45 protein-coding genes, 2 pseudogenes, 1 riboswitch and 1 other annotated feature are annotated in these 45,212 nt (G+C 67.6%); of the genes and pseudogenes, 31 read left to right on the top strand and 16 right to left on the bottom strand.

Annotated features, from left to right (window positions below; translation table 11 throughout):
* Nucleotides 1-69: 69 nt before the first annotated feature.
* Entirely contained in the window at nt 70-1,620 is a 1,551-nt protein-coding gene (locus V1260_RS11555; protein WP_329746966.1) for an alpha-L-fucosidase, read from the bottom strand.
* A gap of 151 nt (nt 1,621-1,771) precedes the next feature.
* Here V1260_RS11555 and V1260_RS11550 point away from each other — a divergent pair, with 151 nt between their 5' ends.
* The 13 genes from V1260_RS11550 (at nt 1,772) to V1260_RS11490 (ending at nt 13,756) form a co-directional block, all read left to right on the top strand.
* On the top strand, nt 1,772-2,758 hold the full coding sequence (locus V1260_RS11550) for a LacI family DNA-binding transcriptional regulator (RefSeq protein WP_329746965.1): 987 nt from the start codon (nt 1,772-1,774) through the stop codon (nt 2,756-2,758).
* 367 nt (nt 2,759-3,125) lie between these two features.
* Nucleotides 3,126-4,139 (top strand): LacI family DNA-binding transcriptional regulator, encoded by a 1,014-nt coding sequence (locus tag V1260_RS11545; protein WP_329746964.1) that lies wholly within the window; start codon nt 3,126-3,128, stop codon nt 4,137-4,139.
* Nucleotides 4,139-5,152, top strand: a complete 1,014-nt coding sequence (locus V1260_RS11540; protein ID WP_329746963.1) for an ABC transporter permease — start codon at nt 4,139-4,141, stop codon at nt 5,150-5,152. Before V1260_RS11545 ends, V1260_RS11540 begins: the two co-directional genes overlap by 1 nt.
* A gap of 5 nt (nt 5,153-5,157) precedes the next feature.
* Complete coding sequence (locus V1260_RS11535; protein ID WP_329746962.1) at nt 5,158-6,093, top strand: carbohydrate ABC transporter permease; 936 nt, start codon at nt 5,158-5,160, stop codon at nt 6,091-6,093.
* A gap of 77 nt (nt 6,094-6,170) precedes the next feature.
* Nucleotides 6,171-7,757 carry an extracellular solute-binding protein gene (locus V1260_RS11530; RefSeq protein WP_329746961.1) on the top strand — a complete coding sequence of 529 codons (1,587 nt, stop codon included), beginning with the start codon at nt 6,171-6,173 and terminating at the stop codon, nt 7,755-7,757.
* Between the two features lie 56 nt (nt 7,758-7,813).
* Complete coding sequence (locus V1260_RS11525; protein WP_329746960.1) at nt 7,814-9,223, top strand: glycoside hydrolase family 32 protein; 1,410 nt, start codon at nt 7,814-7,816, stop codon at nt 9,221-9,223.
* Nucleotides 9,220-10,149 carry a carbohydrate kinase family protein gene (locus tag V1260_RS11520; protein ID WP_329746959.1) on the top strand — a complete coding sequence of 310 codons (930 nt, stop codon included), beginning with the start codon at nt 9,220-9,222 and terminating at the stop codon, nt 10,147-10,149. Before V1260_RS11525 ends, V1260_RS11520 begins: the two co-directional genes overlap by 4 nt.
* A 227-nt stretch (nt 10,150-10,376) precedes the next feature.
* Complete coding sequence (locus V1260_RS11515; RefSeq protein WP_329746958.1) at nt 10,377-10,871, top strand: hypothetical protein; 495 nt, start codon at nt 10,377-10,379, stop codon at nt 10,869-10,871.
* A gap of 5 nt (nt 10,872-10,876) precedes the next feature.
* A complete protein-coding gene (locus tag V1260_RS11510) occupies nt 10,877-11,047 on the top strand; it encodes a hypothetical protein (protein WP_329746957.1) in 171 nt (56 codons plus the stop codon).
* 21 nt (nt 11,048-11,068) lie between these two features.
* Nucleotides 11,069-11,764 carry a FadR/GntR family transcriptional regulator gene (locus tag V1260_RS11505; RefSeq protein WP_329746956.1) on the top strand — a complete coding sequence of 232 codons (696 nt, stop codon included), beginning with the start codon at nt 11,069-11,071 and terminating at the stop codon, nt 11,762-11,764.
* Nucleotides 11,765-11,927: 163 nt separating this feature from the next.
* Nucleotides 11,928-12,488, top strand: coding sequence for a hypothetical protein (locus tag V1260_RS11500; RefSeq protein ID WP_329746955.1), 561 nt, complete (start codon nt 11,928-11,930; stop codon nt 12,486-12,488).
* The gene (locus tag V1260_RS11495; protein WP_329746954.1) at nt 12,485-13,057 is read left to right on the top strand and encodes a hypothetical protein; all 573 of its coding nucleotides are present in this window, start codon (nt 12,485-12,487) and stop codon (nt 13,055-13,057) included. Before V1260_RS11500 ends, V1260_RS11495 begins: the two co-directional genes overlap by 4 nt.
* A gap of 267 nt (nt 13,058-13,324) precedes the next feature.
* Nucleotides 13,325-13,756: an Hsp20/alpha crystallin family protein gene (locus V1260_RS11490; RefSeq protein ID WP_329746953.1), complete on the top strand. Its 432-nt coding sequence runs from the start codon at nt 13,325-13,327 to the stop codon at nt 13,754-13,756.
* A 353-nt stretch (nt 13,757-14,109) separates the two neighbouring features.
* Here V1260_RS11490 and V1260_RS11485 read toward each other — a convergent pair whose 3' ends face one another.
* From V1260_RS11485 to arsB, 4 genes are all read right to left on the bottom strand, one after another.
* Nucleotides 14,110-14,700 carry a recombinase family protein gene (locus V1260_RS11485; RefSeq protein ID WP_329746952.1) on the bottom strand — a complete coding sequence of 197 codons (591 nt, stop codon included), beginning with the start codon at nt 14,698-14,700 and terminating at the stop codon, nt 14,110-14,112.
* A gap of 133 nt (nt 14,701-14,833) precedes the next feature.
* Nucleotides 14,834-16,204 carry an FAD-dependent oxidoreductase gene (locus tag V1260_RS11480; protein WP_329746951.1) on the bottom strand — a complete coding sequence of 457 codons (1,371 nt, stop codon included), beginning with the start codon at nt 16,202-16,204 and terminating at the stop codon, nt 14,834-14,836.
* A gap of 24 nt (nt 16,205-16,228) precedes the next feature.
* Nucleotides 16,229-16,657, bottom strand: a complete 429-nt coding sequence (locus V1260_RS11475) for an arsenate-mycothiol transferase ArsC (protein ID WP_329746950.1) — start codon at nt 16,655-16,657, stop codon at nt 16,229-16,231.
* 24 nt (nt 16,658-16,681) lie between these two features.
* A complete protein-coding gene (arsB, locus tag V1260_RS11470; protein ID WP_329746949.1) occupies nt 16,682-17,773 on the bottom strand; it encodes an ACR3 family arsenite efflux transporter in 1,092 nt (363 codons plus the stop codon).
* Nucleotides 17,774-17,854: 81 nt separating this feature from the next.
* Here arsB and V1260_RS11465 point away from each other — a divergent pair, with 81 nt between their 5' ends.
* The 3 genes from V1260_RS11465 to V1260_RS11455 are packed head-to-tail and all read left to right on the top strand — an operon-like array spanning nt 17,855 to nt 19,360.
* A complete protein-coding gene (locus tag V1260_RS11465; RefSeq protein WP_329746948.1) occupies nt 17,855-18,217 on the top strand; it encodes an ArsR/SmtB family transcription factor in 363 nt (120 codons plus the stop codon).
* A gap of 40 nt (nt 18,218-18,257) precedes the next feature.
* A complete protein-coding gene (locus V1260_RS11460) occupies nt 18,258-18,695 on the top strand; it encodes an arsenate reductase ArsC (protein ID WP_329746947.1) in 438 nt (145 codons plus the stop codon).
* Nucleotides 18,696-18,697: 2 nt separating this feature from the next.
* The gene (locus V1260_RS11455) at nt 18,698-19,360 is read left to right on the top strand and encodes an arsenate reductase ArsC (RefSeq protein ID WP_329746946.1); all 663 of its coding nucleotides are present in this window, start codon (nt 18,698-18,700) and stop codon (nt 19,358-19,360) included.
* A gap of 182 nt (nt 19,361-19,542) precedes the next feature.
* On the opposite strand, the gene V1260_RS11450 is transcribed toward V1260_RS11455, so the two are convergent.
* Entirely contained in the window at nt 19,543-19,956 is a 414-nt protein-coding gene (locus V1260_RS11450) for a DUF302 domain-containing protein (RefSeq protein WP_329746945.1), read from the bottom strand.
* 55 nt (nt 19,957-20,011) lie between these two features.
* On the bottom strand, nt 20,012-20,269 hold the full coding sequence (locus V1260_RS11445) for a metal-sensitive transcriptional regulator (RefSeq protein ID WP_299305844.1): 258 nt from the start codon (nt 20,267-20,269) through the stop codon (nt 20,012-20,014).
* A 157-nt stretch (nt 20,270-20,426) separates the two neighbouring features.
* Here V1260_RS11445 and V1260_RS11440 point away from each other — a divergent pair, with 157 nt between their 5' ends.
* The 7 genes from V1260_RS11440 to V1260_RS11410 are packed head-to-tail and all read left to right on the top strand — an operon-like array spanning nt 20,427 to nt 25,568.
* Nucleotides 20,427-20,723, top strand: a complete 297-nt coding sequence (locus tag V1260_RS11440; RefSeq protein WP_329746944.1) for a rhodanese-like domain-containing protein — start codon at nt 20,427-20,429, stop codon at nt 20,721-20,723.
* Nucleotides 20,724-20,750: 27 nt separating this feature from the next.
* Complete coding sequence (locus V1260_RS11435) at nt 20,751-21,620, top strand: sulfite exporter TauE/SafE family protein (protein WP_329746943.1); 870 nt, start codon at nt 20,751-20,753, stop codon at nt 21,618-21,620.
* Nucleotides 21,617-22,009, top strand: a complete 393-nt coding sequence (locus V1260_RS11430; protein WP_329746942.1) for a thioredoxin family protein — start codon at nt 21,617-21,619, stop codon at nt 22,007-22,009. Before V1260_RS11435 ends, V1260_RS11430 begins: the two co-directional genes overlap by 4 nt.
* Entirely contained in the window at nt 22,006-23,283 is a 1,278-nt protein-coding gene (locus V1260_RS11425) for an MFS transporter (protein WP_329746941.1), read from the top strand. The genes V1260_RS11430 and V1260_RS11425 overlap by 4 nt, the downstream gene beginning before the upstream one ends.
* 53 nt (nt 23,284-23,336) lie before the next feature.
* Nucleotides 23,337-24,779 (top strand): MBL fold metallo-hydrolase, encoded by a 1,443-nt coding sequence (locus V1260_RS11420; RefSeq protein WP_329746940.1) that lies wholly within the window; start codon nt 23,337-23,339, stop codon nt 24,777-24,779.
* Nucleotides 24,776-25,372: a rhodanese-like domain-containing protein gene (locus V1260_RS11415; protein ID WP_329746939.1), complete on the top strand. Its 597-nt coding sequence runs from the start codon at nt 24,776-24,778 to the stop codon at nt 25,370-25,372. The genes V1260_RS11420 and V1260_RS11415 overlap by 4 nt, the downstream gene beginning before the upstream one ends.
* A gap of 31 nt (nt 25,373-25,403) precedes the next feature.
* Nucleotides 25,404-25,568, top strand: coding sequence for a hypothetical protein (locus V1260_RS11410; RefSeq protein WP_329746938.1), 165 nt, complete (start codon nt 25,404-25,406; stop codon nt 25,566-25,568).
* Between the two features lie 257 nt (nt 25,569-25,825).
* On the opposite strand, the gene V1260_RS11405 is transcribed toward V1260_RS11410, so the two are convergent.
* Nucleotides 25,826-26,197 carry a hypothetical protein gene (locus V1260_RS11405; RefSeq protein WP_329746937.1) on the bottom strand — a complete coding sequence of 124 codons (372 nt, stop codon included), beginning with the start codon at nt 26,195-26,197 and terminating at the stop codon, nt 25,826-25,828.
* A gap of 202 nt (nt 26,198-26,399) precedes the next feature.
* On the opposite strand from V1260_RS11405, the gene V1260_RS11400 reads away from it, so the two are divergent.
* The gene (locus V1260_RS11400; protein WP_329746936.1) at nt 26,400-27,689 is read left to right on the top strand and encodes an IS256 family transposase; all 1,290 of its coding nucleotides are present in this window, start codon (nt 26,400-26,402) and stop codon (nt 27,687-27,689) included.
* A gap of 6 nt (nt 27,690-27,695) precedes the next feature.
* On the opposite strand, the gene V1260_RS11395 is transcribed toward V1260_RS11400, so the two are convergent.
* Both V1260_RS11395 and V1260_RS11390 read right to left on the bottom strand, forming a co-directional pair.
* A complete protein-coding gene (locus V1260_RS11395) occupies nt 27,696-27,926 on the bottom strand; it encodes a hypothetical protein (RefSeq protein WP_329746935.1) in 231 nt (76 codons plus the stop codon).
* Between the two features lie 135 nt (nt 27,927-28,061).
* Entirely contained in the window at nt 28,062-28,283 is a 222-nt protein-coding gene (locus V1260_RS11390) for an HAD family hydrolase (protein WP_329746934.1), read from the bottom strand.
* A 5-nt stretch (nt 28,284-28,288) separates the two neighbouring features.
* Here V1260_RS11390 and V1260_RS11385 point away from each other — a divergent pair.
* Together V1260_RS11385 and thiC are read left to right on the top strand one after the other, a co-directional pair.
* A pseudogene (locus V1260_RS11385) lies at nt 28,289-28,578 on the top strand (IS3 family transposase); the annotation flags it as partial.
* A gap of 437 nt (nt 28,579-29,015) precedes the next feature.
* A riboswitch (TPP riboswitch) is annotated at nt 29,016-29,126 on the top strand.
* The gene (thiC, locus tag V1260_RS11380; protein ID WP_329746933.1) at nt 29,126-30,865 is read left to right on the top strand and encodes a phosphomethylpyrimidine synthase ThiC; all 1,740 of its coding nucleotides are present in this window, start codon (nt 29,126-29,128) and stop codon (nt 30,863-30,865) included. It overlaps the preceding riboswitch by 1 nt.
* A gap of 183 nt (nt 30,866-31,048) precedes the next feature.
* Here thiC and V1260_RS11375 read toward each other — a convergent pair whose 3' ends face one another.
* The 5 genes from V1260_RS11375 to V1260_RS11355 are packed head-to-tail and all read right to left on the bottom strand — an operon-like array spanning nt 31,049 to nt 39,866.
* Entirely contained in the window at nt 31,049-31,987 is a 939-nt protein-coding gene (locus V1260_RS11375) for a GIY-YIG nuclease family protein (protein ID WP_329746932.1), read from the bottom strand.
* A complete protein-coding gene (locus tag V1260_RS11370; RefSeq protein WP_329746931.1) occupies nt 31,984-35,193 on the bottom strand; it encodes a type I restriction endonuclease subunit R in 3,210 nt (1,069 codons plus the stop codon). Before V1260_RS11370 ends, V1260_RS11375 begins: the two co-directional genes overlap by 4 nt.
* A 1-nt stretch (nt 35,194) precedes the next feature.
* Nucleotides 35,195-36,295, bottom strand: a complete 1,101-nt coding sequence (locus V1260_RS11365; protein ID WP_329746967.1) for a restriction endonuclease subunit S — start codon at nt 36,293-36,295, stop codon at nt 35,195-35,197.
* An 8-nt stretch (nt 36,296-36,303) separates the two neighbouring features.
* Nucleotides 36,304-37,905 carry a type I restriction-modification system subunit M gene (locus tag V1260_RS11360; protein ID WP_329746930.1) on the bottom strand — a complete coding sequence of 534 codons (1,602 nt, stop codon included), beginning with the start codon at nt 37,903-37,905 and terminating at the stop codon, nt 36,304-36,306.
* Nucleotides 37,905-39,866 (bottom strand): hypothetical protein, encoded by a 1,962-nt coding sequence (locus V1260_RS11355; protein WP_329746929.1) that lies wholly within the window; start codon nt 39,864-39,866, stop codon nt 37,905-37,907. The genes V1260_RS11360 and V1260_RS11355 overlap by 1 nt, the downstream gene beginning before the upstream one ends.
* Before the next feature lie 192 nt (nt 39,867-40,058).
* Here V1260_RS11355 and V1260_RS11350 point away from each other — a divergent pair, with 192 nt between their 5' ends.
* The 5 genes from V1260_RS11350 to V1260_RS11330 all read left to right on the top strand — a co-directional run bounded on the left by V1260_RS11350 (nt 40,059) and on the right by V1260_RS11330 (nt 43,941).
* Nucleotides 40,059-40,889, top strand: coding sequence for a hypothetical protein (locus V1260_RS11350; RefSeq protein WP_329746928.1), 831 nt, complete (start codon nt 40,059-40,061; stop codon nt 40,887-40,889).
* A 196-nt stretch (nt 40,890-41,085) separates the two neighbouring features.
* On the top strand, nt 41,086-42,021 hold the full coding sequence (locus tag V1260_RS11345) for a hypothetical protein (RefSeq protein WP_329746927.1): 936 nt from the start codon (nt 41,086-41,088) through the stop codon (nt 42,019-42,021).
* Nucleotides 42,022-42,241: 220 nt separating this feature from the next.
* Nucleotides 42,242-42,397, top strand: a complete 156-nt coding sequence (locus V1260_RS11340; RefSeq protein WP_329746926.1) for a hypothetical protein — start codon at nt 42,242-42,244, stop codon at nt 42,395-42,397.
* Nucleotides 42,398-42,606: 209 nt separating this feature from the next.
* Nucleotides 42,607-43,272 carry a C-terminal helicase domain-containing protein gene (locus tag V1260_RS11335; RefSeq protein ID WP_329746925.1) on the top strand — a complete coding sequence of 222 codons (666 nt, stop codon included), beginning with the start codon at nt 42,607-42,609 and terminating at the stop codon, nt 43,270-43,272.
* Between the two features lie 72 nt (nt 43,273-43,344).
* Entirely contained in the window at nt 43,345-43,941 is a 597-nt protein-coding gene (locus V1260_RS11330) for a hypothetical protein (protein ID WP_329746924.1), read from the top strand.
* Here V1260_RS11330 and V1260_RS11325 read toward each other — a convergent pair.
* Nucleotides 43,938-45,164 (bottom strand): annotated as a pseudogene (locus tag V1260_RS11325) (IS3 family transposase). The gene V1260_RS11330 and the pseudogene V1260_RS11325 overlap by 4 nt on opposite strands.
* Nucleotides 44,793-44,895, bottom strand: a sequence feature (AL1L pseudoknot). Its footprint overlaps the pseudogene before it by 103 nt.
* Nucleotides 45,165-45,212: the final 48 nt, after the last annotated feature.

The following is a 45,212-nucleotide window of genomic DNA, read 5'->3' as shown; positions in this document are numbered from 1 at the left end:
CACCCACAGGAGAACCCCCCCCCCCCTCCTCTTGAGAAGCGGCTCCGCCGCTCGTCGGCCGCGGCGGGATCAGCCGTGCAGGTGGTCGGTGCGCTCGGGCACGGTCTCGGGCTCCAGGCGGATCTTCACGACCGGGCCCACCGGGGAGCCGGTCCCGGGGCCGACGGCGACCTGGAGCGCGTCCACGGTGCGCTCCACGCGGAGCGGCTCCCCGCCGCCGAGGAGCGTCACGGAGCGGATCTCCTGCGGGAGCAGCCGCAGGCCGGTGCCGAAGGAGCGGATGCGCAGCACGCCGTCTTCCGGGTGGGCGAGCGCGATCGCGTAGACGTAGTCGCCGGTCACGTCGTGGCGGGTGGTGAAGCGGAAGTCGGCGGCGGTGTGCTGCACCGCGGCGCCGTCCACGAAGGACCCGGCCACTGATCGGGTGGGGCCCTCCTCGGCGACGATCCACGGGCGCGTCCCGAAGATCGCCTCCCCGTGACCGGTGAGCCAGTCGCCGATCTCCTCGAGCATCTGCTGCTCCTCGGGGGCGATGGTGCCGTCGGGCCGGGGGCCGATGTTCAGCAGCAGGTTGCCGTTCTTGGAGACGGTGTCGGCCAGCTCGACGACGAGCTCGGTGACGGTCTTGTACTCGTGGCCCTCGATCCAGCACCAGGAGGAGCGGGAGACGGAGGTGTCGTTCTGCCAGGGCACCGGGCGGATCCCGCCCATGGTGCCGCGCTCGATGTCGTAGACGGCGCTGCCCTCGGCGAAGGCCTCCCACTTGTAGTTGATGACCACCTCCCGCCCCCATTCGGCGGCGCGGTTGTAGTAGTACGCGGCGAGGCGTCGGAGGTAGGGCTCGAAGGCGGGCTGCTCGATCCACCAGTCGAACCAGAGCACCTGCGGGCGGTAGCGGTCGATGATCTCGACGGTGCGCAGCAGCCAGTCCTCCAGGTGGCGCTCGTTCGGGGCGGTCTCCTCGCGCTGCGCGGGGCCGTAGAAGTCCTGGAAGCGGGGGTCGCGCACGTCGGAGTCGAAGCGGGTGCCGCCGTTCATGAAGAACCAGTGCTCGGCGCGGTGGGAGGAGGCGCCGCGGGTCATCGAGGCGTCGTCGGCGGCGGTGAGCAGGTCGCCGAGGACGTCCCGGCGGGGCCCCATCTGCGCCGCGCTCCATCGGGAGCGGGCGGTGTCGTACATCGCGAAGCCGTCGTGGTGCTCGGCGACGGGCACCACGTACTGGGCGCCCGCGCGTCGGAACAGCGCCGCCCAGGCGCCTGGGTCGTAGTCCTCCATGGTGAAGGACGGGATGAAGTCCTTGTAGCCGAACTCGGCGTGCGGACCGTAGGTCTCCAGGTGGTGGGAGTGCTCCCGGGTGCCCTCGAGGTACATGGTGCGCGAGTACCACTCGCTGCCGAAGGCGGGGACCGAGTAGATCCCCCAGTGCAGGAAGATCCCGAACTTCGCGTCCGCGTACCAGCGGGGCACCTCGTAGCTGCGCAGGGAGTCCCAGTCCGCGCTGTACGGGCCGCGGCCGATCACCGCGTCCACCTCCGCGAGCGCGGCGGTGTTGTCGGAGACGTCGACCGCGGGCGGGAGGGAGTCGGGGTCGAGCCGGGGCAGGCCGTGCGATGCGGTCATGGGGTCCTCTTCTGGGGAGGTCGGTGCGTCGGTGCACTGTGCTCAGCGCGGCTGCGGTGCCGACGGGGGCGCTCGAGGGGACGAATCGTTTCGCGTGCTTTACCGTAGGATCGGCGGACGCGCCCGTCAAGCCTCCGCGGAGGGAGATCCGATGACCTCGTACAAGGACATCCGGGCCGAGACGGGCCTGGCTCTCTCGACGATCTCGAAGCACTTCAACGGCCTCCCGGTCCGGCCCGAGAACCGTGCGGCGATCGAGGCGGCCGCGGCCCGCCTCGGCTACCGGCCGAACGTCCTGGCCAGCGGGCTGCGCTCGCAGCGCTCACGGACGGTGGGCGTGCTGCTGCCCGTGCTCGACAACGGCTTCCACCTCGCGCTGATCGCGGGGGTCGAGGCGGCGCTGCGCCCCGCCGGGCTGAGCGTGATCGTCTCCTCCAGCCCCGATGCCTCCACGGGTGCGACGGAGCTGCTGCGCAGTCGTCAGGTCGACGGCATCATCGCTGTCGCCTCGCCGCACGATCTGGAGGCCCTGCGCCGCGCCGCGCGGGAGATCCCCGTCGTGCTGATCGACTGGGAGGCGGACGTCCCCGGCAGCGACGGCGTGTTCCTCGACAACCGCGAGGCCGGCCGGATCGCCGCCCGCCACCTGCTGGATCACGGCCATCGTGCACTGGCCGTGGTGGGCGGGGACCGGAGCATCTCCACCACGAACGAACGCACCGAGGGCTTCCTCCGCGAGGCGGCCGATGCCGGCGCCGCGGTGGCGCCGGAGCTCGTGACCAGCGGGCCGCTCACCATCGAACAGGGCCGACGCGCGATGGGCGAGATCCTCCTGCGCCGCGATCGGCCCACCGCCGTCTTCTCCTCGAACTACGAGCTCACCCTCGGCTCCGTGATCGCCATGAACGAGTCCGGCCTGCGGATCGGCGAGGACATCTCGCTGATCGGATTCGACGGAACGGATCTGGCGCGCGCCCTGCAGCCCACCCTGACCCACGTCGAGCAGCCCGAGCACGAGATCGCGGCGCACGCCGCGGCCCGACTCCGCACACGACTCGACGGGGGTCGCAGCGCGGGTCCGGAGCGGGTGCTGCTCATGCCGCGCCTGATCACGGGCGGGTCGGTCCGCCGACGGTAGGAGCGGCGGCGGTCGGGAGGTGCGCTCCGTGACGTGGAGGAAGGCCCGGCATCACTGCAGCTCGATCGCGTCGATCAGGTAGGCGGGCACCGTGGTGCTGCCACCGATCTGCGTGGCGTAGTTGATACTCCCTCCGATCGTGACCCACATCTGCACCTCGTCGTCGCCGACGAAGGGGTCGGCGGGAGGCAGCCACCGCCTCGCATCCCACGACGAGTGTCATCGCCGGCGCTCGTTCACGAGACCGAGATCCGCGCAACGCTTGACAGGAGGGGCTGCGTGATCCACGATCTGCGTCATACGAATAACGCCAGCGTGGACGTGACCGGCCCGAGGCGACGATCGACGAGATCCGGAGGTGCGAGAGATGGCGCAACGCCCGACCATGAATGACGTCGCCGCAGCCGCCGGCGTCTCCCAGGCCGTGGTGTCCATCGTCCTCAGCGGGTCGTACGCAGGGCGCGCCTCGGAGACTACGGCGCAGCGCGTGCGGGACGCCGCGGCAGACCTCGACTACCGCCCTAACCTTCAGGCGAAGAGCCTGAAGACAGGCGTAGCCGAGATCATCGGGCTGGTGGGCGACGAGGTCGCCACTGCGCCGTTCTCGGGAATGCTCATCAAGGGCGCCCAGGACCGCGCCTGGCAGGACGACCACATGCTCATGACCATCGACACCGGTGGCGACGACGCCCTCGAGAGCGCAGCGATCGGGACGATGCTCTCGCACCGCGTGCGCGGAGTCATCTACACCGCCATGTATCACCGCGAGGTGGAGATCCCGGCAGCAGCACTCAGCACACGGGCGGTATGCCTGAACGCCCGAGAGCGGGACAACAGGGTCCCGAGCGTCACGCCGGATGAGGTCACCGGCGGATACGAGGCGACAAAGGTCCTGCTCGATGCCGGGCACACCCGGATCGCGATGATCAACATCCATGACGTCCTGCCTGCGGGCCGCGGGCGGCGCGAGGGGTACGAGCGAGCTCTGCGCGAGGCGGGCATCGATCCGGTCCCGGACCTCGTCTACCGGGGCGAAGGAGTGCAGCGCTCCGGGTTCGAGGCCTCCCGGCACCTGATGAGCCTCGATGAGCCCCCGACAGCCATCTTCTGCGGCAACGACCGCAGCGCTCTCGGCGCGTACCAAGCCCTTGCCGAGCTCGGTCTGCGGATCCCCGAGGACGTGTCGATCGTGGGCTTCGACGACCAGGATCTGCTGCGCGACTTCTTCCATCCGCCGCTGACCACCGTTCGCCTGCCCTTCGCCGAGATGGGCGATCGTGCGGCCGCTCTCGTTCTCGATGCAGATGCTCCGGCGGAGGCCCACCTGATCCACTGTCCCGTCATCCATCGCCAGTCCGTTGCCCCACCGAAAGGACGATGATGTCTCCTTCACCCGCTGTCGACGCGGTCGACAACGCACACCCGGTCACCGCCGACCACGGTGCCGAAGTCGCCGCGTCGCCGACCGAAGCACCTCCCCCGCGCGCGAAACGGCGACTCCCGGTCCGCATTTTTCACGCCTGGCAGTTATACGTATTACTGACGCCGTCGCTGATCTACCTCTTCGTCTTCAAGTACTGGCCGATGTACGGCGCCCAGATCGCTTTCCGGGATTACAACCCGGTCGACGGCTTCTTCTGGAGCCCGTGGGTGGGACTGGACCACTTCGTCACCTTCGTGAACTCGTTCCAATTCGAACGGCTCGTCGCAAACACCCTGACGATCAACACAGTCGGGCTGCTGGTGGCCTTCCCCGTCCCCATCATCCTCGCGCTGATCGTGAACCAGCTGCCCAGCGAACGGTTCAAGCGGTTCACGCAGACCGTCCTCTACGCGCCCTCGTTCATCTCGGTCGTGGTCGTCGTGGGCATGATCCACCTGCTGTTCTCGCCCAGCTCCGGCATGGTCAACCACGCGATCTCGCTCCTGGGCGGAGATCCGATCTACTTCATGGGCAGCCCCGAATGGTTCCGACCCCTGTACATCGGCTCGGACATCTGGCAGAACGCCGGCTTCTCGATGATCATCTACCTCGCAGCGCTGACGGCGATCGACCCCTCACTGCACGAGGCCGCCCGAATGGACGGCGCGAACCGCTTCCAGCGGATCAGGCACATCGATATACCGGGCATTCTCCCGGTGATCACGATTCTGTTCATCCTCGCAGTGGGGAACATCTTCAACCTCGGCTTCGAGAAGGTCTACCTCATGCAGACCGACCTCAACCTCCCCACCTCCGAGGTCATCAACACCTATGTCTACAAGACCGGCCTGCAGAACGCCCAGTTCAGCTATTCCGCAGCTATCGGGCTGTTCAACTCCGTCCTCAACCTCCTTCTCCTCCTGACCTTCAACTGGGTCGCGAAGAAGGCCAACCAATCGAGCCTGTGGTGAAGAACATGTCGAGCATTCCGATCTCCTCCAGGATCCCGCTGCGCCGGGAGCCCCTCCACCGCCGACTGGCCGACCCACTGTTCGGCCTGGTCACCTACGGCCTGATCGGCCTGTCGATCTTCGCGATCGTCTATCCGCTCTACTTCATCGTGATCGCCTCGATCTCCGACCCGAACCTGGTCCAGCAGGGCAAAGTCGTCTTCTTCCCGCGAGGCATCACCTTCGAGGGGTATCTGACGATCTTCAGCACGTCCACGATCGTGCGCGGCTTCGCGAACTCCGTGCTCTACACGGTGGTCGGCACCGCGCTCAGCGTGACGATGATCCTCACCGGCGCCTACGCGCTGAGCCGGAAGGACATGCCCGGTCGTAACCTGTTCATGGTCCTCTTCGTCATCACGATGTTCTTCGACGGCGGCATGATCGCCCGATATCTCGTGGTCAAGGACCTGGGCATGCTCAACACGATGTGGGCGGTGGTGCTCCCCGGTGCCGTCGGCGTCTGGAACCTGATCATCGCGAGAACGTTCCTCGAGCAGAACCTCTCCCCGGAGCTGCGGGAAGCCGCGCAGCTCGACGGAGCATCGGACTTCCGCTTCTTCTTCAGGATCGCGCTACCGCTGTCGAAGCCGCTCATCGTCCTGATGGTGATGATCCATCTGGTCGCGAACTGGAATGCGTTCTTCGACGCGATGATCTACCTGAACGACGAGTCGAAGTACCCACTGCAGCTCATCCTGCGCAATGTCCTCATCCAGTCCCAGGCCTCCTCCTCCGGAATGGACATGGCCTCGATGGAGAGCACCGCCGCAGCTCAACGAATGGGCGAGCTGCTGAAGTACTCGATGATCGTCGTCTCCACGATTCCCCTGCTCATCGCCTTCCCTTTCCTTCAGCGTCACTTCATCAAGGGCGCGACGCTCGGCGCCCTGAAGAGCTGACTCACCGCCGCCCGCCTCACTTCGCTTCTCCCGTTCCACCCCACCCACAATGCACACCGTTACAAAGGAGTTCCGTCATGCTTTCTCGTCGTCGATTCACCCTCTCTGCCACCGCCCTCGGAGTCACGATGCTGGGCGTCGCTGGCTGTTCCCGCCCCTCGGCGCGCACCACCGATGACCTCTCCTCCGACGTCGGACTGACCGACTCGGGCCTGCCGATCGTGACAGAGGAGCTGACTCTCTCCTTCGGCGGCGCGAAGTCTCCGCTCGCACCGGACTACGAGTCGATGGAGCTGGTCCAGACCTGGAGCGCTGACTCCGGGATCGAGATCACCTGGAACAACGAGCCCGACGAGGTCTGGGGCGAGAAGAAGAACCTGCTGCTGGCCAGCGGCGAGCTCCCTGACGCCCTCTTCAACACCGGGCTCTCCGATGCCGAGGTCGCCAAGTACGGGGAAAATGGCACCCTGATCGCTCTGGAGGACCTGATCGAGGAGCACGCCCCCACCCTGGCGGGGATCCTCGCAGAGCGTCCGGACATCAAGGCCGCCATCACCGCATCCGATGGCCACATCTACACCCTTCCGTCCGTGGAGGAGATGGGGCTGGTCGAGTTCCCCCGCATGCTGTTCATCAACACGGACTGGCTCGCGGAACACGATCTGGAGATGCCCACGACTGTCGAGGAGTACCACCAGGCACTGCTGACCTTCAAGCAGAACGGGCCGGAGGGTGCCATCCCGCTCTCCTTCCTCGGAATCGGCGACATCGCCGACCTGATCGCAGCGATCGGCGGCCAGACCGACAATCCGGACCACCGCATCGTCGAGGACGGGAAGGTCGTGTTCACGGCGAACACCGACGGGTTCCGCGAAGCGATCGCCGAGCTGCACACCTGGTACGGCGAGGGCCTCATCGACCAGGAGGCCTTCTCTCAGGACTACGTCAAGTTCGTCGCCAAGGGCAAGGCGGAGCCACAGTCCCTGGGTTCGTTCTACTTCTGGGAGGTCCCTGAGGTGGTCGGGCCCGAGCGTGCGGGAAACTACGCGATCGTGCCGATCTTCCCGGGCCCGGATGGTGTCCAGCGCGCCTGCGTCGCCAACAACCAGGAGATCAACCGCGGCGCCTTCGCGATCACTCGCACCAACCAGTACGCTGCGGCCACTCTGCGCTGGGCGGACATGCTCTTCGATCCGGTGATGAGCGCACAGGCCAACTGGGGACCGATCGGGGTCTCGCAGCAGATCAACGAGGACGGTCTGCTCGAGCAGATCCCCGTCGGCGAGGGCGAGACCGAGCAGGAGCGCCGCGTGAAGGTCGCCCCCGGCGGCCCGAAGATCATCACGGCGCAGGATTTCGAGACGGTCGTGCTGGCCGAGCCGCGCGCCGCCGAGCGCCAGGCACAGATCGCCGAGTTCTACGAGCCCCACCGCGCCAACGAGAAGTACCCGCCGGTCATGCTCTCGGTCGATGAGCTGAACCGGATCAGCACCATCGAGACCGACATCAGCACCCTGGTCACCGAGAAGATCGCCACCTGGATCGTGCGCGGCGGCATCGAGGAGGAGTGGGACGCCTACGTCAACCAGCTGGAGACCATCGGCCTGCCCGAGGTGATCGAGGTCTATCAGGCCGCTTACGACCGCTTCACCGCGAACTCCTGACGCTCCCGACGCCCCGTCGCCACGACTCCTGCCCTACCCGCCTCCCGAGAGAGATCATGAACTCGACGTCATCGCCCGTTGCGCTCGCCGACATCCACCGCCCCAGGTTCCATCTCACCGCGGAGGACACCTGGATGAACGACCCCAACGGCCTCATCCGGCACAAGGGGATGTGGCACGCGTTCTTCCAGAACAATCCTCTCGGGAGCACGTGGGGCAACATGTCCTGGGGTCACGCGATCTCGCGCGACCTGGCGACCTGGACCAACCTGCCCGTCGCACTGCCCTTCTCCGAGACTGAGCTGATCTTCTCCGGAAGCATCGTCCACGATGCCGAGAACAGTTCCGGCCTCGGCATCCCCGGGGAAGAGGGCCCGCTCGTCGCGTTCTACACCAGCGCCTTCACGCAGACCCATCACACGACGCCGGGCATACAGGCCCAATCGATCGCCTACTCCCAGGACGGCGGCGCGACCTGGACCTTCTATGCGGACAATCCTGTTCTCTCTCGTGATTCGGAGAACTTCCGTGACCCGAAGGTGTTCTTCCATCGCGAGAGCGGCCGCTGGATCATGGTCACGGTCGAGGCCCTCGACCACAGTGTCCACTTCCATGCCTCCGATGATCTGCTGGCGTGGGAGCCCACCTCCGTGTTCACCCATCCGGGCCTGGACGGCGGCATCTGGGAGTGCCCCGATCTGCTGCGCGTGCCGAGCCCTGACGGCGGGGAGGACTCGTGGGTCCTCGTGCTCAGCACGAATCCCGGCGGCCCGGCCGGCGGCTCTGGAACCTATTGCCTCATCGGGCGTTTCGACGGGGAGCGTTTCGACGCCGACGCGCCCCCGCAGCCGCTCGACCTCGGGCCGGACTGCTATGCGGCGGTCTCCTTCTCCGGCGTCGACGGGGATCCGGTGCTGTTGGGCTGGATGAACAACTGGGCCTACGCCGAGCTGACCCCGACCAGTCCGTGGCGCTCGTCGATGACGCTCCCCCGTACGCTCCACCTCGAGCCGGCGGCCGATGGTGCCCTCGAGGTCATCCAGCACCTGATCATCCCCGAGCAGATCCGGACGCTCGACCTCGAGGTGCCGGACTCCTCCGCCGTCCTCGCGGAGCTCGAGGCGGAGGAGCCGTTCCGGCTGCGCGGCGAGCTGCCCACCGGGTCCGCGAACCGGCTGGTGCTGCGTTTCGGCGACGGCGGGCGGGATCGCGATCTGGTGCTCGCCATCGACTCCGAGGGGCACGTCTCCTTGGATCGCAGCAGCGCGCATGAGGAGCCGTTCGCCCCCGAGCACACGCACTCCCGGCCCTATGCTCCGAGAGGGGATGGCGAGTCGGTCGCCTTCGATCTCGTCGTCGACCGCTCGTGCGTGGACCTCGAGCTGGACCATGGCCGTGCCCTGATCTCCCAGCAGATCTTCCCAGGTGCTCGCACGGTCACCGTGCTCACCGAACCTGCGGCATGAGTGAGCCCACCGCTCTCGTCATCGGGGAGGCTCTGACAGATGTCGTCCGCGCTGCGGACGGCACGGTGCGGTCGCGCCCCGGGGGCAGCCCCTCGAACGTCGCCGTGGGTCTCGCACGGCTCGGGGTCCACACCGCGCTGCACAGCTGCCTGGGCGCCGACGCGAACGGCGACGCCCTGCGGAAGCATCTCGAGCAGTCGGGCGTGACTCTGCGCGACGGCGGTGCCGAGCCTCCGTCCAGGACATCGACCGCCGAGGCGCAGATCGGCCCGGACGGTGCGGCGACCTACCGCTTCGACATCGAGTGGAACCCCGGGGAGATACGGCTCGACCCGGTGCGCCTCGTCCATACCGGTTCGCTGGCGACGGCGATTGAGCCGGGCGCCGCCGCGGTGGAGGCAGCACTCTCCGCTGCACACCCGGACGCGCTCCTCAGCTTCGACCCGAACGTCCGGCCGTCGCTCGGCCTGCCGGCGGACGGCATCCGCCGCAGGGTGGAGCGCATCGCCGACCGGGCGCACGTCGTGAAGATGAGCGATGAGGACCTCGAGTGGCTATATCCCGCCGAGCCCCTCGTCGACGTCGCGGACCGGATGCACGAGTCGGGTGTGGCGCTGTTCGTCGTGACCCGTGGCGCCCAGGGCTGCACGCTCAGCACCCCGCACTGGGACGCCGAGATCCCGGCGATACCGGTCACCGTCGCCGACACCATCGGGGCGGGCGATGCGTTCATGTCGGGCCTGCTCTTCGCGATCCTCACCGCCGACGCGGACCAGGAACTCCGCGACGGCGCCGTCCCTCAGCAGGCCGCAGAGTCATGGGCCGACACCGCGCTGCGGAGTGCCGCGATCACGGTGGGACGACGCGGGGCGGAGCCGCCGTTCCTCGAGGAACTGGTCGGGAGCTCAGCGCAGATCTTGCCCTGAGCGGTCATCAGCTCGAACCCGGTCGGTGAGTCCCCGACGCCAGAACCGAGGAGTTCGCCACAAGCTCCCCTCCCGCCCTGACCGCCTGGCCTCTCGGCGAAGGATCGTTGCACCACTTCCCGGGTCTCGACGTATGAATTTCTCTGGAATTGCAGTTTCGCCGGTCCAGGGAAAAGCAGGGTCTCATGCGCGTTCGTCGATCCGTTGCGTCTGTCGTCGCTGCGGCCATGATGCTCTCCGCGGGCCTCATCGCCTGCACCTCGGGGGCGGACTCCTCCGGCTCAGGCGCTGCGACGGAGACGGCGACCAGCACCGTCGAGGAGTCGACGGCCGAGGAGGTGGCCGCACTTCCGGCGGAGTTCACGATGCCAATCGGTGAGGGGCTCGAGCTGGGGGACCCCCGAGAGGACGCGTACCTGGGGCAGGCCGTAACCGACTTCGATCTCGACTATGAGGGCCCGCTGACCTACCAGCCGATTCAGGTGGGCGGGGACGCTCACTGGCTGACCTTCGACCGTTCTGCGGACTACGCACAGCAAGGGGACCGCTCGGTCCACGAAACGTGGCCCGACTACTTGGTGGACCGGGTGCCCAGCCTGCTCGTCGAGGCGAACACCGCCGTCGCCGAGCCGACCCGCACCGCGACCGACGCCCTGCTCGGCGACGTGCTATTCACCGCGAGCAACCACATGACGAACCGGTGCTCGCGGTCGGACGGGTGAGCACGGTGGCGACGCGCCTGTTCGTCGGCGTCGACCTCGCGGCGGACCCGCGCCGGACCGGCCTCGCCACCCTCCACGAGGAGGGCGACCGAGCCCGGATCGAGCGCGTCCGCGTGGGGGCGAACGACGACGACGTGCTCGCCGCCGTCCTCTCCGCGGCGAAAGCCACTGAGTGATCAGACAGGTCGGGAGGATCGATGGCGGGGACATCCCAGGTCGACAAGGCGTTCGAGGGCCTGCGCCGGATGATCTCCTCCGGGGCGATCGCCCCGGGTCAACGACTCCCGAGCGAGCAGGAGCTGTGCAGCGAGCTCGACGTGTCCCGCAGCTCCCTGCGGGAGGCGCAGAAGATGCTCGGGTTCGCGGGAGTGCTCACCTCCCGGACCGGGGCCGGCACCTTCATCTCGGATCTCACGGCGGAGACGGTGATGTCCGGACTGTCCGTCACGATCCCGCTGATCCCGCTCGAGGAGTACCTGGGCCTGTTCGAGATCCGCCAGCTGCTCGAGGGGCACGCCGCCGCCCACGCCGCAGCGCATTTCACCGAGGACCAGCGCGCACAGCTGCTCGCCCTCGCCGAGGAGCTCGCCGACCGCCCCTGGGAGGACGAGGGCTCCGCGCTCGACGACGCCTTCCACGACCTGCTCATCTCCGGAGCGGGAAACGCCCCCATCTCCGCTCTGCTCAAGGCCATGCGTCAACGCGGTCGCCACTACCGGGTGTTCGAGCACGACGACGCGATAGAGCTCAAGCGCACCAGCGACGCCGAGCACCTGCGGATCGCACGCGCGATCCTCGCCCGCGACCCCGTGCAGGCGCACCTCGAGGCGATGGCGCACATCCGCACCACGCGCACCTGGCTCGAAGGGCTGCGCCCCGTCCCGGAGCCGTGAGGGGCCGGGGAAGCCAGGCCGACGGCACTGAGACACCCACTGGCGCAGCTCAGATGTCACACCCCGGCCCTACCCTCCCTCCATGATCATGTTCTTCGGCGAGGAGCCGGAACCGCCGTACACGGAGCCCCGGGGCACGTGCCCCGACTGCGGATCGCCTCGCGTGAGGCACCATCTGCTCGGGATGCCGGACCCGCGCACGCAGCCGCCCGCCCCCGACTGGGTCGACTGGCAGGGCTGTCTTCCGACGTTCGGCGACCGGTCGTGCGAGGACTGCGGGATCGGCTGGAACGTGAGCTGGCGAGAGGCTCCGCACGCTCCGATGCGTCTCGTCTCGGGCGACGGCGCGGCGTTCGCCCTGCTCCCGGTCCCCGATCTGGAGGACGACGGCGTGGTCGAGGTCGACATCGAGCTGCTGACCCCGGACCGGCTGGTCCGCTATCTCCATCGCGCGCCGGAGGAGGGGGCGCTCTCCCGGCTCGGCGACATGCTGCAGGACGCCGCGAAGGCCGACCTGCCCGAGGTCGAGGTCCCGTCCTTCCAGGATGAAGAGTCGGGGCTCGCGGTGCTCGTGCTCGACTCCGACCCCCTGACAGTGACCCTCGAGATCCTGGTCGCCCTGGAGCCGGGCAGTGAGGAGCGCGAGGTCGATGCGGTCGCCTTCGACGTCACCCGCGCCGACCTCATCTCCGCCTCCTATCAGATCTGGGCGTGGGAGGAATGAGCCACCTCGGAAACCTCCTGGAACTTCCGGAGGGGTCGCGCCTCACGGGCGTGACCCTCCACGACGTCGGCATCATGCCGAGGCACCGCTGGATGGCCGCGCACCTGCAGGTCGTGCTCCTGCCGGAGACGGCAGAGCCGTCGGCGAGCGCGGGAGCTCTCAGCGTCTTCCTCCCCGAGGTCTTCGCGAGCGTCCACGGCACCTCGCCCGACGGCGGGAGCTGGGCTGCGTTCCTGCTGCTCCCCCGCAGCGACCGACAGGTGATCCTTCGCGACGTCATAGCCCTCGCGCCCCTGCGCCGCGCGCTGGGGCTGCTCGGACTGGACGAGGCGGCGGCGAGGAGCATGCCACTGACCGGGAAGGCCCTGCAGGGGATGTACTGGCAGAGGGACACGCCCGACACCGACAGCTGGCCCGCCGAGGAAATGCTCCTCGGCCTGCTCGTCGAGCTGACCGGGGTGCCGCTGAAGGATGCGGTGGAGTTCGCGGCGCGCAGCGGAGCGGAGTGGGCGCCATCAGGTCAGCGGAAGCGGCTGGTGTCGCTGCTGGAGTCGTGGTCCGTGGAGTGAGGGACTGCGGGTTCGGCTGACGGTGGAGTCCGACACCCTCCGACCCAAGCGCTGCGGGGCGCACATAGCTCCGTGCGCCCACCTGAGTAACGAGAAGCATCAGGGGGTGCTCGGCGCTGTCGCAGAGGAGTTTCAGCGCCCGAGATGAACCGAATCAAGGCTGGCACTCTCCTAGGGAGAGTGGTAATCTGATCGCAGTTGAGTCGAAGAGACTCAAGGTTGGTAGGCCACCAATCCAGGAGGTGGCCGAGACAGGAAGGAGACATCATGGCTACCTACGACCCGTTCCGAGAGATGGAGCGTTTCGCGAGCAACTTCCTCGACGCTGGGCGACGGGGCCCTCGGCAGATGCCGATGGACCTGTACCGCGCCGGCGATCACTACGTCCTCTCCGCTGACCTGCCGGGCATCGATCCCGGGTCCGTCGATGTCGACGTCGACGGCCAGCTGCTGACCATCCGCGCCGAGCGAACCCTCGCGACCGATGAACAGGCGCAGTGGATCACCCGCGAGCGCACGGGAGGAACCTTCCTGCGTCAGCTCAGCCTCGGACAGGGACTGGACACCGAGCACATCTCCGCGAGCTACAACAACGGTGTGCTCAGCGTGACGATCCCGATCAGCGAGAAGGCCAAGCCCCGCAAGATCGAGATCACCACGCAGAACGCTCCCCAGCAGATCGAGTCCTCAGCGACCTGATCGACCCACTCCTATCGAAGGCCCCCGGCTCCCCGCGAAGCCGGGGGCCTTCCGTCGCTCAGGAAGCCGAACAAACGGAACCGCCGCCCACCACTCGCGACGATGATCAGCACGGTGCCCAGCTGCGCAACCTTCCAGTACGCAGGTCGGAGTGCATCTGAACCACCTGCGGGGAGCAACCGGGCACGAAGTTTTCTCCTCCGGCAGTGCGCCGCAGTTCCCCCAAGACTCCTGCACCCATCACCTTGTCATCCAGCCGACGGCATGGGAAACCCCGCAGACACAAATCGAGGCGGTCGCGGTCGAACTACTGGCCAAGTATCTTCGAGGGCTGGGCCGAAGCGATTGGTCGTTCAACCGCCTACTGCAGCAGGCCTAGAGAGCCCTCGGGCTTTGGATGTGCCGGCGAGGGCGGCGTCGCGGACGGAGCGGATCTGGTCGCTCTCAAGGGTGCGGGGCCGACCCTTGTAGGCGCCGCGCTTCTTGGCGGCGGCGATGCCCTCGGCCTGGCGCTGGCGGATGAGCTCGCGCTCGAACTGCGCGAAGGCTCCCATCATGTTGAGCTGGAACGCGGCCATCGGGTCTGAGTGTCCGGGCTCGAAGGTGAGTCGCTCCTTCAGGAACTCGATGCTCGCGCCCTTCCGGGGGCGCTGATCGGTGTGCTCGGTAGGGTCGCCGGTGATCTGCTGGACGATGTCGTTGAGGTCGATGACCGACCGGGCCAGGCGGTCCATGGACGCGACGACGACATGGTCGCCGCGGCGGACGTGCCGGATGAGCGCCTGCAGCTGCGAGCGGTCCGTCGCGCTCTTTCCGGACTGCTTCTCGGTGAAGATCTGATCGCACTCCCCCACCGCCTCAAGCTGCCGCGCTAGGTTCTGGCCGGCCGAGGACACCCGGAGGTACGAGACACGCTGCCCCGGGGCCCGATGTGCTCCATTCATGTCTAGGACCCTAGCCGAGACATGTTCCAAAACACCGAAAAGGACCCTGTTGAACAGCAACGATGTCTTGGTGAGGGGTGTCGCTTTTGGGTATACCCCAGCGGGACGCCCATTGGCCGTCCCGCTGGGGCGGTCATCGACTGAGAGTGAGGGTGATTGGCTGGGGGCTGCTGCAGCAGGTGTCCTCGGCGGGCGCCGGTGCGCAGCAACTGTCGGTCGTGGCTGCGGGGGCGTCGCAGCTGCCGCCGAGGTCGGTGGTGCACACCCCGGTTTCGGGCAGCTCGAGGTGGACGGCGTCTGCGGCGGCGCGGTCGCCGGCCAGGGCGGCAGCGATGGAGCGGACCTGCTCGTAGCCGGTGGCCATGAGGAAGGTGGGGGCGCGTCCGTAGCTCTTCATACCGACGATGTAGAAGTTCTTCTCTGGGTGGGCGAGGACGCGTTCACCGTGGGGTTCGACGGAGCCGCAGGAGTGGAACTCGGGATCGATGAGCGGGCCCAGTTGGGCGGGGGCCTCGACCGCGGTGTCCAGGTTCAGGCGGAGCTCGGAGAGGGTGGCGAGGTCGGGTCGGAAGCCGGTGGCCGGGATCAGTGCATCGACAGTCACGGCGCGTTCACCGTCCGGGGTGTTCGCGTGGACGATCAGCGCGTTCTCCAGCGTGAACTTCGTGATCGTGAAGGACGTCTGGACCTCGATGCGCCCGGAGTCGACGAGGTGGCGCAGCCGGGTGCCGAGGGCGCCGCGTGCAGCGAGTTCGTCCTGGTCGCCTCCTCCGTAGACGCGGGAGGGGTCCGCGGCGCGGAGCGCCCAGGTGATCCGGGTGTCTGGGTTGTGCTCAGCGAGGTCGAGCAGGGAGTTGGCGGCCGAGTGGCCAGCGCCGACGACCATGACGTGCTGTCCGGCGAACTGGACGCGGTCTCGTCCGAGCACGTCGGGCAGGGGCCGGGTGATGCGCCCGGCGGTGCGCGCCTCGTGTTCGCCGGCGGCGGGGAGGCCGGCCTGGCCGAGGGGGTTGGGCGTGGCCCAGGTGCCGGAGGCATCGATCACGGCGGAGGCGATGATGTCCTCGCTGACCCCGGTAGGCGTCTGGATGCGGACCAGGAACGGGGTCTCGTTGCGGCCAGCGGTGCGGGTCTTGTCCACGCCGACCCGGGAGACAGCGGTGACCCGCGCTCCGTACCGGATCGACTCGACGAGTCCGGGCAGCTGGGAGAGGGGTCCGAGGTACTGCTGGCGCAGTTCCTGACCGGTGGGCAGCGCCTCGCTGTCCGGCGCGGTCCAGCCGTTCGCCTCGAGCAGTCGCTGGGCGGCGGTATCGAGGTTGTACTGCCAGGGGGAGAAGAGGCGGGTGTGTCCCCAGTCGCTGATCGCCGCTGCCGCGGAGGGGCCGGCCTCCAGGACGAGGAAGGGCAGGCCTCGTTCGTGGAGGTGGGCGGCGGCGGCCAGCCCGATGGGGCCGGCGCCGATGATGACGATGGGCTGCACGGTGGTTGCGGTGGTGAGCATGGTGAGGCTCCTTCGCCCGAGGGGTCAGTTCGAGGATCGAGTGAGGTCGGCCAGGAGCTCGTGGACGCGGGCGTCGATGTCGTCGCGCACCAGTCGCATCCGCTCCATGCCTTCGATGCCACGCTTGGAGGGTTCGTCGGTGTGCCAGGTGGTGACCGGTGCGGTCATCCCCTCGACCGGCTCGATGACGGCCTCCTCGCCGAGGACGATGACCTGGTCGACGCTGCGCAGCAGCTCGGGCGTGACCGGCTGCGGGATGGCGGAGGACATGTCCGCACCGACCTCCGCGATCGCGTCGGCGGACTGCGCGTTGATCGTCGATCCCGGCTGGGTGCCGGCGGAGTAGACCTGGACGGCGTCGCCGGCGTGGTGGCGCATCAGCGCGGCGGCCATCTGGGATTTGCCGCCGTTCTTCACGCAAACGAACAGGACCGCGGGGGGCTTCGTACTCATCATCGGGTGCTCCTTGAGAGGGGGTCAGCGGGTGGGGACGGTGGCGTCTCCGGGGAAGAGCCGCCGCCCCAGCCACAGGGACACGTAGACCAGCGTGACCAGGACGGGTACCTCGATCAGGGGGCCGACGACACCGGCGAGGGCCTGTCCGGAGGTGACGCCGAAGGTGCCGATCGCGACCGCGATCGCGAGCTCGAAGTTGTTGCCCGAGGCGGTGAACGCGACGGTGGTGGACTTCGCGTAGTTCAGGCCGATCGCACGTCCGAGCAGGAACGAGCCGAGGAACATGACCACGAAGTAGACCAGCAGCGGCAGCGCGATCCGGGCCACGTCCAGCGGGTTGGTGGTGATCGCTTCGCCCTGCAGGGCGAACAGCAGCACGATGGTGAACAGCAGCCCGTACAGGGCCCACGGGCCGATCCTCGGCAGGAAGTGCTCCTCGTACCAGGTGCGTCCCTTGACCCGCTCCCCCACCACCCGGGTCAAGAACCCCGCGACCAGGGGGATGCCGAGGAAGATCAGCACGCTGAGGACGATCGCGCCGATCGAGAACTCGGCCGAGGTGGTCGGAAGGCCCAGCCAGGACGGCAGCGCCTGGAGGTAGAACCAGCCCAGGGCGCCGAAGGCGATCACCTGGAAGACGGAGTTGATCGCCACCAGCACCGCGGCGGCTTCCCGGTCGCCGCAGGCGAGGTCGTTCCAGATCAGCACCATCGCGATGCATCGCGCGAGCCCGACGATGATCAGTCCGGTGCGGTACTCCGGGAGGTCGGCCAGGAAGATCCAGGCCAGCGCGAACATCAGGGCCGGGCCGATCAGCCAGTTCAGCACCAGCGAGGAGATCAGCAGGCGCTTGTCGGCGCCGATGCGGCGGGTCTCGTCGTAGCGGACCTTCGCCAGGACCGGGTACATCATCACCAGCAGTCCGATCGCGATCGGCAGCGACACCGAGCCGATCTTCACGGCCTCCAGCGCGACATCGAGGCCCGGGATGAACCGCCCCAGCAGCAGACCGACCACCATCGCGGCGATGATCCACACCGGCAGCCAGCGATCCAGGAAGGACATCTCTCTCATCACCCGTGGCTGCTCCACGTCCGTGACCGTTGTACTCATCAGCTCCCGACACCTTCCATCGACAAATGTCGATGCGAACACTATGCTTCACATCGAAGGCTGTCAATGTAAGGTGAGGCCATGACCACGACCATCGAACTCGACGCTGCCACGGGGATGCCCGGCGACACCGAGGGGTGCTGCGCGCTGTCTGCGGGGCCGCTCGCCAGTGTCGAGGCCGAGCGGATCGCGAGCCTGCTGAAGGCCCTGTCGGATCCCACGCGGCTGCGCCTGCTCTCGCACGTGGCGGCGCAGGGCTGCGAGTCGGTGTGCGCCTGCGACCTCACCGAACCGCTCGGCATCAGCCAGCCCACCATCAGCCATCACATGAAGAAACTCGTCGACGCGGGCCTGCTCACACGCGAGCAGCGGGGCCGCTGGGCTCACTACTCGCTCATCCCCGCCGCCTTCGCCGAGCTGCGCGCCTTCCTCGACCTCGCCTGACTCCGAATTCCCACCCATCCTCACCTCTTGGAGGCTCCCCATGACCACTCGCCCCAGTGTCCTGTTCGTCTGCGTCCACAACGCCGGCCGCTCCCAGATGGCCGCGGGCTGGCTGCGGGAGCTCGCCGGTGACCGCATCGAGGTCCGCTCGGCCGGCTCCACCCCCGCCGATTCCATCAACCCCGCCGCGGTGGCCGCGATGGAGGAGGTCGGTATCGACATCTCCGACCAGGCCCCGAAGATCCTCACCATCGAGTCCGTTCAGGCCTCCGATGTAGTGATCACCATGGGCTGCGGCGACGCCTGCCCCTACTACCCCGGCAAGCGCTACGAGGACTGGAAGCTTGACGACCCAGCGGGCAAGGGTGTCGACGAGGTCCGCCCGGTACGGGACGAGATCAAGGCGCGCATCGAGGAGCTCATCGCGAGCCTCCTTCCCCAGGGCGCACCGGCCGGCACCCCCGGGCGCGGTGACTGACCATGTCTCCCTCACGCGAGACTCCCGCGCTGCTCAGCGCCGACCACGTCCTGCACACCATCGCCGAGGATCTCGCGCAGCGCTTCACGGGGGTGTTCGCCCCGGAGACCGTTGAGCGCTACGTCTTCGAGTCCTACACCGCCCTGGCCCGCACCGCGAAGATCACCTCCCACCTGCCATCCGTCACTGAACGCTTCGCCCGAGACCGCCTGACCGCCCTCGCGCAGGCCAAGGGCGCGGCCCCTCACGACGTACCCGAGATCCTCTTCGTCTGTGTCCAGAACGCCGGCCGCTCCCAGATGGCCGCAGCCCTCCTGAACCGCCACGCCGCCGGCCGCGTCCATGTCCGCTCCGCTGGCTCCGCACCCAGCACCGACCTGCACCCGCGCGCCGTGGACGTCATGCAGGAGATCGGCATCGACCTCCACGCCGCCTTCCCCAAGCCCCTCACCGACGACGTCGTCCGCGCCGCCGACGTGGTCATCACCATGGGCTGCGGCGACGCCTGCCCCCTCTACCCCGGCAAACGCTACGAAGACTGGGACCTCCAAGACCCCGCCGACACCACCCTCGAGCAGGCACGCCAGATCCGCGACGACATCGACACCCGCGTCCGCCACCTCCTCGACGAGATCCTCACGCACAAGACCCCAACCGCCCAGTAACTGCCTCGACGGGTGTGTCCCACCAGGGGAAGCCGAGCGCAACAATTACCCCGCGGTCACTGGGGGTGCCGAGAGATTCACTGCGGCCGCATTGCGCCAGATCTGCGCCACCGGGTTCACCACAGCGCGACACCGTCACCAGATGGCGGGCCGCGGGGGCCCGCTGAGGCGCCAAGGGGAGGTCAGTGGGCGCGCGACAGCGACGCCAGGGCTGCGCGCAGCCGCGCATCGGCGTCGTCGGCCACCGCCCGGACGTGGTCGCTGTCGCTGAGCTGGACCATGACCTTCGGATCCATCGCCTCGACGATGCTGTGGCCTGCCTCGTCCCCGCCGCGGACGATGACGTTGCACGGCAAGAGGGCGCCGAGCTGCGGCTCCGCGGCGAGGGCCCGGCGAGCAAGGCTGGGGTTACAAGCGCCGAGGATGATGTAGTCGCCGATCTCCTCGGCGGCGGCGGTATCGAGCTTCTTCTCGAACGTGACCCGCATGTCGATCTCGGTGATGATCCCGAATCCCTGCTCGGACAGCGCTGCGCGCACGCTCTCGACGGCCTGCGCGTACGGCTGGTCGAGGGTGAGGTGATGGGTGTAGGTCATCGCATTCTCCTTCGGATCGTCGTGCCGGACCTCGATCATCTCGAAGTCCTGGGTCTCAGGCCAGGGTCAGGAACAGCTTCTCGAGCTCCTTGCGGTCCAGATCCTTGTCCGGGCTGGTCATGCACTGCTCCATACCGCTGGCGATGATCGCGAATCCGGCGCGGTCCAGCGCCTTGGAGACGGCCGACAGCTGGGTGACGACGTCCTTGCACTCACTCCCCTCCTCGATCATCCGGGTGACGGCGGCGAGCTGTCCCTGAGCCCGCTTGAGGCGATGGATGACGGGAGTCATGTCCGAAGGGTCGAGTTCCATGGCGTTCTCCTGACTGAGGGTGATGGCTCGATCCTATACCCCCGGGGGTGTCTTGCATACCCCCCTGGGTATGTGAGAGTGTGCGTGGCAGTGGCGATGGTTCGCCTGCCGCGACGGATCCTGTCGCTGGCTCTTCGATGCTCGAGAGGGAGTTGTCATGTCTGAGATCACTGTTGCCGAGGTAGACGTCCGTCGCGTGCGGGACCAGATCGTCGATGTCCGGGAGGACGAGGAGGTTGTCGAAGGGATGATCCCCGGGGCGCTCCACATCCCGCTGGGTCAGCTGGCCTCGCGGACGGCAGAGCTGGACCGTGCGCGGCCCGTAGTCACGGTGTGCCGCAGCGGCAAGCGCAGCGCGCGCGCAGCGGAGGAGCTCACAGCGGCCGGTTTCCAGGCCGACACCATGAACGGCGGCATGATCGCCTGGCGAAACGCCGGCCTGCCGACCTCCTGACGCCCCACCTCGACAGAAAGGTCCTCCGTGACGTTCACCCTCGTTTTGACCCTGCTGCTGGCGGTCCTGATCGGCGTCTCGCTCGGACTGCTCGGCGGCGGCGGCTCCATCCTGACCGTGCCGATCCTGACCTATGTCGCGGGACTCCCGCCCAAAGAAGCGATCGCCGCCTCCCTGTTCGTCGTCGGGACCACCTCGGCAGTCAGCGCCATCAGCCACGCCCGCGCAGGCCGGGTGCGGTGGCGCACCGGGTTGATCTTCGGGGCAGCCGGGATGGTCGGCGCCTTCGGCGGCGGCCTCCTCGGCGGCTACATCCCGGGCACCGTGCTGATGATCGCGTTCGCGCTGATGATGGTCGCGACGTCGATCGCGATGATCCGCGGCCGCAAGGGCGCCCGCGCAGAGGATGCCTCCGCACGCGAGCTGCCCACGGTGAAGATCGTGGCCGAAGGGCTCGCGGTCGGACTCGCCACCGGCCTGGTCGGCGCGGGCGGAGGGTTCCTGGTGGTGCCCGCCCTGGCGCTGCTGGGAGGGCTGCCGATGCCGGTGGCGGTGGGCACCTCGCTGGTGGTGATCGCGATGAAGTCCTTCGCGGGGCTCGCCGGCTACCTCACCTCGGTCTCGCTGGACTGGGCCCTGGTGGGCGGGGTGACCCTGGCCGCGATCCTCGGCTCACTGCTCGGATCCCGCCTGGCCGGGCGGATCCCCGAAAACGTCCTGCGCAAGGGCTTCGGCATCTTTGTCCTGGTGATGGGGGCCTTCGTCCTGGTCCAAGAGCTGCCGGGGATCGCCGGCACCATCGCCGGCGCAGTAGCGGTGCTGCTCGCCCTCGCGGCCGCCGGATGCTGGTTCCTGCTGCCGAGCTGCCCCCTGCGCACGACGCGGCGGCCCGCATGAGCGCCTCCGCGCCCGACGCACCCGGGCGCGTCCTCGCTCTGACGGAGGCCACGTTCGGCTCCGCGATCCGTTCTCATGAGCTGGTCGTGGTGGACTTCTGGGCCTCCTGGTGCGCCCCGTGCCGACGCTTCTCCCCCATCTTCGCTGCCGTCGCCGCTGAGCACCCGGAGGTGCTGTTCGCCGCCGTCGACACCGAGGCGGAGCCCGCACTGGCAGCTGCCGCGAACATCCGGGCCCTGCCCACGCTGATGCTCTTCCGCGACGGGCTGCTGGTGCAGACCCACCAGGGCGGGCTCCGCGCCTCCCGCCTCACCAGGATGCTCGAGACAGTGCGCGCCCAGGACATGGGTTCCGCGGGCGCGCCGGCCCCGGAGGCTGGTCAAGGATGACCCATCGCGCCATCACTGCTCCGCTCCGATGGGGGCTGCGGGAGAACCTTCCCCAGTTCCTGCTGCTCGTGGCCGTCAACGCCCTGGTCGGGGCGACCCTCGGGCAGGAGCGGACCGTGCTGCCGCTGCTGGCCACTGAGGAGTTCGGGCTGGACCACTACTCCGGGGCGCTGACGTACATCCTCGCCTTCGGCCTGGCCAAAGCCGGCGCGAACTACCTCGCCGGCACCCTCAGCGACCGCCACGGGCGCAAGCCCGTACTGGTCGCAGGATGGGTGCTCGCCCTGCCGGTCCCGGTTCTGCTGATCCTGGCCCCGACCTGGGGGTGGGTCGTGGCCGCGAACGTCCTGCTGGGTATTAGCCAGGGCCTGACCTGGTCCACCACCGTGGTGATGAAGATGGACCTGGTCGGCCCCCATCGTCGCGGCACCGCCATGGGCCTGAACGAGGCCGCCGGCTACCTGGGGGTCGCCGGGACCGCTATGGCCACCGGATACCTCGCCGAGGTCTATGGACTGCGGCCTGCACCGTTCCTGCTGGGCGCCGCCTTCATCGCCCTCGGCCTGGGACTGTCGGTTCTCCTGGTGCGCGAGACCCGCGATCACGCGCGCCACGAGCCTGGCGGCACCCGGCACCGTGACGCCGAGAGCCGCAGCGATCGGGAGGTCTTCGTGCTGACCAGCGTCCGGGATCGGTCCCTGTCCTCGATCAGCCAGGCCGGCCTGGTCAACAACCTCAACGACGGCCTCGCCTGGGGGCTGTTCCCCGTCCTGTTCGCCACCGCCGCACTGCCGCTGGGACAGGTCGGACTGCTCGCCGCGATCTACCCGGCCACCTGGGGCGGCGCGCAGTTGGTGACCGGCTCGCTCTCAGACCGGTGGGGCCGCAAAGGCCTCATCGTCGCCGGCATGCTCACCCAGGCCCTCGCCCTCGTGCTGATCGCCGCCGGATCGACCTTCCCGGCATGGCTCGGCGCGATGGCGCTGCTGGGAGTCGGCACCGCGATGGTCTACCCGACCCTGCTCGCCGGCGTCGGCGACGTCGCCCACCCCTCCTGGCGGGCACGCGCGGTGGGCGTCTACCGGTTGTGGCGTGACGGTGGCTTCGCCATCGGCGCGCTGGTTGCCGGCATCACCGCCGATGCCCTCGGGCTCGAGGCCGCGATCCTCATCGTGGCCGCCCTGACCGCCGCCTCCGGCCTGGTGGTCGCCCTGCGCATGCGTCCCACCGACCACCTGCCAACCCCCGCATTGCATACCCCCGGGGGTACCTGATACCCTCGGGGGTATAGCTCGACCGTTATCGCCCACACCGCACAGGAGGAATCATGCTTCTCGAACGCATCTATGACGAGGACCTGTCCCAGGCCAGCTACTTCATCGGCTGCCAGTCCCAGAGCGTGGCGCTGGTGGTGGATCCACGGCGCGACATCCAGGTCTACCTGGACATCGCCGCCCACCACGGGATGACCATCACCGCCGTGACCGAGACCCACATCCATGCCGACTTCCTCTCCGGCACCCGCGAGCTGGCCGCCGCCACCGGCGCCACCGCGTACGTCTCCGGCGAGGGTGGGGAGGACTGGACCTACGGCTTCGACGCCGAGCTGCTGCACGACCGCGACACGATCCAGCTAGGCAACATCACCGTCGCCGCCCGCCACACCCCAGGCCACACCCCCGAGCACCTGTCCTACCTCGTCACCGACGGAGCCTTCACCGACGAGCCCGGCTACTACCTCACCGGCGACTTCGTGTTCTCCGGGGACCTGGGCCGCCCGGACCTGCTGGACGAGGCCGCCGGCATGCAGGACACCCGGTTCGAGGGCGCCAAGCAGCTGTTCGCCTCGCTCAAGAGCGCCTTCCTCACCCTGCCCGACCATGTGCAGGTCTTCCCCGGCCACGGCGCCGGCTCGGCCTGCGGCAAGGCGCTCGGCGCTCTGCCGTCGACGACCGTCGGCTACGAACGGAAGTTCGCCTGGTGGGCCACCTACCTCGAGCGCGACGACGAGCAGGGCTTCATCGACGAACTGCTCGACGGCCAGCCCGACGCGCACGCCTACTTCGCCCGCATGAAGCGCCAGAACAAGCAAGGTCCCGCCATCCTCGGCCGCCGCCCCACGCCGGGAGTGGTCGGCGTCGAAGAGCTCACCCGCGGACTCAAGGACGGCACCTACGCCCTCATCGACACCCGTCCCGTGGACCAGGTCCACGCCGGGACCGTGCCCGGCGCGCTGAGCATCCCCTCGCTCGGCAAGGCCGCCACCCACATCGCCTGGGCCTTCGACCCCGAGAGCGACGACGCCCACCTGGTGGTGCTCGCCGAGAGCGCCGAGGACGCCGCCGAGTACGGCGACCACTTCGTGCGGGTCGGGGTGGACTCCCTGACCGGCTATGTCACCTCCCTCGACGGCCTGCCCACCACGGTCCCGGCGGTGGTCTCCCCGGCCGATCTCCAGGCGCTGCGCACGAAGGACTCCACGGCCCTGCTGCTGGATGTGCGAAACCGCAGCGAGCACGCGGACGGCACCATCACCGGCGCCGAGCAGCTCTCGGCCGGGAAGGTCCTCTTCCACCAGGATGACCTGCCCGATCCCGGTGCGGGCCGCCTGATCACCTTCTGCCAGTCCGGTCTGCGCAACTCCGTCGCCGCCGCGGCGCTGCGCCGCGCCGGCCACGACGTGGTCGAGCTGGAAGGCAGCTACGCCGGCTGGTCCCAGTGGACCGCGCAGCAGCACGACCTCGCGACCACCGGGGAGGATGCCCGATGACCACCGCCGCACAGATCGCCCCCCGTACCGTCGCGCCGGCCGAGCTCACCCGACGCCTCTCCGAGGATCCGGAGCTGATGATCGTCGACGTCCGCACCCCGGGCGAGTTCGAGACCACCCACATCCGCGGCTCCTACAACGTGCCCCTGGACCTCCTCACCGAGCACACCGAGGCCCTCGCCGAGCGCATGCACGACCACGTCGTGCTGGTCTGCCAGTCCGGCGCCCGGGCGAGCAAGGCCTGCTCGGCACTGCACGAGGCCGGCTTCGACACCGTCGACGTCCTCGAGGGCGGCATCGCCGCCTACCAGGCAGCCGGCGGCACCGTGGTGCGACGCGGAACCCGCTGGGCGATGGACCGCCAGGTCCGCATGACGGCCGGCTCCCTCGTCCTGCTCGGCACCCTGGCCGGTCAGCTGATCCACCCCCGCCTGGGAATGGTCGCCGGCGCCATCGGCGCGGGCCTGACCTACTCCGCCCTCAGCGACTCCTGCGCCATGGCCTCGGTCCTCTCGAAGATGCCCTGGAACCGCGTCGCACCGGACCCCTCCCTCGCAGCCCTCTTCGAGAAATCGCCCACGCAGGCCGCCTGAACCACCCCGCCACCACCGCAAGGAGAACCCCATGTGCCGAGCCACCACCTGCCGCACCTGTGGAAAGACCACCTGGGCCGGCTGCGGCCAGCACGTCGACCAGGTCATGAAGAACGTCCCCCAGCGGGACCGCTGCCCAGGCCACACCGACGACGCCCCCCGCGCCGGCTTCTTCGCCCGCTTGTTCGGACGCTGACCCCACCGAGCACTTGACGTCATACCGGAGCCCTCCACGAGCACTGCTGTGCCCGTCGAGGGCTCCCCTCTACTCAAAGCAGCGCGCGTCGTGTCGTGAGGTGCGTATCAAACTGGGACACCCCAGCGAAACAGCTACCGGACGGTCTTTTACGGTTCCCAATAGGGTCAACTTTCGCACTTTTGTTACACAACTGTCGCACTGGCTATACCCAACCGGGCCACGTTCGGCGGGCAAGCCTCGAGCAGCGACGCAGGTCAGGTTCTTCGGATGTGGTCGGTTCGCAGCGGTGCTCCGATGCCGAGTGAGGTGACCAGTGCGATGGCGACCGATCCGCCCGCGACGGCGAGTACTGGTCCTGTGAGGCTTGAGAAGCTGAGGTTGGTGATCAGTTCCGGGTCCATGCCGCGGTTCCCCGTTTCGACGAAAGCGACGGCGACCAGGTGCCCAATGGCCAGGGCTGCTCCCCCACCAACCACCAGTGGAAGTGCCACCTCGAGCCAGTGCGCACGGCGCAGCACGTCCACGGGAATCCCGAGGAGCCGGAGGCGGGCATGCTCCTGCCGGCGGCTCATTGCCAGATCGGCCGTGCCGAGCAGGAAGGCGCCCAATCCCACAGCCAGGACCACGAGGTTCAGCAGGCGGATGGTATCGATCGTGGCCTGATACGGGGCGAAGTCCTCTGCCGTCCAGCCGATGTGGGCGTTGGATCCCAGTTGAGTCCCGCATAGTGGTGTAGCGCGGTCGCTGAGTTCGTCCCGGACGAGGACGCGGCCACCGTGTGATCCTTCGAGTCAACCTTCCACAGAATCCTCGAACGGAGTCATCACGATGACCGCTCCCCACATTGTCGACCCTCACGGACTGCTCGGTGAAGCCCTGGCCGAAGCCTCCCCGGATCTGATGTGCACGATGCTGCAAAGGATCATCAACGAGCTCCTCTCCGCGGACGCTGACGCGATCGCCGGCGCCGAATACGGCCGACCCAGCCCCGAGCGGACCGCCCAGCGCAACGGCTACCGCCATCGCGACCTCGATACCCGCGTCGGCACGATCGACGTCGCCGTCCCCAAGCTCCGCACCGGCACCTACTTCCCCGAATGGCTGCTCGAGCGCCGCAAGCGCGCCGAATCCGCTCTGATCACGGTCGTGGCGGACTGCTATCTCGCCGGCGTCTCCACCCGACGCATGGCTCCCCGGATGCACGCTTCGCGCACATCGCATCCGGGGCCCCAGCTCGTCAAGACCCTCGGCATCAACTCGCTTTCGAAGTCCCAGGTCAGCAGGATGGCAGCCGATCTGGACGAGCATGTTGAGCAGTTCCGCCACCGCCCGCTGGATGCGGCCGGGCCGTTCACGTTCGTCTCCGCTGACGCGCTGACGATGAAGGTCCGCGAGGGCGGGCGCGTGATCAACGCCGTCGTCCTGCTCGCCACCGGCGTCAACGGTGACGGGCACCGCGAAGTACTCGGCATGCGGGTCGCGACCAGCGAGACGGGAGCTGCGTGGAACAGCTTCTTCGCCGACCTCGTCGCCCGTGGCCTGGGCGGAGTCCGCCTGGTCACCTCCGACGCCCATGCCGGGCTGGTCGAGGCGATCGCCGCCCATCTGCCCGGCGCGTCCTGGCAGCGCTGCCGCACCCACTACGCAGTGAACCTGATGAGCATCTGTCCCAAGGGAATGTGGCCGGCCGTGAAAGCGATGCTCCACAGCGTCTATGACCAGCCCGACGCCGCCGCGGTCAACGCCCAGTTCGACCGGCTGCTGGACTACGTCGACCAGAAGCTCCCGGACGTGGCCGAACACCTCGACGCAGCCCGCGCTGACGTCCTCGCGTTCACCGGCTTCCCCAAGGATGTCTGGGTCCAGATCTGGTCCAACAACCCCACCGAACGCCTGAACCGCGAGATCCGCCGACGCACCGACTCCGTAGGCATCTTCCCCACCCGCGACGCCATCGTCCGCCTCGTCGGCGCGGTCCTGGCCGAACAGACCGATGAATGGGCCGAAGGCCGCCGCTACCTCGGCCTCGACGTCCTGGCCCGCTGCCGCCTCACCATCACCACCACCAACCCTGCGAACGAGGTGAGCACCGATACCCTGCCCGCACTGACAGCCTGACCCCACTCACCGAAGGACCGCTACACCACTTCCAGGGACTTGACCTCCGAGGTGCAGCCAGAGTTTGCTGGAGTGGTCGTCGCAGTAGGAATCAACCGTGGCCCGCACCTCGACGGCATCGCCGAGGACCGCGGCCCGCAGGACGGTCTCGAGACGGACTCCGCCGATATCCGACTCCTCATCGCGGGGAAGCAGCTCGACGGACACAAGCCTTCCCGTCGGGTTGATGTCTTTCATTCGCGAGTACCTCCGTCTGGGTAGGGGGACGGACTGAATGCACCATCGACGTACCTGAGGAGATCAGCGTGCGAGGAGTTCGTGTTGGGCGAGTGCGTCGCGCAGCGGGCCGATACCGTGATGGGCGTGCATGCCTCAGGACCGGGTGCCGTGCAGCTTGCCCTCCGAGTCGTCGGTGAAGAACACCTCCGGAGCCCCGAGCCCGAGCTGTTCGAGCACGTGAAGGAAGACGCGCACATCGGGTTTGATGTAGCCGATGGCGGCGGAGTTGAAGATCGGATCGAAGTGACTGGTCAGGCCGAGCCCGGCGACCTCCGCAGGGATCGTGTCGGTGCCGTTGGTCAGGATCCCGGTCACGATGCCAGCTTCGCGCGCGAAGCTTCGTGCACGCCCTGAACCGTCACCACCACATCGGATCGATGGGGAAATCGGCGCAGCCGGGGACAACGCCGCAATGGAGCCCTACTTCGCCCTGCTCCAGAAGAACGTCCTGGACCGCAGGCGGTGGCGGTCTCGAGAAGAGCTGCGGATCGCGATCATTACCTGGATCGAGCGGACCTACCATCGACGCCGTCGGCAGGCCCGCCTGGGCCGATTGACCCCCATCGAGTACGAGACCATCATGACCCCGACCGTCAGCCTGGCGGCCTAACCCCAGCTGACACCTGATCGCGCATCAGTCCCCACCGACACCGACACCGACACCGACACCGACACCGACACCGACACCGAAGAGGTCACCACAAGCTCCCTGCCCGCGCTGACAGCCTGACCCCTCAGAGAAGGATCGCTACACCACTTCCAGGCACTTGACCCCGCCACCGCCGAGCTCTCGTCCCAGTACAGCGTCGCAGCATGCTTGCCTTCAGCGCGGTACGCCTCGACGATCGCCCACACCTCCCGCCGCTGGGCCCGTCCGAGGCGCGTCCCCCGCCCGCTGCGGGTCACGCACAGGTTCTGATCCAGCTCGAGCACGCGGTGCGGGGGGGATCACCTCCCGGTATTCGTCGACGAGGAACCCCTGGGTGGCGGTCCGGCGGCCCTCGCGGACGCCTCGGACGCGACCGCATGCGTCTGCTACGGTCGTCGCCGATCCCTCGGGTGCCCGTCGCAACGGGCTGAGATCGAACTGTCGCGGTTCGAGCACCGACCGAACCTGCCCCGGGTCATGCCGGCGAAGGAAGAAGGAGAGCGACTGCATGTCCGCACGCCCTGAGAACTACCCCACCCACAGCCTCGGCCATCTCGAGGACCCCGCGCACGGCCTGCGGATTCCCGTCACCCGCATCGCCCAGGACCCCTCCCCCGACGGGACGGCCAACCCGCCGCTGGAGGTGTACCGCACCGCCGGCCCCGGCTGCGTCCCGGAGGAGGGCCTGCCGCCGCTGCGCGAGGAGTGGATCCGGGGCCGCGGCGACGTCGAGGAGTACGCGGGCCGGGCCCGCGATCTGTCCGACGACGGGCGCGAGGCGGTGCGCCGCGGCGAGGCCAGCGCCGAGTGGCGCGGCGAGACCCGGCCCCCGCTGCGCTCCCTCCCGGGTCGGCGCGTCACCCAGATGCACTACGCCCGTCGCGGCGAGATCACCCCGGAGATGCGCTATGTCGCGCTGCGGGAGGGCTGCGACGTGGAGCTGGTGCGCAGCGAGGTCGCGGCGGGCCGCGCGATCATCCCCGCGAACGTGAACCATCCCGAGGCGGAGCCGATGATCATCGGACGCAGCTTCCTGGTGAAGGTCAACGCGAACATCGGCAATTCGGCGGTGACCTCCTCGATCGCCGAGGAGGTCTCCAAGCTCGAGTGGGCCACCCGCTGGGGCGCCGATACCGTCATGGACCTCTCCACCGGGGACGACATCCACACCACCCGCGAGTGGATCCTGCGCAACTCGCCGGTGCCCATCGGGACCGTCCCGATCTACCAGGCGCTCGAGAAGGTGAACGGGGACGCGAACGCGCTGACCTGGGAGATCTTCCGGGACACCGTGATCGAGCAGTGCGAGCAGGGCGTGGACTACATGACGATCCACGCCGGGGTGCTGCTGCGCTACGTGCCGCTGACGGCGAACCGGGTCACGGGGATCGTCTCGCGCGGCGGCTCGATCCTGGCCGGCTGGTGCCTGGCCCGGCACCGGGAGAACTTCCTCTACGAGCACTTCGACGAGCTGTGCGAGATCTTCGCCCGCTACGACGTCTCCTTCTCCCTCGGCGACGGGCTGCGGCCCGGCTGCCTCGCCGATGCGAACGACGCCGCGCAGTTCGCCGAGCTCGACACCCTCGCCGAGCTGACCCATCGGGCGTGGGAGTACGACGTGCAGGTGATGGTCGAGGGCCCGGGGCACGTGCCGCTGCACCTGGTGCGCGAGAACGTGGAGCGCCAGCAGGAGCTGTGCGACGGCGCGCCGTTCTACACGCTCGGCCCGCTGGTCACCGACGTGGCGCCGGCCTACGACCACATCACCTCCGCCATCGGCGCGACGGAGATCGCCCGCTACGGCACCGCGATGCTCTGCTATGTCACGCCGAAGGAGCACCTGGGGCTCCCGGACCGCGACGACGTGAAGACCGGGGTGATCACGTACAAGATCGCCGCTCACGCGGCCGATGTCGCCAAGGGACATCCCGGGGCCCGCGAGCGCGACGACGCCCTGTCGAAGGCCCGCTTCGAGTTCCGCTGGCGGGACCAGTTCGGGCTCTCGCTGGATCCGCAGCTGGCCGAGGAGTACCACGACGAGACCCTGCCAGCCGAGCCCGCGAAGACCGCGCACTTCTGCTCCATGTGCGGGCCGAAGTTCTGCTCGATGAGGATCTCGCAGGACATCCGCGACACCTACGGCGACGCCGCCTCCCAGGAGCGGATCGCCCAGGAGGGCATGGCCGAGAAGTCGCGGGAGTTCCGCGAGCGCGGCGGCACCGTGTACCTGCCGACGCCGCAGTTCTGATCCCCGTCGGCCCGCGGAGCGCGCCGCGCCGCGCCGCGCGCGGGGCTCGGCGGCCAGGTGCGGGGGCATGCACAGTCGCCGTCGCACCCGGCCGTCGGCCGCACTGTCCCTTCATGGCAGGCGGGAGCTGTGCCAGGCCAGCGTCGATGTGGATGAGGTCATGGACCCGCTCCGCCGAGCCCCTCAACGCTCTGCTTGCGCAGCCTCCCACGCCCCGTAGCTCTTGCCGAGCTCGTCAACCCACTCGATCCGACCATTGGCAGAGGCTCGGCCCAGGACAACTGCCGCTGCAGCGGACGGGGACGAGTACACGACGTCTTTCAGAACGCGCCCCAGCTCTCCGCCACCGAGCGGCTCCACCACCTTCATCAGATCCGCGTGCTGGAGCGATCGGTTCTCGAATTGCCGGGCGGTGGAGGCCGCCTGCTTCTCGGATCTGCGCATTACGCTGCTGACAATCGACCCTTCGAGAAGGGTGAACTCGCCGTCGATCACTTGGGCGCGGGCGTCCATCCCCTTCGTCGCCCGGAGGAAGAAGGCGGGGCTGTCGGGGGCGACCTGCTCGAGCTCCAGCGCCGTCTGCCCTTCTGCGCGTCCGGCGAGGGCGGACTGCGCCGTCGCTCTGCCGCGGAAGATATCGTGTCCGAGCACCGGCATGAGGATCCGCACCTGATCGATGAAGTAGTCCATGTCCGAGGCGTCCGCCTCGGGCAGGTCGGCACCCCCGGTCGGTCCTTGGATGTTGACGAGGGGGATCCGGCCGATGTCCTTGGCGATGCGCACCAGCCGGGATTCCAGGTAGCGCACGTGGGCGCTGGTGAAGTTCGCGTCTTTGGAGGTCACGATCACGACCTCGTCCCAGAAGTCCTTCTTCGCATCGTGGTCAACCAGCCTCTTGCCCACGTTGTCGCTCTCGCCGATGTATGCGACCCGTTCATCGTCGTCACCTGTGCCGAAGAGGATGTAGATGCCGGTTCGACTGGCTTCGGGGCGCGTGCGGATCTCTCCGAGCTCGAGCCGCTTCCCCTTGAGCACATGACCCGTCCAGTTGCCGATCTCCGCGGTCATGAGCCCGCCCGGCTTCCCATCGACGAGGAAGAGTCGCACCTGCTTGCCGGTCATCGAGTGCCGTCTTCCCGCAGCTCCTCCGCATACCGCGGCGCGAGCGACTCCATCTGCTGCATGACGTCGACGATGGCCTGGGGCTGCTGGTCCGGCGGGTACTTGTACTTGCGCAACAGGCGCTTGATGGAGGAGCGGAGCTTGGCCTTGACGTCGTCGCGCACGGTCCAGTCGGTGCGGATGTCACGTTGCATGATCGTCACCAGCTCCCGGGCGATCTGGGCGAGGGTGTCGTCGCCCATCACGTCCACGGCCGAGGGGTTCTGTGCGATGACGTCGTAGACCGACAGCTCGTCGGTGCCGAGCGGAGGACTGAACTGCGTGCCACGGTCGGCTTCGGCACGGACCTCCTGGGCCATCTCGATGAGGCGGGCGATGATCTCCGCGGCGGTGAGCTGCTTGTTGGTGTACTTCACCATCAGCTCGTTGATCCGCTCGGAGAACAGTTTCGAGCGGACCTCATTGCCGCGGGTGACTCGTGCCGCCTCCTCGAGGATGGTGGCCTTCAGCGCCTCGATCGCGAGCTGGGATTTCGAGGGCTTCTTCGCCTCCTCGGTCCAGGCAGGGGTGATCGCGTCGAGCCGCTGCAGCTCGAGGCCTGCCTCCTGGTAGATGTCGACCACCCCGGTGCTCTCCGCGGAGTCGACCAGCAGTTCGCCGAGCAGGCGCCGCACCTCATCGGTGATCGGCTCTCCGCGGGAGAGGCGCTCGCGGGCGTCGTACTTCGCCATCCACACCCGCACCTCCTTGTAGAACTGCACCTCGGGCAGCAGCGTCTGGATGTCCTGGTGCCCGGCAGCGAGCGCCCAGGCGCGGTCGAGCTTGGAGGAGAGACTGCGGAAGGCGTCGGCGAGGGGGCGGGTGTTCGGGTCCTCGGGGTCGGTGTTCCCGTCGGTCAGTGGTGAGCGCAGGAAGTTCGTGGTCGCGGAGACGGCGTCGATGAAGCCGCGGCGCACGTCAGCGTTCTGGATCGCCTTCCAGTCGAGGGTGACGATCTCGCGGAGGGAGCCGACGAGGCTGTGGACGAGCTGGGCGGCCTCGTCGACGTCGCGCCGGCCGACGCTGGGGTCGGTCGGGTCGGCGTCATGGGTGAACTCCCGCAGGGCGGCGGTGAGGTTCTCGAGCAGCGGGGCGTAGGCGACGAGGAGCCCGTCCTGCTTGCCCTTGTAGGTGCGGTTGACGCGGGCGAGGGTCTGCATGAGCAGGGCGCCCTTGATGCTGCGGTCGAGATAGAGGGTGTGCAGGGCGGGGGCGTCGAAGCCGGTGAGCATCATGTCCTTGACGATGACGATCTCGAGCTCGTCGTCGGGGTCCTTGACGCGCTGCTTGACGGTGGCGATCGCACTGGGGCGGCGCATGTGCGCCTTGATCTGCTCGGGGTCCGACGGGTTCGCGGTGTACACCGCCTTGATCCTCCCCTTGGCGTCGGAGTCGTCGTGCCAGTCGGGGCGCAGGGCGACGATCTCGTCGTAGAGCCGGGCGGCGATGGAACGGGTGGCGGTGACGATCATGGCCTTGCCGGGCCCCTCGATCGCGGTGCGCATGTTCTCCCGCCGCTGCTCCCAGTGCGCGACGAAGTCCTCCGCGAGGGTGCGCAGGCGCTCGGGCGCGCCATAGAGCGCCTCGAGCACGACCACGGACTGCTGGAGGCGCTGACGGTCCACGTCGTCCAGTCCGGCGGTCGCCTCCTCGGCGGCGTCATCGATCGCGTCGTCGTCGAGGCCGGCGAGGCGGGCGAGCTGGATGAGGCGGGGTTCGAAGTAGACGGGCACGGTGGCCTTGTCGTCCACGGCGCGGCGCAGGTCGTACACGTCGATGTCGGCGCCGAACACCTCGCGGGTGTCGCGGTCCGCTTCCCGGATGGGTGTGCCGGTGAAGGCGATGAGCGCGGCGTTCGGCAGGGCGCTGCGCAGGTGGCGGGCGTAGCCGTCGAGGTCGCCGTAGTGGCTGCGGTGGGCCTCGTCGGCGATGACGATGATGTTCCGACGGTCCGAGAGCAGGGGATGCGCGACGCCGGCCTCACGCTCGGCCTGGGAGCGGCCGAACTTCTGCAGGGTGGTGAAGTAGATCCCGCCGGTGCGGCGCTCGCTGAGCTGGGCGCGTAGCTCCTCGCGGGAGCCGATCTGGCGGGGCTGCTCGGGCAGCAGCGTGGAGCGCTGGAACCCGTCGAACAGCTGGGTGTCGAGCTCGGTGCGGTCGGTGAGGACGACGATGGTGGGGTTCGCGAGCTGCGGATGGCCCATCACCTTCGCGGTGTACAACTCCATCTCCATGGACTTACCGGAGCCCTGGGTGTGCCAGACCACGCCGATCCGCCCGTCGGAGCGGACGGCCTCGATGGTGGAGCCGACCGCTTTGGTGACGGCGAAGTACTGGTGCGGCTTGGCGATGCGCTTGGTGAGCCCGCCAGCATCCTCGTCGAAAGCGACAAAGTCGTGGAGCAGCTGCCCGAAGCGCTCGAGGTTGAACAGGCCGTTCAGGGTCCAGTCGATCTCGGTGTGGTGCTCGCCGTCCGGGCCGGGCTCCCCCATGGCGACGGGGTGGCCGTCGTCGTCGACGTTCCAGGAGGCGAAGTGGTTCCAGGGCGTGAACGGCGTGCCGTAGCGGGCGTTGATGCCGTCGGTCGCGACCACGAACGAGGCGAAGCGGAACGCCATCGGCAGCTCGGCGACGTAGGTCTGCAGCTGGTTGAACGCGGCCTCAGCGGTCGCGGCCCGGGAGCCGGCCTGCTTGAGCTCCATGATCGCCAGCGGCAGCCCGTTCACATAGGCGACGACGTCGAAACGGCGTTCCACCTGGCCGCGCCGCGTGGTCACCTGATTCACCACGCGGTAGCTGTTCAGCGCCGCGTCACCGGAGAGGAAGCGGATCACTGGGGTGCGCTCGCGCCCGTCGTGGTCGACAAACGTGATGCCTCGGTACCCGTCGCGCAGAATCGTGTGGAGGCGGTGGTTCTCCGTGATCGCGTCCTGCGACTGCGGGGTCAGCACCTCCGTCGCGGCCTGCTGCAGAAACTCCCCCGGCACGTCGGGGTTCAGGTTCTTCAGCGCCCGGTCGAGCGTGCCGCGCAGCACGATGTCCTGCCACGACTCCCGCTCCCCCGAGCCCGGCGCGACCTCCGCGCCGGGCGTGTACTGCCAGTCGAGCTCGCCCATTCGATCGATGACGAGCTGCTCCCAGGCATCCTCTCCGGTGTGGGACGACATGTCAGACGACCTCCTCGACGGTCTTCTCGGCATCCTTGACGGTGATCTTGCCGGACATCAGCAGCGGCAGGAGCTCGTCGCGGGTGGTGGCGAGACGCTGGCTTTCATCACGGGCTGCTCCGAGCCGCCCGAGAAGCGCATCCGAGAACTCCCCGAACTCGGCGAGCTTCTCTTCATCGGGCCAATCGAGCTCATATTCCTCAAGCCCCTTCGCTTGGACCCTCTGGCGACCAGACGTCCCGATCATCGAGCGGGCGGCATACTTCCGGAACTCTGCAGAAGAGACAACTGCATACGGCACGGCCGACGGAACACCCTCGAGGCTACGAAACACGATGAACTCGGTCGAACCATAGCCGACTTCCCCTGCCCCAAGCACATCTACATACGCCATCTTGCCGTTCTCGAAACATGGAGTGATCCGAGCCATCAGCGTATCGCCGTGCATGAACCGCGCACCACCTTTTGCCTCACGACGACCCGCGTCGGAGATCAGAAGTCCATGTTCAGGTAGTGCCTTCATATCGACGTAAGGAGGTTCGGCTAGGTCGGGCTTGACCGCGCGCGGGTTCACTGTGACTACGTCACCGAGACGTACCTGGCGTGAACTTTCATCCGCGCACCGTGCCCAGACCGCCCGAAGGAGTTCTCGGCCGTGACTAATTACCCTCGCATTAACGGCGATCTTATCGTCGAGAGCGCCGAGCGCCTCACCGATCAACACTTGCTGACGCACCGACGGTGTGCGGACGTCCATCTGCGCAAGATAGTTCCGATTTAACGACGGCTGGGCACTCCCGGAGTTATATGCCGCAAAGTCAGCGTTACGTAGCATCCAATACACCCAGCGAGGGTCATTTCCTTTGAAGTCCCGCACAAACAGACATGTATTCAGTGGCCAGTACGCTTGCTTAACGTAGGTTGCGCGTCCGATGGATGCCCCGCTTCGACCAATAGCCACTCCCGGTCCTGCATAACGCGCAACGTCATGCCATCCGGTCACACCAAAAGACCCAATGATTGGAACGGCCCCTTCAGTACGCTCGCGGCTCGGAAGGTCGTGCCCACGTTGAAGCTCTATCAGGCTCGACAACGGTTTCATCTCAAAGCTCACACCAACCTCCCCAGCTGTTCCCGCACCACCGCGTCCAGCCGCGCGGACTCGTCCAGCGCCGAGGTGAGCTCCTTCGTCAACCGCTCGATCTTCTCGTCGATCGGCTCGTCGTCCTCCTCGGCCTCCGGCGCACCGACGAAACGGCCCGGCGTCACCGCCCAGCCTGCCTGCTCGATCTCGTCGATCGTGGCGGACCTGCAGAAACCGGGTACGTCCTCGTACTCGCCCTCGGCCGAGGCACGGCCACGCCAGGTTCGGAAGGTGTTGGCGATCTTGTGGATGTCCTCGTCGGAGAACGTCCGCTCCACGCGGTCGATCATGTGCCCCATCTCGCGGGCGTCGATGAACAGCACCTCGCGGGAGCGATCGACCGAGCCCTTAGACCCGGCGGTCTTGTCGTTGGCGAAGAACCACACGCACACCGGGATCGCGACCGAGCGGAACAGGTTCGGCGGCATCGCGATCACGGCGGAGACCACGCCGGCCTTCAGCATGTTCTTGCGGATCTCGCCCTCTCCTCCGGTGTTCGAGGCCATGGTGCCGTTGGCCATCACCACGGCCGCCTCCCCCTGGGCGGAGAGCTTGGAGAGGATGTGCTGCATCCAGGCGTAGTTGGCGTTGCGCACCGGCGGGACGCCGTAGGTCCAGCGCGCATCGTCCTCACTGCGGGCCCAGTCCTTGATGTTGAACGGCGGGTTCGCCAGCACGTAGTCCGCCACCAGGTTCGGGTGGATGTCGCGGGCGAAGGTGTCGCCCCAGCGGGCGCCGAGCCCCTGGGAATCCATGCCGTGGATGGCGAGGTTCATCTTCGCCATCCGCCAGGTGCGCTCGTTGAGCTCCTGGCCGTAGACGGCGATATTTGTCGGGTCCTCGTCGTGCGCGGCGAGGAACTTCTCCGCCTGCACGAACATGCCGCCGCTCCCGCAGCACGGGTCATAGACCCGGCCCTGGTGCGGCTCCAGGATCTCCACCAGGGTGCGCACCAGCACCGGCGGGGTGTAGAACTCGCCGCCGCGCTTGCCCTCGGCCTTGGCGAACTTGTCCAGGAAGTACTCGTAGACCTCACCGAGCAGATCCCGCGCCTTCGAGACGCCCTGCCCGGTGAAGCGGGCGGAGTTCAGCAGGTCCACCAGCTCGCCCAGGCGGCGCTGGTCCACGTTGTCGCGGCCGTAGATCCGCGGCAGGGTGCCCTCGAGCGAGGTGTTGTCGCGGCCGAGGTGCGTCATCGCGGCGTCGATCAGGTCACCGACCGTCTGCCGGTCCGCGCCCGGTGTGGCCTGGGTTCCCTTGGCGTGGGCGGCGATGAACTCCCAGCGGGCTTCGGCAGCGACCCAGAACACGCCGGAGCCGGTGTACTCATCGACCTCCTCGAGGGTCTCGGCGATGAACTGCTCGTCCTCGCCCGCGAGCTCGGCGCGGATCGCCTCGCGCCGCTCCTCGAAGGCGTCGGAGACGTACTTGAGGAAGACGAGCCCCAGCACGACGTCCTTGTACTGGCTCGCGTCCATGGAGCCGCGGAGCTTGTCCGCTGCCTTCCACAGCGTGTCCTTGAGCTCCTTGGGCGTCGAGGGCGCCAAGGCGGCCTGCTTCGTGGCCATCAGTTCTCCTTCGTGGGGGTTGTGAGCGTGGCGGCGAGGGTTCCGGCCGCCACGGCCTGGATGAGTTCGTCCTCTAGCTGGTCGAGGGATTCCAGTCGCCGGCGGAGATCCGCTCGTCGATTCTCGAGCAGGGGTCCGACAGCGTCGAGCACAGGGACCGCCTCAGCGGGGATCGTGCGCAGACGCCAGATGCGCCGGTCGCGTCCTTCCTGGGCGGCGATATCCGCGGCGACGACGCGCGGATGCAACACGCGCAGATCCCTGATCTCGGTGCGGCAGCGCAGCGCACGGGCCGGGGCCTGCAGCACGTGACCCCCTTCGTCGTCGACAAACGCAGCGGCGCCGCCCTCGGCAGTGAACACCACGTCACCGGGGAGGGTCATGGTGCTGCGTGGAGCGGTCTTCTCCAGGACGAGACGGTCCACCGCGCGCCGGCCGATCCTGCTCGGATCGCGGACCTCCTCCGGTCCAATGACCACGACGCTGCCGGGAGCAGGCGCGCCAATCGCCTGCACCGGCAGACGCGTCCCCAGGACCTCGCGGGCGAGCCCGCGGAGCGCCACATCCCAGGTCACCGTCGGATCGATGCGTTGGTCGTCGGTGGCTCGGACCTCGAGCCTGCTCTCGAGGGTGCCGTCGTCGAGCTCCCAGAGCCGAGCCAGGCTCTCGCCTCCACTTCGAATCTGGTCGCCTGCTGGAGGGAGCCACAGCTCGCGTCGTCGCACGAACGCTCCGGTAGCGAGCCGACTGCTGCGCAGAAAGGCGTGGGCGGTCAGAGCTGTGCCTCCGGCGAGCGCGGCGGAGATGTCGGCAGTGATAGCTGCGCGAGCAGAGTCGTCCAGAGTGGTGTCGGCGTGCTCGCCGTAGACGGTCCAGTCCGTGCCGGCATGGGAAGCAGCAGTGCCGAACGCCCACAGCGCGAGGCGTCGTCGGCCGCCGAAACGGCTCAGTCCTTTCGGGAGACGGGCGGCATATCGCAGAGGCGCTGGGCTCTCCGGGCGAGGCAGGAGCAGACGTGACCGCACTGCACGGAGCGTCTCGTCCCGGAGGGGGTCGAGCAGCAGCTCGCTGGGACCGAGCACGAGCGCGATGTCCGACGGACCGAGGTCCAGGAGCACCGAGTCGATCTGTTCAAAGAAGGACTCCGGATTCTCGGCCCTCTGCTCGTGCAGGAGAGCGATGTGCGGCTCGTCCGTCAGGTCTGAGAGCTCGAAGACCTGGTCGATCCCGGCATGCGCGGCGAGCATTCGCAGTGCAGCACGTGACTCCGGAGTGCCTGCAGCCTCTGGGTCAGCGCCGTAGAGCGGCTGCTCCTCGTCGGCAAGCGCCTGCGCAAGCTCCGTGGCTATGAGCATCCCGCCTTCGCCTCGCGGATCGAGGCGACGAGGTACCGGTTCGAGCAGTCCTCGAAGGATTTCCACGACCAGCGCGGCGCCTGCCGGTGTCAGCGCTTGTGCAGCCCAGGGGCCGCGCGGACCAGTGAAGGAACCGATCAGCCTGTCGATCACGGCACGGCCGGAGAAGGCCGCTTCGGCGAGCTCGTCAACAGAATCGACGAGCTCGTCCTGCGCTAAAAGATCCTCCACCTGGGACCACGGGATCAGCAGCTCATGCCTGCGGCGATCCAGCAGCTCGGCGAGGTCGCCCGCTCGGGCGTTCTTGAGTGGTCCGCCGCTCAGGTGATGCAGGAGCAGCAGGGTGGACGCGGCCTCGGGGTCCGCGCGCAGCTCCTCGAACCGGGAAGAGTGCAGGAGCACCTCGAGCGGGGCCTCAGGATTCTTCCCCCTCCCCGTTGCCTGGAGCCAGTCGGCGATCTGCTGCGCATCGAAGAGCAGCTCATCCTCGGAGAGGGAGGGCGGAAACGGACTTGCGGAGCCGGTCGAGCGGGTTCGCCATACGCTCACCACTTCCCGTCGGACACGGGTGAGGTCAGCGATGGACTGCATAGTCAACGTCGGCATGGCTCACCTCCCGAGTGGATAGCGCAAACCTAACGGAGTCCGCTTCGTTCGCCTAGCCAACGCATCGCTAAGGGACCTTATCGTCATCTGCTCTTTGCTTCTTCACGCCGTGCCTGCATGGTCAGGGCATGCACAGCGGACCTCGTAGTGCACTCGCCATCGGACACCGTCCGACTCACCCTTGGAGTAGACATGCGCACCTCAACTCTGCCGTCCTCGACGGCTCTCGGTCGCCGGCCTCATGGGCGGCTCGGCAGCGGAGCGATCGGTGCTCTCGCCGCCCTCGCACTCCTCACTGCTTGCGGCGTCACGCCGGCGACGCCCAGCGACGAGTCCGTGACGACTCCTGAGGTCGCCGCCGAGGCCGAACCCACCGAGCAGAACGTTGCCGAGTCCAGTGCACCGGAGGCCGCCGCGCCGACCGAGTCGACGTCGGAGAGTGTCGAGCCATCCCCCGACGAGGAGACGGAGACTGCACCGCAGCCCGAACCGATCGAGCCGCAGTCCTTCTCGGGATCGGGGTCCGACGTGGTCATGCTCGAGCCGCTCGGCGACGGCGTCTTCTACGCGACCGTCACCCATGACGGCTCGAGCAACATCGCCCTGTGGTCCGTCGACGAGAACGGGCAGAACATCGACCTGCTGGTCAACGAGATCGGAACGTACGAGGGAGACGTCGCGCTGAACTTCGGCGAGGATCCCGCCGCGCTGCGCGTCGAGGCCGACGGCGGCTGGACCATCGATCTGGTCCCCCTCCGCGAGGCGCCGCGCTGGGACGGAAGCAGCGCATTCGAGGGCCACGGCGGCACCATCCTCATCGTCGAGGGTGTTGCCGACGGACTCACTCCGGTCGCGCTCACACATGACGGGGAGAGCAACTTCGCGATCTGGGCCTGGGGGGAGGGCCGCCCCGACCTGATCGTCAACGAGATCGGTGCGTACGACGGCACGACGCTGCTCCCCGACGGCTCGCTCGTCCTCCAGATCACTGCCGATGGGGGGTGGAGCATCTCGACTGATTGATGGGCCCCGGGCTTATAGCTCGAAGCCTCGAAGCTGGGGCTTTATGAAGGTTCCAGACTCACACCCAGACAAGCGGCGTCGCTCACGCCGCGAACGCAGAGACAGATGGACCCAGGAGCCTCAACTCCCTTTCGACTTAGATTGTCACTTGCCCTTGCAACGATGGATCGGATCACGACCGATACGAGGAGAACACATGAACGACATACTCACTCACGCGCAGCTTCACCGGTCCGGAAGGGGTGAATTGTTGCTCAAACTCGCTGAGATGACAGCGTCGGACCCTGCCAGCTACGCAGCACATCAAGCACTCGCGAGGTTTCTGGACTTGACCGAGAGAGACGCCCTCTTTCAGCTTGGCAAGCTGCGCGAAGCAGACTTGGTCGTCTCGAGCGGCCGCATGTCGGGCGGCTGGCGGCCGACGCCCGAGGGGCGGAGAATCGCCGCGGGGCTGCGAGCCTCCCTCGAGGAGGGACCACTCCGGCTTGAGCACACGATGCGCGCAATTCTCGCGGAACTCAAGGCCGCGGGCGGCGAAGCGACTCGTGATGATTGGCTGAGTTGGGATCTGCACGATGACGCACTCACCCCCGTTCTAGTCGAAGAACGAGAGCAGGCGCTTGACCTTCTCGAGGAAGCAAAGTACATCACGACACTCAACGCACTGCAGGCTTCACATCTGCGAGTAGAGATCACTTCGCGTGGCAGGACTGCCCTCATGCGTCCGGAAGCAATGCTGTTCGACAGCCTGTTTCCCCACGGGCCGACGACCAACGTGGATCAGCGCGTCGGCATTCAAACCCAGTCCTTCCACAATAACGGCGGAGCCGTCCAGACGGGCGACCATTCCGCGCAGTACATCACAATTACCAACACTCAGATCGAGAGGGTCACCGAGAGTATTGCCGCTACTCGTGCGGTTCTCGCCCATGAGGATCTCGACGAACTCGTGCGCAGCGAGGTCTCGGCAGTAGTCGACGAACTCGAGGTCGCCGCAAACCAGAAGGCTGAAGTAGGAGTTCTGCACACACTCATCACGAAAGCAACTATGGCAGCCGCGGGTGCCGCTGGTACTGCAGCTGGAGGAGCAGTCATCCAGAGCTTGGCAGCTATCGGTGCCGCCCTAGCCTGAGTTGGCTCCACTTGGGCTGCTTCTTTCGAGGCAACCCAAGTGGGCGGGACGGGACTGATGCGCAAGAAGTTTGGGAATAGGACTGTAGGCGCATCAGTCCCCTAGCCCGAGCCGGCCATCGCGAGCTGCCCATCACTCGGTCGAGCTATCGCTGCCCATCACTCGGTCGAGCTATCACTCCTACCCGGACGCTCTATCGATCTACGTGACGCTCGGGGCGATGGGCGAGCTGTACGAGAGGCCGACGGTCCTCGCCGCCGCCCGCTCCATGGCTCTCGGGCTGATGCGCCGCGGCCCGTCGAACTTCGCAAAGTTCCACTCCGACGACCTGCTCGACGACGTGCTGCTGCAGCGGAGCCCGTCGGACACGGGCTGATCGCCGCAGTCGGCACCTCGTGCCATCCGACCACCAGCTTGTAGCGCCCGCGGCGCACCGCGCACTGCCCCTGGTAGGACCAGCAGACGGGCCACTCCCCGGATCGGTCCCATGAGATCGAGGACTGGATCGAGTTCTCCGACGCAGATCGTCGCGCCTACACGTCGCGCGTTGCCGACGGGCACTTCATGGGCATGCGCCGAGCAGCGATGGAAGCAGGAAAGAACTCGAACAAGGTGGAGCGGTTGCTGGAGATCGTCGACGATGCGACGGCCAATGGCCGCAAGGTCATCGCCTTCTCGTTCTTTCGTACCGTCATCGACGAGCTGGTGGAGCTCCTGCCGGGTCCTGTGCACGGCCCGATCAGTGGAAGTGTGAGTGCCGCCCGGCGACAGGAGATCGTCGACGAGTTCTCCGACTCCCCCGAAGCCGGCGTTCTTCTGTCCCAGATCCAAGCCGGAGGCGAGGGCCTCAACATTCAGGCAGCCTCTGTCGTGGTTCTCGGCGAGCCCCAGCTCAAGCCCTCGCTCGAAGTGCAGGCCATCGCTCGAGCGCACCGCATGGGACAGAAGCGATCCGTACAGGTTCACCGCCTTCTGTCCGATGAGGGGATCGATCCGCGCATCGTCGAACTGCTCGGAGAGAAGACGAGGATCTTCGACGAGTATGCCCGCGAGTCGGCTACGAAGGATGCCGATAGGGATGCCGTCGAAGCCGGGGAGATCGCCATCGAGAAGCGGCTGATGGCAGAGGAGAAGGCTCGCGTGCTGGGCGAAAGCCATGCGACGACAGATTCCATCTCCAAGGAGCCTTCAGCGGCGGGGGACGGCAGCGATCAGAGCCCTCGACCGCCGAGCGCGGATCCCGGTACCTGACCGCGCACCCCGTCCGCGTCACGTCAGTAGTTTGATCAGGGTCAGAGTTTCCGCCGCATAGGAGCAGACACCATGGAGACCACTACTCTCGCCGAGGCGTTCGCGTACTTCGACTCAGCTCCCGCAAATCCCAGGTGGTCCTGGTCCGCTGTGAGCCCCGATTCCAAGAAGGTCACACTCACGATCTGGGAACACGAGGTGGACGCCGACGGGTCGGTCAACTTCTTCGGCGACCCCGCCTTAGCGACCTGGTCCTCGAAACCGGGAAATCAAGAGCGCATCCGGAATCTGCGGATCGCCCGCGACAACTGCGACTCTCTTTGTCACGTCATCTGGGTCACTGCACGCGATCCCGAGGAGACCCCTCTGAAGATCGCAGGACGGTATCCCGAGCAGCACCTGATGATGAGAGTCATCGACTTGGACGAAGTGACCGGTGAGTTCTCGGCCGCCCTCGTCGATCCGACGACTCCGGGCCATGAGCGACGAAGGATGGTCGACCGGCCCATCCTCCCGCCCACGCCGAGCCCACGAGACAGTGCCCACGGAAGAATAAGCGACAGGACGCCCCAACGCGCCATCGCAACCTGCCCGAACTGCTTCATCCAGCTCCCCGCGACCGGTGTCTGCGGGAGCTGTGAAGCGCCCTGGGTTTCGTTCCGTGGTTAGACAGTCGCGGGCGCGGTCGTCGTGGGGCGAGTGTAGGTCGCTTCGACCTCGGCCGGGGTGCGGTAGCCGAGAGCTTCGTGGATCCGGCGTGTGTTCGTTCCACCAGTGGACCCAGGCCATCGTCGCGATCTCTACGTCCGAGACTGAGCCCCAGGTGCACCTTGAGTAGATGAGCTCGGTCTTGTAGAGGCCATTCACGGTCTCGGCCAGCGCATTATCGTAGCTATCTCCCACGGTTCCGACAGACGCCTTCACACCAGCAGTCGTGAGAGCGTCGGAGTAGGCGAGAGAAACATATTGAACGCCACGGTCCGAGTGATGAATGAGTCCATCCCGCGCCCGATGAGCACCGGTGGAGATCAGCGCTTGCTCCAACGCGAGGAGCGGAAGCGATTCCGTATGCAGTCTGGATGCGACAGCCCAGCCCACGATTCTGCGCGTGCACGCGTCGGTGATGAACGCGGTGTAACAGAATCCCGTCGGAAGACGAACATAGGTGATGTCCGCGACCCACAACTGGTGCGGGCGCTTGGCCGCGAACTTCCGCTCCACGAGGTCCGGGCGATGGTCCGGCTCCCGCGACGGGCAGGTCGTGAGGGGCTTCCTGCCTCGTCGAACACCGTGCACTCCGGCGAGGTGCATGAGTCGGGCGACCTGGTCTCGGCCCACGTCCCAGCCGGCTCGGCGCATGGCATGCCACATCTTCCGGACCCCGTAGACACCGTAATTCTCCTGATGGATCCTTGTGATCTCGGTGAGCAGGGTGGCGTCTCTGAGATCGCGGGCTGAGGCGGGACGCGTTTTCGCTGCGCGGTAGCCGCGGGACGTGATGAACCCACATTCTGTCGCACCGAGGATGCGGCAGATGGCCTCGACCCCGAACTTCTCGCGATGCATGTCGATGAACGCGATCATTTCGTCGTGGGGCGGTCGAGTTCCGCTGCGAAAAACGCTGAGGCGGCCTTCAGGATCTCGTTCGCACGTCGCGCCTCGGCGAGCTCCCGCCGAAGCCGGCGGTTCTCCTCCTCGAGCGGCTCTCCAGAGCCGGCCGGCTCGGTGGGTCCGTAGCGGTTGCACCAGATCCGCAGCGTCTCCACGCCAACGCCGAGCTGTGGTGCGACGGCACGGATCGATGCTGCACGGGGGCCGCCCTCGCGGGCTTGGCGGTCGTAAACCATGCGCACGGCACGGTCACGCAGCTCTGGACTGAACTTCTTGGGCATGCTCCGATTCTCCTTGCTGAGACTCGGAACGGAACCCAGGGCGCTTCA

Origin of the sequence: Brachybacterium sp. J144 (genome assembly GCF_036321705.1) — a bacterium.
Taxonomy (GTDB): domain Bacteria; phylum Actinomycetota; class Actinomycetes; order Actinomycetales; family Dermabacteraceae; genus Brachybacterium.
The sequence above is the reverse complement of the archived record's forward strand: the minus strand, read 5'-3'. Positions and strand labels throughout refer to the sequence as shown.

Coding starts and splice junctions, on each gene's coding strand:
- V1260_RS11555 (WP_329746966.1), bottom strand. CDS start 1,620: ATGACCGCATCGCACGGCCTGCCCCGGCTCGACCCCGACTCCCTCCCG.
- V1260_RS11550 (WP_329746965.1), top strand. CDS start 1,772: ATGACCTCGTACAAGGACATCCGGGCCGAGACGGGCCTGGCTCTCTCG.
- V1260_RS11545 (WP_329746964.1), top strand. CDS start 3,126: ATGGCGCAACGCCCGACCATGAATGACGTCGCCGCAGCCGCCGGCGTC.
- V1260_RS11540 (WP_329746963.1), top strand. CDS start 4,139: ATGTCTCCTTCACCCGCTGTCGACGCGGTCGACAACGCACACCCGGTC.
- V1260_RS11535 (WP_329746962.1), top strand. CDS start 5,158: ATGTCGAGCATTCCGATCTCCTCCAGGATCCCGCTGCGCCGGGAGCCC.
- V1260_RS11530 (WP_329746961.1), top strand. CDS start 6,171: ATGCTTTCTCGTCGTCGATTCACCCTCTCTGCCACCGCCCTCGGAGTC.
- V1260_RS11525 (WP_329746960.1), top strand. CDS start 7,814: ATGAACTCGACGTCATCGCCCGTTGCGCTCGCCGACATCCACCGCCCC.
- V1260_RS11520 (WP_329746959.1), top strand. CDS start 9,220: ATGAGTGAGCCCACCGCTCTCGTCATCGGGGAGGCTCTGACAGATGTC.
- V1260_RS11515 (WP_329746958.1), top strand. CDS start 10,377: ATGATGCTCTCCGCGGGCCTCATCGCCTGCACCTCGGGGGCGGACTCC.
- V1260_RS11505 (WP_329746956.1), top strand. CDS start 11,069: ATGGCGGGGACATCCCAGGTCGACAAGGCGTTCGAGGGCCTGCGCCGG.
- V1260_RS11495 (WP_329746954.1), top strand. CDS start 12,485: ATGAGCCACCTCGGAAACCTCCTGGAACTTCCGGAGGGGTCGCGCCTC.
- V1260_RS11490 (WP_329746953.1), top strand. CDS start 13,325: ATGGCTACCTACGACCCGTTCCGAGAGATGGAGCGTTTCGCGAGCAAC.
- V1260_RS11485 (WP_329746952.1), bottom strand. CDS start 14,700: ATGAATGGAGCACATCGGGCCCCGGGGCAGCGTGTCTCGTACCTCCGG.
- V1260_RS11480 (WP_329746951.1), bottom strand. CDS start 16,204: ATGCTCACCACCGCAACCACCGTGCAGCCCATCGTCATCATCGGCGCC.
- V1260_RS11475 (WP_329746950.1), bottom strand. CDS start 16,657: ATGAGTACGAAGCCCCCCGCGGTCCTGTTCGTTTGCGTGAAGAACGGC.
- arsB (WP_329746949.1), bottom strand. CDS start 17,773: ATGAGTACAACGGTCACGGACGTGGAGCAGCCACGGGTGATGAGAGAG.
- V1260_RS11465 (WP_329746948.1), top strand. CDS start 17,855: ATGACCACGACCATCGAACTCGACGCTGCCACGGGGATGCCCGGCGAC.
- V1260_RS11460 (WP_329746947.1), top strand. CDS start 18,258: ATGACCACTCGCCCCAGTGTCCTGTTCGTCTGCGTCCACAACGCCGGC.
- V1260_RS11455 (WP_329746946.1), top strand. CDS start 18,698: ATGTCTCCCTCACGCGAGACTCCCGCGCTGCTCAGCGCCGACCACGTC.
- V1260_RS11450 (WP_329746945.1), bottom strand. CDS start 19,956: ATGACCTACACCCATCACCTCACCCTCGACCAGCCGTACGCGCAGGCC.
- V1260_RS11445 (WP_299305844.1), bottom strand. CDS start 20,269: ATGGAACTCGACCCTTCGGACATGACTCCCGTCATCCATCGCCTCAAG.
- V1260_RS11440 (WP_329746944.1), top strand. CDS start 20,427: ATGTCTGAGATCACTGTTGCCGAGGTAGACGTCCGTCGCGTGCGGGAC.
- V1260_RS11430 (WP_329746942.1), top strand. CDS start 21,617: ATGAGCGCCTCCGCGCCCGACGCACCCGGGCGCGTCCTCGCTCTGACG.
- V1260_RS11425 (WP_329746941.1), top strand. CDS start 22,006: ATGACCCATCGCGCCATCACTGCTCCGCTCCGATGGGGGCTGCGGGAG.
- V1260_RS11420 (WP_329746940.1), top strand. CDS start 23,337: ATGCTTCTCGAACGCATCTATGACGAGGACCTGTCCCAGGCCAGCTAC.
- V1260_RS11415 (WP_329746939.1), top strand. CDS start 24,776: ATGACCACCGCCGCACAGATCGCCCCCCGTACCGTCGCGCCGGCCGAG.
- V1260_RS11410 (WP_329746938.1), top strand. CDS start 25,404: ATGTGCCGAGCCACCACCTGCCGCACCTGTGGAAAGACCACCTGGGCC.
- V1260_RS11400 (WP_329746936.1), top strand. CDS start 26,400: ATGACCGCTCCCCACATTGTCGACCCTCACGGACTGCTCGGTGAAGCC.
- V1260_RS11395 (WP_329746935.1), bottom strand. CDS start 27,926: ATGAAAGACATCAACCCGACGGGAAGGCTTGTGTCCGTCGAGCTGCTT.
- thiC (WP_329746933.1), top strand. CDS start 29,126: ATGTCCGCACGCCCTGAGAACTACCCCACCCACAGCCTCGGCCATCTC.
- V1260_RS11375 (WP_329746932.1), bottom strand. CDS start 31,987: ATGACCGGCAAGCAGGTGCGACTCTTCCTCGTCGATGGGAAGCCGGGC.
- V1260_RS11370 (WP_329746931.1), bottom strand. CDS start 35,193: ATGTCGTCCCACACCGGAGAGGATGCCTGGGAGCAGCTCGTCATCGAT.
- V1260_RS11365 (WP_329746967.1), bottom strand. CDS start 36,295: ATGAAACCGTTGTCGAGCCTGATAGAGCTTCAACGTGGGCACGACCTT.
- V1260_RS11360 (WP_329746930.1), bottom strand. CDS start 37,905: ATGGCCACGAAGCAGGCCGCCTTGGCGCCCTCGACGCCCAAGGAGCTC.
- V1260_RS11355 (WP_329746929.1), bottom strand. CDS start 39,866: ATGCCGACGTTGACTATGCAGTCCATCGCTGACCTCACCCGTGTCCGA.
- V1260_RS11350 (WP_329746928.1), top strand. CDS start 40,059: ATGCGCACCTCAACTCTGCCGTCCTCGACGGCTCTCGGTCGCCGGCCT.
- V1260_RS11345 (WP_329746927.1), top strand. CDS start 41,086: ATGAACGACATACTCACTCACGCGCAGCTTCACCGGTCCGGAAGGGGT.
- V1260_RS11340 (WP_329746926.1), top strand. CDS start 42,242: ATGGGCGAGCTGTACGAGAGGCCGACGGTCCTCGCCGCCGCCCGCTCC.
- V1260_RS11335 (WP_329746925.1), top strand. CDS start 42,607: ATGGAAGCAGGAAAGAACTCGAACAAGGTGGAGCGGTTGCTGGAGATC.
- V1260_RS11330 (WP_329746924.1), top strand. CDS start 43,345: ATGGAGACCACTACTCTCGCCGAGGCGTTCGCGTACTTCGACTCAGCT.